General features: G+C 64.4%; 61 protein-coding genes and 3 pseudogenes (1 of these 64 cut by a window edge). 45 read left to right on the forward strand and 19 right to left on the reverse strand.

What is annotated here, in order from left to right; genetic code table 11:
• Positions 1-177: 177 nt before the first annotated feature.
• Entirely contained in the window at positions 178-1,455 is a 1,278-nt protein-coding gene (locus AB0J29_RS06130; protein ID WP_364780089.1) for a TetR family transcriptional regulator, read from the reverse strand.
• 128 nt (positions 1,456-1,583) lie between these two features.
• Between AB0J29_RS06130 and AB0J29_RS06135 the strand changes: the two genes are divergently transcribed.
• Positions 1,584-2,387 (forward strand): enoyl-CoA hydratase-related protein, encoded by an 804-nt coding sequence (locus AB0J29_RS06135; RefSeq protein WP_364780092.1) that lies wholly within the window; start codon positions 1,584-1,586, stop codon positions 2,385-2,387.
• A gap of 33 nt (positions 2,388-2,420) precedes the next feature.
• Here AB0J29_RS06135 and AB0J29_RS06140 read toward each other — a convergent pair whose 3' ends face one another.
• The gene (locus AB0J29_RS06140) at positions 2,421-3,626 is read right to left on the reverse strand and encodes a lycopene cyclase family protein (RefSeq protein WP_364780095.1); all 1,206 of its coding nucleotides are present in this window, start codon (positions 3,624-3,626) and stop codon (positions 2,421-2,423) included.
• 39 nt (positions 3,627-3,665) lie between these two features.
• Entirely contained in the window at positions 3,666-4,142 is a 477-nt protein-coding gene (locus AB0J29_RS06145) for a hotdog fold domain-containing protein (protein ID WP_364780098.1), read from the reverse strand.
• Between the two features lie 648 nt (positions 4,143-4,790).
• Here AB0J29_RS06145 and rpsJ point away from each other — a divergent pair.
• The 15 genes and pseudogenes from rpsJ to AB0J29_RS06220 all read left to right on the forward strand — a co-directional run.
• The gene (gene rpsJ, locus AB0J29_RS06150; protein WP_003938093.1) at positions 4,791-5,096 is read left to right on the forward strand and encodes a 30S ribosomal protein S10; all 306 of its coding nucleotides are present in this window, start codon (positions 4,791-4,793) and stop codon (positions 5,094-5,096) included.
• 14 nt (positions 5,097-5,110) lie between these two features.
• The gene (gene rplC, locus AB0J29_RS06155) at positions 5,111-5,776 is read left to right on the forward strand and encodes a 50S ribosomal protein L3 (RefSeq protein ID WP_364780101.1); all 666 of its coding nucleotides are present in this window, start codon (positions 5,111-5,113) and stop codon (positions 5,774-5,776) included.
• Positions 5,773-6,447 (forward strand): 50S ribosomal protein L4, encoded by a 675-nt coding sequence (gene rplD, locus AB0J29_RS06160; protein ID WP_364780104.1) that lies wholly within the window; start codon positions 5,773-5,775, stop codon positions 6,445-6,447. Before rplC ends, rplD begins: the two co-directional genes overlap by 4 nt.
• The gene (gene rplW / locus AB0J29_RS06165; RefSeq protein WP_040686547.1) at positions 6,444-6,749 is read left to right on the forward strand and encodes a 50S ribosomal protein L23; all 306 of its coding nucleotides are present in this window, start codon (positions 6,444-6,446) and stop codon (positions 6,747-6,749) included. The genes rplD and rplW overlap by 4 nt, the downstream gene beginning before the upstream one ends.
• Positions 6,750-6,782: 33 nt before the next feature.
• Positions 6,783-7,619, forward strand: a complete 837-nt coding sequence (rplB, locus tag AB0J29_RS06170; protein WP_364780107.1) for a 50S ribosomal protein L2 — start codon at positions 6,783-6,785, stop codon at positions 7,617-7,619.
• Positions 7,620-7,634: 15 nt separating this feature from the next.
• Complete coding sequence (gene rpsS / locus AB0J29_RS06175) at positions 7,635-7,916, forward strand: 30S ribosomal protein S19 (RefSeq protein ID WP_040686549.1); 282 nt, start codon at positions 7,635-7,637, stop codon at positions 7,914-7,916.
• Positions 7,913-8,314, forward strand: a complete 402-nt coding sequence (rplV, locus tag AB0J29_RS06180; protein WP_364355561.1) for a 50S ribosomal protein L22 — start codon at positions 7,913-7,915, stop codon at positions 8,312-8,314. The genes rpsS and rplV overlap by 4 nt, the downstream gene beginning before the upstream one ends.
• Positions 8,315-9,124 (forward strand): 30S ribosomal protein S3, encoded by an 810-nt coding sequence (rpsC, locus tag AB0J29_RS06185; RefSeq protein WP_364496027.1) that lies wholly within the window; start codon positions 8,315-8,317, stop codon positions 9,122-9,124.
• A gap of 3 nt (positions 9,125-9,127) precedes the next feature.
• Positions 9,128-9,544, forward strand: coding sequence for a 50S ribosomal protein L16 (rplP, locus tag AB0J29_RS06190; RefSeq protein WP_040704375.1), 417 nt, complete (start codon positions 9,128-9,130; stop codon positions 9,542-9,544).
• Positions 9,544-9,783 carry a 50S ribosomal protein L29 gene (rpmC, locus tag AB0J29_RS06195; protein ID WP_040686552.1) on the forward strand — a complete coding sequence of 80 codons (240 nt, stop codon included), beginning with the start codon at positions 9,544-9,546 and terminating at the stop codon, positions 9,781-9,783. The genes rplP and rpmC overlap by 1 nt, the downstream gene beginning before the upstream one ends.
• Positions 9,780-10,061 (forward strand): 30S ribosomal protein S17, encoded by a 282-nt coding sequence (rpsQ, locus tag AB0J29_RS06200; RefSeq protein WP_040686553.1) that lies wholly within the window; start codon positions 9,780-9,782, stop codon positions 10,059-10,061. The genes rpmC and rpsQ overlap by 4 nt, the downstream gene beginning before the upstream one ends.
• A gap of 603 nt (positions 10,062-10,664) precedes the next feature.
• Positions 10,665-11,849 (forward strand): MFS transporter, encoded by a 1,185-nt coding sequence (locus tag AB0J29_RS06205; protein ID WP_364780112.1) that lies wholly within the window; start codon positions 10,665-10,667, stop codon positions 11,847-11,849.
• 183 nt (positions 11,850-12,032) lie between these two features.
• Entirely contained in the window at positions 12,033-12,485 is a 453-nt protein-coding gene (locus AB0J29_RS06210; RefSeq protein ID WP_364780115.1) for an EXLDI protein, read from the forward strand.
• Positions 12,486-12,526: 41 nt separating this feature from the next.
• A complete protein-coding gene (locus tag AB0J29_RS06215; protein WP_364780118.1) occupies positions 12,527-14,689 on the forward strand; it encodes an MMPL family transporter in 2,163 nt (720 codons plus the stop codon).
• A 462-nt stretch (positions 14,690-15,151) separates the two neighbouring features.
• Positions 15,152-15,439: pseudogene (locus AB0J29_RS06220) on the forward strand (DUF664 domain-containing protein); the annotation flags it as partial.
• Here the strand turns inward: AB0J29_RS06220 and AB0J29_RS06225 are convergent.
• The 7 genes from AB0J29_RS06225 to AB0J29_RS06255 all read right to left on the reverse strand — a co-directional run bounded on the left by AB0J29_RS06225 (position 15,422) and on the right by AB0J29_RS06255 (position 22,454).
• On the reverse strand, positions 15,422-15,685 hold the full coding sequence (locus AB0J29_RS06225; protein WP_364780121.1) for a hypothetical protein: 264 nt from the start codon (positions 15,683-15,685) through the stop codon (positions 15,422-15,424). The pseudogene AB0J29_RS06220 and the gene AB0J29_RS06225 sit on opposite strands and share 18 nt — an antisense overlap.
• Positions 15,686-15,761: 76 nt before the next feature.
• Positions 15,762-16,685, reverse strand: coding sequence for a phosphotransferase (locus AB0J29_RS06230; protein WP_364780124.1), 924 nt, complete (start codon positions 16,683-16,685; stop codon positions 15,762-15,764).
• A 206-nt stretch (positions 16,686-16,891) separates the two neighbouring features.
• Positions 16,892-19,726, reverse strand: a complete 2,835-nt coding sequence (locus AB0J29_RS06235) for a hypothetical protein (protein WP_364780127.1) — start codon at positions 19,724-19,726, stop codon at positions 16,892-16,894.
• Between the two features lie 169 nt (positions 19,727-19,895).
• Positions 19,896-20,702 carry a type II CAAX endopeptidase family protein gene (locus AB0J29_RS06240; protein ID WP_364780130.1) on the reverse strand — a complete coding sequence of 269 codons (807 nt, stop codon included), beginning with the start codon at positions 20,700-20,702 and terminating at the stop codon, positions 19,896-19,898.
• Between the two features lie 25 nt (positions 20,703-20,727).
• On the reverse strand, positions 20,728-21,678 hold the full coding sequence (locus AB0J29_RS06245; RefSeq protein ID WP_364780133.1) for an RluA family pseudouridine synthase: 951 nt from the start codon (positions 21,676-21,678) through the stop codon (positions 20,728-20,730).
• A gap of 46 nt (positions 21,679-21,724) precedes the next feature.
• Complete coding sequence (locus AB0J29_RS06250; protein ID WP_364780136.1) at positions 21,725-22,177, reverse strand: TIGR03667 family PPOX class F420-dependent oxidoreductase; 453 nt, start codon at positions 22,175-22,177, stop codon at positions 21,725-21,727.
• Between the two features lie 52 nt (positions 22,178-22,229).
• On the reverse strand, positions 22,230-22,454 hold the full coding sequence (locus AB0J29_RS06255) for a hypothetical protein (RefSeq protein WP_364780140.1): 225 nt from the start codon (positions 22,452-22,454) through the stop codon (positions 22,230-22,232).
• A gap of 387 nt (positions 22,455-22,841) precedes the next feature.
• On the opposite strand from AB0J29_RS06255, the pseudogene AB0J29_RS06260 reads away from it, so the two are divergent.
• Together AB0J29_RS06260 and AB0J29_RS06265 are read left to right on the forward strand one after the other, a co-directional pair.
• A pseudogene (locus AB0J29_RS06260) lies at positions 22,842-23,024 on the forward strand (hypothetical protein); the annotation flags it as partial.
• A gap of 327 nt (positions 23,025-23,351) precedes the next feature.
• A complete protein-coding gene (locus tag AB0J29_RS06265; RefSeq protein ID WP_364780143.1) occupies positions 23,352-25,121 on the forward strand; it encodes an MFS transporter in 1,770 nt (589 codons plus the stop codon).
• A gap of 92 nt (positions 25,122-25,213) precedes the next feature.
• Here AB0J29_RS06265 and AB0J29_RS06270 read toward each other — a convergent pair whose 3' ends face one another.
• Entirely contained in the window at positions 25,214-26,197 is a 984-nt protein-coding gene (locus AB0J29_RS06270) for an ABC transporter substrate-binding protein (RefSeq protein ID WP_364780146.1), read from the reverse strand.
• Positions 26,198-26,468: 271 nt separating this feature from the next.
• Between AB0J29_RS06270 and AB0J29_RS06275 the strand changes: the two genes are divergently transcribed.
• Positions 26,469-26,831, forward strand: coding sequence for a hypothetical protein (locus AB0J29_RS06275; protein WP_364780149.1), 363 nt, complete (start codon positions 26,469-26,471; stop codon positions 26,829-26,831).
• Positions 26,832-26,942: 111 nt separating this feature from the next.
• Here AB0J29_RS06275 and AB0J29_RS06280 read toward each other — a convergent pair whose 3' ends face one another.
• The 4 genes from AB0J29_RS06280 to AB0J29_RS06295 form a co-directional block, all read right to left on the reverse strand.
• A complete protein-coding gene (locus AB0J29_RS06280; protein ID WP_364780153.1) occupies positions 26,943-27,239 on the reverse strand; it encodes a HigA family addiction module antitoxin in 297 nt (98 codons plus the stop codon).
• Positions 27,240-27,251: 12 nt separating this feature from the next.
• A complete protein-coding gene (locus AB0J29_RS06285) occupies positions 27,252-27,533 on the reverse strand; it encodes a type II toxin-antitoxin system RelE/ParE family toxin (RefSeq protein WP_364780156.1) in 282 nt (93 codons plus the stop codon).
• Between the two features lie 112 nt (positions 27,534-27,645).
• Complete coding sequence (locus tag AB0J29_RS06290) at positions 27,646-29,682, reverse strand: M13 family metallopeptidase (protein WP_364780159.1); 2,037 nt, start codon at positions 29,680-29,682, stop codon at positions 27,646-27,648.
• A gap of 97 nt (positions 29,683-29,779) precedes the next feature.
• Positions 29,780-31,825: a M13 family metallopeptidase gene (locus AB0J29_RS06295; protein WP_364780162.1), complete on the reverse strand. Its 2,046-nt coding sequence runs from the start codon at positions 31,823-31,825 to the stop codon at positions 29,780-29,782.
• Between the two features lie 344 nt (positions 31,826-32,169).
• Here AB0J29_RS06295 and rplN point away from each other — a divergent pair, with 344 nt between their 5' ends.
• The 4 genes from rplN to AB0J29_RS06315 are packed head-to-tail and all read left to right on the forward strand — an operon-like array spanning position 32,170 to position 33,612.
• Entirely contained in the window at positions 32,170-32,538 is a 369-nt protein-coding gene (gene rplN / locus AB0J29_RS06300; protein ID WP_040686591.1) for a 50S ribosomal protein L14, read from the forward strand.
• Between the two features lies 1 nt (position 32,539).
• Complete coding sequence (gene rplX, locus AB0J29_RS06305) at positions 32,540-32,857, forward strand: 50S ribosomal protein L24 (RefSeq protein WP_364780165.1); 318 nt, start codon at positions 32,540-32,542, stop codon at positions 32,855-32,857.
• Position 32,858: 1 nt separating this feature from the next.
• The gene (rplE, locus tag AB0J29_RS06310) at positions 32,859-33,422 is read left to right on the forward strand and encodes a 50S ribosomal protein L5 (RefSeq protein ID WP_364780168.1); all 564 of its coding nucleotides are present in this window, start codon (positions 32,859-32,861) and stop codon (positions 33,420-33,422) included.
• Positions 33,423-33,426: 4 nt separating this feature from the next.
• Positions 33,427-33,612, forward strand: a complete 186-nt coding sequence (locus tag AB0J29_RS06315; RefSeq protein ID WP_062983162.1) for a type Z 30S ribosomal protein S14 — start codon at positions 33,427-33,429, stop codon at positions 33,610-33,612.
• A 110-nt stretch (positions 33,613-33,722) separates the two neighbouring features.
• Here the strand turns inward: AB0J29_RS06315 and AB0J29_RS06320 are convergent, their stop codons facing one another.
• The gene (locus tag AB0J29_RS06320; RefSeq protein ID WP_364780171.1) at positions 33,723-35,420 is read right to left on the reverse strand and encodes a crosslink repair DNA glycosylase YcaQ family protein; all 1,698 of its coding nucleotides are present in this window, start codon (positions 35,418-35,420) and stop codon (positions 33,723-33,725) included.
• Positions 35,421-35,494: 74 nt separating this feature from the next.
• Between AB0J29_RS06320 and AB0J29_RS06325 the strand changes: the two are divergent.
• The 17 genes and pseudogenes from AB0J29_RS06325 to AB0J29_RS06405 form a co-directional block, all read left to right on the forward strand.
• Positions 35,495-35,767 (forward strand): annotated as a pseudogene (locus tag AB0J29_RS06325) (50S ribosomal protein L5); the annotation flags it as partial.
• A 4-nt stretch (positions 35,768-35,771) separates the two neighbouring features.
• Complete coding sequence (locus AB0J29_RS06330; RefSeq protein ID WP_062983162.1) at positions 35,772-35,957, forward strand: type Z 30S ribosomal protein S14; 186 nt, start codon at positions 35,772-35,774, stop codon at positions 35,955-35,957.
• A 799-nt stretch (positions 35,958-36,756) separates the two neighbouring features.
• A complete protein-coding gene (locus AB0J29_RS06335) occupies positions 36,757-37,419 on the forward strand; it encodes a hypothetical protein (RefSeq protein WP_364780174.1) in 663 nt (220 codons plus the stop codon).
• A gap of 131 nt (positions 37,420-37,550) precedes the next feature.
• Positions 37,551-38,012, forward strand: a complete 462-nt coding sequence (locus AB0J29_RS06340) for a hypothetical protein (protein ID WP_364780177.1) — start codon at positions 37,551-37,553, stop codon at positions 38,010-38,012.
• A gap of 59 nt (positions 38,013-38,071) precedes the next feature.
• The gene (locus AB0J29_RS06345) at positions 38,072-38,461 is read left to right on the forward strand and encodes a hypothetical protein (protein WP_364780180.1); all 390 of its coding nucleotides are present in this window, start codon (positions 38,072-38,074) and stop codon (positions 38,459-38,461) included.
• Positions 38,462-39,163: 702 nt separating this feature from the next.
• Positions 39,164-39,562: a 30S ribosomal protein S8 gene (rpsH, locus tag AB0J29_RS06350; protein ID WP_364780183.1), complete on the forward strand. Its 399-nt coding sequence runs from the start codon at positions 39,164-39,166 to the stop codon at positions 39,560-39,562.
• Positions 39,563-39,576: 14 nt separating this feature from the next.
• Positions 39,577-40,116, forward strand: a complete 540-nt coding sequence (rplF, locus tag AB0J29_RS06355; protein WP_364780186.1) for a 50S ribosomal protein L6 — start codon at positions 39,577-39,579, stop codon at positions 40,114-40,116.
• A 2-nt stretch (positions 40,117-40,118) separates the two neighbouring features.
• Positions 40,119-40,526, forward strand: a complete 408-nt coding sequence (rplR, locus tag AB0J29_RS06360) for a 50S ribosomal protein L18 (protein ID WP_040686597.1) — start codon at positions 40,119-40,121, stop codon at positions 40,524-40,526.
• Positions 40,527-40,557: 31 nt separating this feature from the next.
• Positions 40,558-41,220, forward strand: coding sequence for a 30S ribosomal protein S5 (gene rpsE, locus AB0J29_RS06365; RefSeq protein ID WP_364780190.1), 663 nt, complete (start codon positions 40,558-40,560; stop codon positions 41,218-41,220).
• Positions 41,220-41,399, forward strand: a complete 180-nt coding sequence (gene rpmD, locus AB0J29_RS06370; RefSeq protein WP_364780193.1) for a 50S ribosomal protein L30 — start codon at positions 41,220-41,222, stop codon at positions 41,397-41,399. Before rpsE ends, rpmD begins: the two co-directional genes overlap by 1 nt.
• 1 nt (position 41,400) lies before the next feature.
• On the forward strand, positions 41,401-41,844 hold the full coding sequence (rplO, locus tag AB0J29_RS06375) for a 50S ribosomal protein L15 (RefSeq protein WP_364495969.1): 444 nt from the start codon (positions 41,401-41,403) through the stop codon (positions 41,842-41,844).
• A 141-nt stretch (positions 41,845-41,985) separates the two neighbouring features.
• Positions 41,986-43,308, forward strand: coding sequence for a preprotein translocase subunit SecY (gene secY / locus AB0J29_RS06380; RefSeq protein WP_364780197.1), 1,323 nt, complete (start codon positions 41,986-41,988; stop codon positions 43,306-43,308).
• Positions 43,305-43,850, forward strand: coding sequence for an adenylate kinase (locus tag AB0J29_RS06385; protein WP_364780200.1), 546 nt, complete (start codon positions 43,305-43,307; stop codon positions 43,848-43,850). Before secY ends, AB0J29_RS06385 begins: the two co-directional genes overlap by 4 nt.
• Before the next feature lie 6 nt (positions 43,851-43,856).
• A complete protein-coding gene (map, locus tag AB0J29_RS06390) occupies positions 43,857-44,654 on the forward strand; it encodes a type I methionyl aminopeptidase (RefSeq protein ID WP_364780203.1) in 798 nt (265 codons plus the stop codon).
• A 50-nt stretch (positions 44,655-44,704) separates the two neighbouring features.
• Entirely contained in the window at positions 44,705-44,923 is a 219-nt protein-coding gene (locus AB0J29_RS06395; protein WP_364780206.1) for an antitoxin, read from the forward strand.
• Positions 44,920-45,267, forward strand: a complete 348-nt coding sequence (locus tag AB0J29_RS06400) for a type II toxin-antitoxin system PemK/MazF family toxin (RefSeq protein WP_364780209.1) — start codon at positions 44,920-44,922, stop codon at positions 45,265-45,267. The genes AB0J29_RS06395 and AB0J29_RS06400 overlap by 4 nt, the downstream gene beginning before the upstream one ends.
• Before the next feature lie 513 nt (positions 45,268-45,780).
• A complete protein-coding gene (locus AB0J29_RS06405) occupies positions 45,781-46,008 on the forward strand; it encodes a hypothetical protein (RefSeq protein WP_364780212.1) in 228 nt (75 codons plus the stop codon).
• 34 nt (positions 46,009-46,042) lie between these two features.
• On the opposite strand, the gene AB0J29_RS06410 is transcribed toward AB0J29_RS06405, so the two are convergent.
• From AB0J29_RS06410 to AB0J29_RS06420, 3 genes are all read right to left on the reverse strand, one after another.
• The gene (locus tag AB0J29_RS06410; protein WP_364780215.1) at positions 46,043-47,542 is read right to left on the reverse strand and encodes a hypothetical protein; all 1,500 of its coding nucleotides are present in this window, start codon (positions 47,540-47,542) and stop codon (positions 46,043-46,045) included.
• Positions 47,543-47,800: 258 nt separating this feature from the next.
• Positions 47,801-48,232 (reverse strand): D-aminoacyl-tRNA deacylase, encoded by a 432-nt coding sequence (gene dtd, locus AB0J29_RS06415; protein ID WP_364780218.1) that lies wholly within the window; start codon positions 48,230-48,232, stop codon positions 47,801-47,803.
• A 54-nt stretch (positions 48,233-48,286) separates the two neighbouring features.
• The gene (locus AB0J29_RS06420) at positions 48,287-49,813 is read right to left on the reverse strand and encodes a hypothetical protein (protein WP_364780221.1); all 1,527 of its coding nucleotides are present in this window, start codon (positions 49,811-49,813) and stop codon (positions 48,287-48,289) included.
• 339 nt (positions 49,814-50,152) lie between these two features.
• Between AB0J29_RS06420 and AB0J29_RS06425 the strand changes: the two genes are divergently transcribed.
• The 5 genes from AB0J29_RS06425 to AB0J29_RS06445 all read left to right on the forward strand — a co-directional run.
• Positions 50,153-50,575, forward strand: a complete 423-nt coding sequence (locus tag AB0J29_RS06425; RefSeq protein ID WP_364780224.1) for a Scr1 family TA system antitoxin-like transcriptional regulator — start codon at positions 50,153-50,155, stop codon at positions 50,573-50,575.
• A 315-nt stretch (positions 50,576-50,890) separates the two neighbouring features.
• A complete protein-coding gene (locus AB0J29_RS06430) occupies positions 50,891-51,673 on the forward strand; it encodes a cupin-like domain-containing protein (RefSeq protein WP_364780227.1) in 783 nt (260 codons plus the stop codon).
• Positions 51,674-51,831: 158 nt separating this feature from the next.
• Positions 51,832-52,146, forward strand: a complete 315-nt coding sequence (locus tag AB0J29_RS06435) for a hypothetical protein (RefSeq protein ID WP_364780230.1) — start codon at positions 51,832-51,834, stop codon at positions 52,144-52,146.
• 20 nt (positions 52,147-52,166) lie between these two features.
• Positions 52,167-52,682, forward strand: a complete 516-nt coding sequence (locus AB0J29_RS06440) for a YbaB/EbfC family nucleoid-associated protein (RefSeq protein ID WP_364780233.1) — start codon at positions 52,167-52,169, stop codon at positions 52,680-52,682.
• A gap of 16 nt (positions 52,683-52,698) precedes the next feature.
• Positions 52,699-56,346 carry part of the coding region annotated (locus AB0J29_RS06445; protein WP_364780236.1) for a hypothetical protein on the forward strand (this coding region is incomplete at its 3' end). The annotated region continues 7,341 nt past the right edge of the window, so 3,648 of the 10,989 annotated nt are shown.

Here is a 56,346-nt window from a genome sequence, read left to right on the forward strand (position 1 = left end):
CCAGGTGCCGAACGATCCGCCGTCAGCGACCACAACGGAGCGAGTCTTACGAGCGACCCGTTCGCGGCCCGTCTCGCGTCCGAGCCGTCGAAGCGCATGCGCCGCAGGCGCGAGTCTCGACGGCTCGGACGCGAGACTGAAGGGGGCCGCGAACCCGCGGCGCCGCAGGCGCCGCAATTAAACACAGAGCACGGCCTCCATCAGGGCGCAGACTCGGGCCAGTTGTTCGGGGCGGGGGTCGAATTTGGTCAGTCGGCCCACGTCGATCACCTGCGCGATGGCGGCGTGTACGCGGAAGCGCGCCTCCACCGGATCGCCATCGAGCAGATTGGCCCACTCCAGCACGTTCTGGCGCTGGATGGCGCGCAGCTTGTGCTGTTCGGTCTGCGGCAGATTGCTGAATTCGGCGTAGTAGACCGGCATGATCTCCGGCATGGAGAAGGTGAGCCGGGCCTGGCGGTAGGCGATGCGCCGGACCGCGTCGGGACGGCTGGTGGCCTCGGCGAGCGCCTCGGTGATCGCGATGGCCACCCGGTCGCCGGTGCGGAAGAAGGCGGCGGCGAGTAGGTCGGCCTTGCTGGTGAAGTATCGGTAGACGCTGGAGGCATTGATGCCGACGGCCGCGCCGATTTCCTCGATGCTGGCCTCGTGATAGCCCTTGCGACCGAAGATCCGGATCGCCTCGGTGAGCAGCTGTTCGCGTTTCGAGGTGACCGGTAGGCCGCGGGTGACCGGTCCCGGCTCGGGTTCGGTTGGTGCGGGCGGCAGTTCGGCGTGCAGGATCGACCAGCTCATCTCGCGCAGCAGCGGCAGCAGCCGGGCGGTGGCGAGCGCGGTGCGATGCGAGGAGATGCCGGCGATGGCGCTGAGCACCCCGGCGGCGAGCATTGCCACGTCCGCGGGTGGCGCGGTGGGGCGCAGCTGCGCGATCGGTTCGGCCAGCGTCGCGTTGAGCGCGTCGTAGACCTTCCTGATTCGGGCGCGGTCGTCGGCCTCCAGGTAGCGCCGCTCCCAGCGGTACAGCCCGGCCTCGCGCCGGATATCGATGGTGTGTTCGCTGATCGCCTTGATCAGGGCGTCGAGCCTGGCTTCCGGTTCCAGCTGTGGATTGTCCGCCGCCTGCGCGACCTTCAGCAGGTGCAGTGCACCTTCTTCGGCGGCCGCGACCAGCAGCGCGTACTTGTTCGCGAAGTGGCGATACAGCGCGGGTCCCGAGATGCCGACCTCCGCGGCGATCTCGTCGACGCCGACCGGGTAATAGCCGCGTTCGCTGAACGCGCGCGCGGCGGCCCGGATGATCTGGACCTTGCGATCCTTCGGGCGGCGCCGCACCGACTGGGCCGGCTCCGCTCCGGTACCGCTCCCGCCCGCGTCGGACCGGGCGGCAGCAGTGTCGTTTCGAGCGACCCGCAGGCGATCGCCGGCGATGCCGACCTCGCTGCGATCCGCGACCATGTAGCTCTCCGTTCTGGGACGGCGCTGCTGGTTGACAGCACCGGACAATCATCCTAAGTTAACCACAATTCGCAAAGTTAACCACCATACATGTGCATGACCCGCTGAACCCAGACCAGGAGCACCACATGGCCAACTCCGATTCCGCGACCACGCCCGCAGGTTTCAGCGCCGTCCACGACGGCAAGGTGCTCAGGGTCACCCTCACCAACCCCAAGCGCAAGAACGCCATCGACTACGACACGATGGTCGCCCTCGGGGACACCTTCCTCGCCGCCGCCGAGGATCGCTCGGTGCGAGTGATCGTACTGACCGGCGAGGGCGGCGACTTCTGCACCGGCGCCGATCTTGCCGCATCCGCCGCCGAGGGGCAGCGCGGCATCACCTCGGACATGGTGATGGACGCGGCCAACCGGCTCGTGAAAGCCATTGTGGACGCGCCGATTCCGGTCATCGCCCGGGTCAAGGGCGCGGCCGCCGGCGTCGGTGTCGGCATCGCACTGGCCGCCGATCTGGTCTATGCCGCCGAGGATTCCTACCTGCTACTGGCCTTCATCAATATCGGCCTGATGCCCGACGGCGGCGCGGCCGCCATGGTCGCCGCCGCGGCCGGGCGACCGCTGGCCGCCGAAATGGCGCTGCTCGGCGAGCGACTTCCCGCGCCCGCGGCCAAGGCAGCCGGACTGTTCACCGCCGTGGTCGCGGCGGACGAACTCGACGCCAAGGTCGAGGCAGCGGCCGCCAAGATCGCCGCGGGTCCGCGCCGCGCCCTCGAACTGACCAAGCAGGCACTCAACGCCGCCACTCTCACGGCACTGGATTCCGCACTCGCCGCCGAAAAGACAGGCCAGAGCGAGCTCCTCCAATCCCCGGACTTCTTCGAGGGCGCCACCGCGATGCTCACCAAGCGTAAGCCGGTCTTCGCGGAGTGACCGCGCGGCCACACTCAGCTTGGTTGACCCGAATCATTCGATATCAGGCCCGGTTTCGTCGAGCGCGGAGGCGAAGTCGAAACCAACCCAACGGTTTCGATTCGTCCAGCCGACCAGGTCGTAGCGCCAGCGGAACGGCCAGGTCCGCGCGACGGTATTGAACAGGACTGCACCGAGAGCGGTGTAGTCGTCGTGGGTGGAGAGCAGGGCCCGCTGGCCGCGGGCAGCGGCGCCGAAGAACGCGTCGAACATGGCAATGGACTGTTCGGTGGTGAGGCGGCCCATGCCCCACAGGCCGCGGATACGCATCCAGTACACCAGTCGGGCCTGCCGCGGCCAGAGTTCGACAATGGGGTCGCTGCCTGCCCGGAGGGCGGTGACGACCGTGTCGACCAAGGCCAGGGAGCCGGCCACGCTGTAGCCGGTGCAGGGATGCATCATGCCGCCGCGGGAGCCGAACGGAATCGCCTGGGCCGTCCCCTTTTTCGGCGGTGACTGGTCCAGTGGGTAGTGCGCGGCCTCCGTCGGCTCGGTGCCGGTGAGCCGAATGCCGTGTGCGGCAAGCCGGTTCAGTGTGCGCCTGCGCAACTCGTGCTGCGGCATACCGCCGCGCAGGCCGAGGCTGGTCTCCTCGAAGATCACCGTGCCGTCACCGAGTGGGACGGAATAGAGGAACGACGGCGGCGCATCGGGTCCCGCGCCGTTCTCCGGACGCCAATCGAGCAGCAGTCCTTCGCCCTCGGTCACCATCGGTGCGGCGGTTTCGGCATCGACGAAGATGCCGTGCGCGCTGGCCGCGCGGCGCTGTCCGAGCGTCGGTAGCCCGCGAGTATCGAAAACCGTTGCGGCCCTGAGGATCGTGGCGTCGGCGAGTTCGACCTCATTGGCCTCGACGCGAGTGGCCCGCCCGGCGACGACGGTGGCATCGTCGAGTGGTAACGCATCGCGCAGCGCGGTCTTCGAGAGCACGCAGTAAGGGCGGTCGATCCGATGTTCGGACCTCGTCCAGACCGCCGGCCTGGGGATGCGCGCGGCAATGGTGCTCGGCGGCAGCCAGTCCGGCAGCTCATCGATCCAGCAGGAGAACGTGGGTGGCCAGAGCCGGTCCGGTCGCGGATCGACGGTGGCGACGCGGAATCCGGCTCGCATCGCGCGATGGGCCAGCGCCCGCCCGGTCGGGCCGAGTCCGACCACGCAGAGGTCGAACTCACGGCCCGCCCTGTCGCTCATAGTCCGCATTCAATCCGCTCCGATCGCGCCACGGCAACAACGACGCACCTACTTGGGTGAAACCCAGGTGGTGATATCGGCGTGCACGACCTCGAGGCCGTGCTTGTCGTAGATGGCGACCGGGACCACGAGTTCTTGCCCCTCGGTGATCTGCGTGAAGTCGGGCACCTCGGCCAGTTCCGCTATCGCGCGCAGACCGGTCTCGGCCTTGGCCAGGTACCGCACATTCATCGCCTTGGGAATCCAGCGGTGGGTGTCGGGCACCGTGGCCTCGCTCAGCATGCCCATGGCCACCTCGGCCAGGTTGCAGGCCGCGATCGCGTGGAAGGTGCCCAGGTGGTTGTGGATGCCGAACCACTTCGGCGAGGTCACCTCGCATAGTCCTGGCTCCAACCGCACGACGCTCGGCAGCACCGTCCCGAAGTAGGGCACCCGGGCCACCATGCCCAGCGAGAACAGGGTGTGCCCCAGCCTGTTGTCCGGCAGCTTGTTCCAGATGCGATGGGTCGTGGTCGGTTTCGTCATACCCATATCTTACTCGGAAGTAAGTTCGAGCGGCGGCTGCTGGCCGCCGGTGTGTATCCGCCTCCTGGTCGGTACCCGCCGCCCGGCGGGTACCGTCCATGTTCATCCGCGACCAGTTGGTCTCGGCGCGCCCGGGATTCACGCCCTGACCTGCCGAGAAGGCGTTGGCAGGGGGCGGATTTGAAGTCGCCAACGCGGTCGGGCATACTGTTCGGGTTGCCTTGCACCAGGTCATGCCGTTAAGCGGTTGTGGCGGGTGGCGAGGCGAGCAACACCCAATCGTGTACCTCGCTGGACTTTCAGCGTGGGTGCGTCCGGGACAACGTTCCAGGCCAGGTGAAGTTCCGAACCAGGGCCAAGGAATGAGCGGCTGCGTTGAATTCCGATCGAAGATCGGCGCGACACGCCCGACCGCGTGGACCGGAGAACCATGACAGATGAACAGCGGCGAGGATCGGGCCTGCCCGATCGCGGTCTCACTGTGTTGGATCTGCCCGAGCGGGGCCTTGCGTGATTACGCAGGCTGCCTCTTCCGGGTCTGACCCACTCGGGCTGGGACGTCTTCGTGTGTTCGGGCTGTGCAATTGAAGGTGGTGCGGAACCCGGCTTCCGGACCACGAACGATAAGCGGAGAAAAGGACACTTAGCGTGGCGGGACAGAAGATCCGCATCAGGCTCAAGGCCTATGACCACGAAGCGATCGACGCGTCCGCGCGCAAGATCGTGGAGACGGTGACCCGCACCGGGGCCCGTGTGGTCGGGCCGGTGCCGTTGCCGACCGAAAAGAACGTGTACTGCGTCATCCGTTCGCCGCACAAGTACAAGGACTCGCGCGAGCACTTCGAGATGCGGACGCACAAGCGGCTGATCGACATCCTCGACCCGACGCCGAAGACGGTTGATGCCCTCATGCGCATCGATCTCCCGGCCAGCGTCGACGTCAACATTCAGTGACGGGGACTCGAATCATGACTGATAACAAGAACAGGCCAGCGGCGGGCATCCTGGGCACCAAGCTCGGCATGACCCAGGTGTTCGACGACAACAACCGCGTCGTCCCCGTGACCGTGATCAAGGCCGGACCGAACGTCGTCACCCAGATCCGCACCGTGGAGCGCGACGGCTACAGCGCCGTCCAGGTCGCCTTCGGCGCCATCGACCCGCGCAAGGTGAACAAGCCGGTCTCCGGCCAGTTCGCCAAGGCCAGTGTCACCCCGCGCCGCCACGTCGTCGAGATCCGGGTCGCGGACGCCTCCACCTTCGAGGTCGGCCAGGAGATCAACGCCGACGTCTTCGAAGAGGGCACCTACGTCGACGTCACCGGCACCAGCAAGGGCAAGGGCTTCGCCGGCACCATGAAGCGCCACGGCTTCCGTGGTCAGGGCGCTTCGCACGGTGCCCAGGCGGTGCACCGTCGCCCGGGTTCCATCGGTGGTTGCGCCACTCCCGGCCGCGTGTTCAAGGGCATGCGCATGTCGGGTCGGATGGGTAACGACCGCGTCACCACGCAGAACCTGTCGGTTCACAAGGTGGACACCGAGAACGGCCTGCTGCTGATCAAGGGCGCGATCCCGGGTCGCAAGGGCGGCGTCGTGATCGTCAAGAGCGCAGTGAAGGGTGGTGCGCACGCATGACCAGCGTCGAGAAGAAGACCAACCTGACCCTCCCGGTCAAGGAACTCGGCGGCAAGACCAACGGCACCGTCGAGCTCCCCGCGGAGATCTTCGATGTCACCGCGAACATCTCGCTGATGCACCAGGTCGTCGTCGCGCAGCTCGCCGCCGCACGCCAGGGCACGCACGCGACGAAGACGCGTGGCGAGGTCTCCGGTGGTGGCAAGAAGCCGTACCGCCAGAAGGGCACCGGCCGCGCCCGTCAGGGTTCGACCCGCGCGCCGCAGTTCACCGGCGGTGGCACCGTGCACGGTCCGCAGCCGCGTGACTACAGCCAGCGCACCCCCAAGAAGATGATCCGCGCCGCGCTGCGTGGCGCCCTCTCGGATCGTGCGCGCAACGAGCGCATCCACGTGATCACCGAACTGGTCTCGGGGCAGACCCCGTCGACCAAGACCGCGAAGTCCTTCCTGTCCGAGCTGTCGGACCGGAAGAAGTTCCTGCTCGTCCTGGGACGTGAGGACATCGCGGGCTGGAAGAGCGTGCAGAACCTGGATTTCGTGCACCCGATCGCGCCGGATCAGCTCAACACCTACGACGTGCTGGAAAGCGACGAAGTGGTGTTCAGTGTCGAGGCCTTGAACGCCTTCGTGCACGGCCCCGCCGAATCCGCACAGGAGGAGAGCAAGTGACCACGATCGCCGACCCCCGCGACATTCTGCTGGCGCCGGTCATCTCGGAGAAGTCCTACGGACTGATCGAGGAAGGTACCTACACCTTCATCGTGCACCCGGATTCCAACAAGACGCAGATCAAGATCGCCGTCGAGAAGGTCTTCGGTGTGAAGGTGACCAGCGTCAACACCGCCAACCGTCAGGGCAAGCGCAAGCGGACCCGCTTCGGTTACGGCAAGCGCAAGGACACCAAGCGCGCGCTCGTGACCATCTCGGCCGACAGCAAGCCCATCGAGATCTTCGGAGGCCCGGTCGCGTAAGCGCCTGGGATTCCAGAAAGCAGAGAAGAACTCATGGCAATCCGTAAGTACAAGCCGACTACGCCGGGCCGTCGTGGCTCCAGCGTCTCGGACTTCGCTGAGATCACTCGGTCGACCCCCGAGAAGTCGCTGATCCGCCCGCTGCACAGCAAGGGTGGCCGCAACGCGCACGGTCGCATCACCACCCGCCACCGCGGTGGCGGCCACAAGCGTGCCTACCGTCTGATCGACTTCCGTCGGCTGGACAAGGACGGCGTCCCGGCCAAGGTCGCGCACATCGAGTACGACCCGAACCGCACCGCCAACATCGCGCTGCTGCACTACCTGGACGGCGAGAAGCGCTACATCATCGCCCCCAAGGGCGTGGTGCAGGGCACCCCGATCGAGTCCGGCCCCACCGCCGACATCAAGCCGGGTAACAACCTGCCGCTGCGCAATATCCCGACCGGTACCACGATCCACAATGTGGAGCTGCGTCCGGGCGGTGGCGCCAAGCTGGCCCGTGCCGCCGGCATGAGCATCCAGCTGCTCGGTAAGGAAGGCCCCTACGCCACGCTGCGTATGCCCTCCGGTGAGATCCGTCGTGTCGACGTGCGCTGCCGCGCCACCGTCGGCGAGGTCGGCAACGCCGAACAGTCGAACATCAACTGGGGTAAGGCCGGCCGCATGCGCTGGAAGGGGCGTCGCCCCACGGTCCGTGGTGTCGTCATGAACCCGGTCGACCACCCGCATGGTGGTGGTGAAGGCAAGACCTCCGGTGGTCGCCACCCGGTCTCGCCGTGGGGTCAGCCGGAAGGCCGCACCCGCAAGCCCAACCGTCCGAGCGACAAGCTCATCGTCCGCCGTCGCAAGACCGGCAAGAAGCGCTGAAGGAGGAGGTAAGAAATGCCACGCAGCCTCAAGAAGGGCCCGTTCGTCGACGACCACCTCCTCGCGAAGGTGGACGTACAGAACGAAAAGGGCAGCAAGCAGGTCATCAAGACCTGGTCCCGTCGTTCGACCATCATCCCCGATTTCATCGGTCACACCTTCGCCGTCCACGACGGCCGCAAGCATGTGCCGGTGTTCGTGTCGGAGTCCATGGTCGGCCACAAGCTGGGTGAGTTCGCGCCCACCAGGACGTTCAAGAGCCACGTCAAGGAAGACCGGAAGAGCAAGCGGCGATGACCACTGAGACTCAGAACCCGACTGCGCGCGCGACCGCCAAGCATGTTCGCGTGACCCCGATGAAGGCTCGTCGTGTCGTGGACCTGGTCCGCGGCAAGCGGGTCGAGGACGCCCTTGCGATCCTGAAGTTCGCGCCGCAGGCCGCGAGCGAGCCGGTTGCCAAGGTCGTGGCCAGCGCCGCGGCGAACGCCGAGAACAACCTCGGTCTGAACCCGTCGACCCTGGTCATCTCGACCGCCTACGTCGACGAAGGCGCGACCATGAAGCGGTTCCAGCCGCGTGCCCAGGGCCGTGCGTTCCGGATTCGCAAGCGCACCAGCCACATCACCATCGAGGTCGAGAGCGTGCCCACCGCCGGTGGATCCACTCGTAACCGCCGGAAGGGAGGGGCAAAGTAAATGGGACAGAAGATCAATCCCCATGGCTTCCGCCTCGGTATCACCACCGACTGGAAGTCGCGTTGGTACGCGGACAAGCAGTACGCGGACTACGTGAAGGAAGACGTCGCCATCCGCAAGCTCCTGGCCACCGGCATGGAGCGGGCAGGCATCTCCAAGGTGGAGATCGAGCGCACCCGTGACCGGGTTCGCGTCGACATCCACACCGCGCGTCCGGGCATCGTCATCGGTCGCCGCGGCGCCGAGGCCGATCGCATCCGCGCCGAGCTGGAGAAGCTCACCGGCAAGCAGGTGCAGCTGAACATCCTCGAGGTCAAGAACCCGGAGTCGGATGCGCAGCTCGTCGCCCAGGGTGTGGCCGAGCAGCTGTCCAACCGGGTGGCGTTCCGTCGCGCGATGCGCAAGGCCATTCAGTCGGCCATGCGTTCGCCGAACGTCAAGGGCATCCGGGTGCAGTGCTCGGGCCGCCTCGGTGGCGCCGAAATGTCGCGCTCGGAGTTCTACCGTGAGGGTCGCGTCCCGCTGCACACGCTGCGCGCGGATATCGACTACGGCCTCTACGAGGCCAAGACCACCTTCGGTCGCATCGGCGTGAAGGTCTGGATCTACAAGGGCGACATCGTCGGTGGCAAGCGTGAGGTCACGGCCGCGGCCGCGCCCTCGGCTGGTGACCGCCGCGAGCGTCGGGAGCGGCCGAGCCGCCCGCGTCGGTCCGGTTCCGCAGGCACCACCGCGACCAGCACCGAGGCCGGGCGGGCAGGCGCTGCTACCGCGGTCGCCGACGCCCCGGCAGAAAAACAGGAGGGCTGACGCATGTTGATGCCACGGAAGGTCAAGCACCGGAAGCAGCATCACCCGGGCCGCAGCGGCATGGCCAAGGGCGGTACTTCGGTCGCGTTCGGTGAATTCGGCATCCAGGCTCTCGAGCCCGCCTACGTCACCAACCGGCAGATCGAGTCCGCGCGTATCGCGATGACCCGCCACATCAAGCGTGGCGGCAAGATCTGGATCAACATCTACCCGGATCGCCCGCTCACCAAGAAGCCGGCCGAAACCCGCATGGGTTCCGGTAAGGGTTCGCCGGAGTGGTGGGTCGCGAACGTCAAGCCCGGACGCGTGATGTTCGAAATGAGTTACCCCAACGAGGAGACCGCTCGTGAGGCGCTGCGCCGCGCGATGCACAAGCTCCCCATGAAGTGCAGGATCGTGACCAGGGAGGAGCAGTTCTGATGGCTACCGGTACACCGGCCGCAGAGCTCCGCGAGCTCAACGAAGAGGAGCTCGTCGCCCGCCTGCGCGAGTCGAAGGAAGAGCTGTTCAATCTGCGCTTCCAGATGGCGACGGGTCAGTTGGACAACAACCGTCGCCTGCGCGTCGTGCGTCACGAGATCGCGCGCATCTACACGGTCATGCGCGAGCGTGAGCTCGGCCTGGCCTCGGCACCCGCTGGCAAGGGAGATGCGGCATGAGTGAAGAGAAGGTGACCCCCGAGGTCAAGCGCGGTACCCGTAAGGTCCGCATCGGCTACGTGGTCTCGGACAAGATGAACAAGACCATCGTGGTCGAGCTGGAAGACCGCACGCGGCACAAGCTGTACGGCAAGATCATTCGCTCCACCACCAAGGTGAAGGCGCATGACGAGAACGAGATCGCCGGTGTCGGCGACCGCGTTCAGCTGATGGAGACCCGCCCGCTGTCGGCCACCAAGCACTGGCGGCTGGTCGAGGTCCTGGAGAAGGCCAAGTAAGCCTTTCTCCGGCGCTGAAGCAAAGGCCCGCTTCCTTTTCAGGAAGCGGGCCTTTTTCATCTTCGGTCGGCGGGTTCGGATTATTCAGCTATTGATCGCCGCCCGGCCGATTGATCCAGCGCGCTTCGCAGGTCCAGCGTCCGAGGCTTGCCGGTGCGGCCTGCCGTCGCGAGCTTGTCGACCTGCGGCAAGGTATTTGCTGGTGCACGATTGGGCACCGAACGTCGGCGAAGGCGACAAGATTCTCTCTGTATTCGACTGTGGTGACCGCGGATCCGATCAGCGAGCCATCCTCCTCCAGGAGACCGAGTTCGACTGTTGGGCGTGGTCATGTCATTGCCACTGTGCTGACCAATCTGATCGCTATCGTGGTGGGTTGCCTTGTCGAAGCTCGGCGACTACGTCATCCCGCGGCCTGGCGCCGACTATGCCAACCGCATATCGCGCGAGGCCGTGCCGTCTACTTCGAACATCGTGAACACGCACCGCACTACCCGCTGTGACCCAGCCTCGCGTAGCTAATTGGTTGCGAGTGCGCCAGCCGGTCGAATCATGGGATTAATCGGTGGCGTACGGGTGGGTGGGCATGAGACGCTCAGTTGAGTGCGGTCCTATCGGGTGGTGCTGGCGAACTCGGCGGTGCGTAATGTGCTGCTGCTCGGGGTGTTGGTTCGAATTCCGTTCTTCGCCGGGTCGGTATTGCTCGCACTGCATGTGGTGCAGACCCTGCACGGGTCGTATGGGCAGGCCGGTGCGCTGAGTTCGATTGTCACGCTGTGTGTTGCGGCCAGTGGGCCGTGGCGTGGGCGGATGCTGGATCGGTTCGGATTGCGGCGCACGATTCTGCCCTCGATCGTGGTCGGGGCGGTGTGCTGGTCGATCGCGCCGTTTGTCGGGTACGCGGCGTTGTTGGTGCTCGCGGCGGTCGCCGGGCTCTTCGATATTCCGATCTTCACGGTGGTGCGGCAGGCCGTGATCGCGGCAACCTCCGAGCAGACGCGGCAACCGGCGCTGGCACTGGAATCGGTGTCGGTGGAGATGGCCTTCATGGTCGGGCCGGTGCTCGGCATCGCCGCCGCGACCGCATGGTCGACGACGCTGACCCTGTTCGGGATGCAGATGGGGCTGGTGCTGGCGGGCGTCTTCGTGTGGGTGCGCAATCCGCCGCTGCGCTCCGATGACAAGGCCGAGGTCGCGCCGGTACGGCGGCGTGAATGGTTCCGGCTCGAGTTCATTGCGCTGTGTATCGGTGCGAGTGTGGCGGTCGCGGTGCTCGCGGGTTCGGAATTGACCTTCGTCTCCGCCATGCGCGAGTTCGGTGCGCAGCGGTGGCTCGGCGTGGTCATGGCGGTGTGGGGTTTCGGTTCGCTGGTCGGCGGGCTCGTCTACGGGGCGCTGCACCGATCCTTTTCGACGTTCGTGCTGCTCGCCGGACTCGGCGCCGTCACCATCCCGATGTGCTTCGCTGTCGGTCCGCTCTCGCTCGGCATCGCCGGGCTCATCGCCGGAGCACTCTGTGCGCCAACACTTGTCGCATCCGTTGCCCAGTTGAGCCGGATCGTTCCCGAAGCCGGGCGCGGCGAGGCGATCGGCTGGCACGGTGCCGCGATGACCCTCGGCAATGGCATCGGCACTTCCCTCTGCGGTGTCGCCATCGACGCCGGTGGATTCCCGGCCGGTTTCGCGGCGGCCTCGGCACTCGGGCTCGGACTCGGAATCGGGCTGGCATCGCTGGTCAAAGTGGTACAGCGCGTCGACCGAGAAGGGCAGCAAGCCGGGGCGCGCTGAAATCGCTCGACCGCGGTCTTGCGTTATACGTATACATCTACTTATAGTGATTCTCGACGGGCGACGCCGAGCCGGCTCGGGGCGACCGGAAACAGCAGATCACTTCACCGCAGCGGACCGAATCGGGGTCCGCTGTCGTCAATCCCATGCTTAATTGCATATCTATTGATGAGATGGGGAATCATGAACGTGGATTCGCATACGTCCGCCGATGCCGGCACCGCTTCGGAGGTGGCCGCGATCACTATCGATAAGAGCGCATCGGATATGCGGGATGTGCTGCTCAAAGTCGGTCCCGGCGGTGCGCGCAGGCAGCGTTTCGTCGGGCGCAAGCTCGGTGAGACCCGGGAATTCACCAAGGCTGGAATCGAGGTGGTCCGGGTCTACCGGAGCCGCAAGGGCAAGTACGTCGTGCATCGGCAGCAGGCCGCCTGGGTGGACTTCGCACTGACGAACTGGACCAGGGATCTGAAGAACTGGCGCGAGATCTTCGACGTCGACGACCAGACCTGGGGCGACTACACGGTGGACATCGTCGACTCGGTCGAGGAACTCGCCGGGCGGGTGCCGGCGCGCATCTACCGCGAACTCGTCCGCCCCGAGGCGAGTCCGACAATCGACGAACTCGACATCTGAGACCGATCCGCTCGCACGGACCTCGAAAGGACTTCTCCCACATGTTCGCTCGATTGGGCGCGATCGTTGTGCACAACCCGTGGAAGGTGATCGGTCTCTGGCTGCTCATCGTCGTCGCGGTGGTGGCCACGGCGCCGCAACTGAAATCGACCACCGACCAGGCCGAATTCCTGCCATCGCATTACGAGTCGATCCAGGCAATGCAATTGCAGCAGCAGGCATTTCCGCAGCAGCAGGCGCCCGCGGCGCTGCTCGTCTTCGTCCGCGCGGACGGCGCACCACTGTCCGAGGCCGATTCGGCGAGCGTGACGACGATCGCGTCGAAGCTCAATGACGCGCGAATCAAGGACGTCATCGGCATCCAAGCCGTACCGGCTTCGGAGAACCGGTTGGTGCAGATCGCCGCCGTGCAAATGACGAAGGTAACCGATGCGGCCGATACCACGCAGAGCGATGCGGTCAAGAAGCTGCGGGACGCATTGCGGGATCAGGTGCGGGGTACAGATCTGAAGGCGGGCGTCACCGGCCAGGCCGCGCAGGTGCTGGATCAGACCGAATCCGGCCAAAAGGGTATGGCCATCATCGGTATCGCGACGGTGGTGCTGATTCTGGTGCTGCTGCTGATCATCTTCCGCAGTCCGGTGATCGCGCTGCTGCCGATTGTCGTGATCGGTGCGATCTCCGGCACCGTCAGTGGCCTGATCGGGATGGTCAGCGAGGTCTTCGACCTGAAGATCGACAGTTCGGTGAACTCCATACTGCTGGTGGTGCTGTTCGGTGTCGGTACCGATTACATCCTGTTCCTGATGTTCCGGTACCGGGAGCGATTGCGGGCCGGTGAGGATCCGAAGACGGCGATGGTCAGTGCGGTCGCCAAGGTCGGCGAGGCGATTACCTCGGCGGCGGGTGCGGTCATCATCGCGTTCATGGCGCTGATCTTGTCGACGCTCGGCATGTTCCGCGCGCTCGGTCCGGCGCTGGCGATCGCCGTCGCGGTGGCGCTGATTGCCGGTCTCGCGCTGGTGCCCGCCGTGGTTTCGCTGTTGGGCACCAAGGTGTTCTGGCCGTCGAAGGCGTGGCAGCAGGAGCCGAAGGGTGCGCGCTTCGGTGCGATCGGCGCGGCGATGGGGCGGCGGCCCGGTACGTTCGCTGTGGTTTCCGGTGGGCTCCTGCTGGCCCTCGGGGTTTTGGCGTTCGGCTTCCATCCGACATTCGATCTGAGCTCGGGCTCGACCTCGGATTCCGCCGAATCGACGGTCTACAGTAAAGAATTGCTGAAGGGGATGCCCGCCGGGGCTACCCAGCCATCCGAGGTGCTGTTGCATTCGACTACCGGGGCACCGCTCGACGATGACCAGCTCACCGCCTACCGAGCCGTGCTCGCCGCGGTGCCGGGTGTGAATCAGGTTGCGGCGCCGATGGTATCGAACGATCGACTGGCGGCCGACTTCCAGGTGACCCTCACTGATGCGCCGGAATCGGATGCTGCGCTCGATACGGTGCGTGTTCCGCTGCGGGATACCGCGCACTCGATGGCACCCGCGGGCACTACCGCAGTGGTGGGTGGCATCTCGTCGGTGTACGTCGACTTCCAGGACGCGATGGTGCACGACTACAAGATCGTATTCCCGGTGGCGGCGATTCTGATCATGATCGTGCTCGCGCTGCTGCTGCGCAGTCTGGTGGCGCCGTGGTACCTGATGGCCTCGGTCTTCCTCGGCTTCGCTGCGACGCTCGGTGCCGCGGTAGTGGTTTTCCAGCACTTCCAGGGCAATTCCGGACTGATCTTCCACCTGCCGGTGATCATGTACCTGTTCGTGGTTGCCCTCGGCACCGACTACAACATTCTGATGGTCGCTCGCCTGCGGGAGGAGGCGCGGGCCGGGCACGAGCCGAAACAGGCTGCGGCCCTCGCGGTTCGGCATACCGGTCCGACGGTTGCCGCGGCGGGGGTGATCCTGGCGGGCACCTTCGCATCGATGATGCTGGCGGGCAACAATGTGCTGTCGCAGATGGGCTTCGCGATCTCGGTGGGTATTGCGATCGCCGCATTCGTCATGGCGATGTTCTTCACCCCGGCGGTGACCGCACTGATCGGACACCGCGCGTGGTGGCCGGGGCATGGCGACCGGGATTCGAAGGGCACGTCCGAGGGGAAGTTGCAGGATGCGCGCTGGGATCAGTACGCGTACTCGGATACGTAATACAGCCAGGGAGCCGCAGTGCCGCTACAACCCGGGTACTCCGATAAGTTCCGCCGCTGAGTGAACAAGGCCGTCCGACTCGAAACATCCGAGTCGGACGGCCTTTACACTTCCCGTCTCCGGTCAGATTTGTTGTCGCGTACCCAGTGACTACCTCACAGTGAAGATCAACGAACTCCACATCATCACCGCCGACGTCGCCGAAACCGCCCGCAGCACGCTCGTCATCGGCGCCAAACCGACAGCGCGAAACATACTGCCGCCGAGGATGTCTCGCGGATGATCGTATCCGGACACTGCTACGAGTTGCCCGAATTGTCGCACGCGCACACTCATGATCCGAAACATCGTGCAATGCCCGAACCACTGGTGAGCGTGCTCAATCGACCGCTGCCGAGCGACCGCTGAACTTGTCGACAAAATTGGTACGAAACGTCAGGTGTCCCTGGCACAGTGCTCGATATGACCGACTCCGAAGCCAAGGCGGACCTGCATCGCTACCTGCGCTACGCCCGCGAAGCCATGCTGTGGAAGCTCGACGGCCTGTCCGAATACGACGTGCGCCGGCCTATGACTCCCACTGGCACGAATCTGCTCGGCCTGGTGAAACACCTCGGCACCGTCGAGTTCGGCTACTTCGGTGATACTTTTGCCCGCCCGTACGACGAACCCATCACCGAACAGGACTTCGCGGCCGACCCTACAGCCGACATGTGGGCAACCCTCGAGGAATCACGGGCGGACATCATCGAGTTGCCAACAACGTGAGATCAACGCTGTGATTGTTCCAGTTGGGATCAGCCGTGTCGCTCCAGGAATGGCGACGGATCGGCCATCGACACTGATTGCTGTTGCAGCAATGGTGTTGTCGGCGAGACCGCCGTCTGTCCATCCCCAGATGGTTTGAGATTCGAGCTCGAGCAGTTCGAGTGCATCCACGATCCGGAGTGTAGACATCGTCGACCGCAGCAGCGATTGAATATTGTTGCCCTGCACGAGTTTACCGAATGCGCCGGCACGTCGTCCCGATCTTCGTGGTGCCGAGCATGGTTGTCGATGTAGGACCGCGGGCTTATTCCGCGCTCCCTGCCAATTCCTCGTACAACCCTTCCAGTGCAGTGTGGTCGTCCTCGGTACCGATGTGCGGAGCGGCGAACCAGCGCGCGTACTCGGCGATCTCGGAAAGCCGCCAGTCCAGCGCGAACAGCTCTACCATCGCGAGGTCGGGGCGCAACAGGGCGTTTCCCGCAGCGAGCAGATCTGCGTAGTCCCGTTCGGGCGGCGCGAGAGCCAGCGACTCCCAATCGACCAACTTCAACCCGTCGGCGGTCATGACCTGGTTGTCGTTGTGCGGCTCGCCGTGTGTCGGCACCCACGAGTCCTGTCGGGAGAATGCTACGTCCGCCAGTTCCAGGTAGCGGTCAGTCCAGCGCTCGAGCGCATCATCGTGTGCGGCAAGGGCGAGTCGTGCTTGCTCTGCCAGCGGGCCGCTCGTCCAGGGCTCGGCAGTGTGAGCTCGCAACTCATCGGCGAACTCAGGACCGACCCGCGGCGTCCAAAACCGCAGGCCATCGGGTGGTGCAGCGCGATGCAGCGCGGACAACGCGAGAACGACCTCCCGGACATGCCGGAGCTCGCGGGCCTCCGCCTCGGTAGGGCTGCGGCCCTGCAGCCACGGCGTCACGCTGAGCACGCCGAACCCGACATCGATCGTGAACCGCCCGGAGTGGGCAGGCAACGGCGCACACGCCGCGTCCAGGCCAGCGGCGGCCAGTGCGGCAGCCCCCGCGTAGGCCGCCTCTAGCGACGTCGCGGTGTGCCGGGGCTCCAACTGGTCCAGCGTCACGAACAAAGTGGCGCCTCCACCGATCGCCCGCCAGTGGTGCGCGCCGAACCCCCACGGCAGATAGCTGATATCGGCAATCTCGGGCAGCCAGTGCGTAGCGACCGCATGCGCGATCGCCTCGTCACTGATGAAGGAAGGACGGGAGAACACAAGATCGAATTCTAGGAAGCACGCACACGCACAAGCATGGGGATTTCGCTGTACGGCCGCTGGTCAGACATACCCGCCCGACGGCGATGTGACGGCACGATCGCACGTTCGGCGTATTCGGCAATAGCCTCGGCGCCTTGGCGAGGTAGTCACTGGGTATGCGTGAGCGCGGGAGCACTCGAGGCCGGGCTTGCGACGGCGGCGGTTCAGCTGCTGATGGCGTAGGGGCGGCGGACTCGCCTGGCGAACTCCAGGACCTGGGCGATTGCGGTGCGGGACAGGCCGACTTCCGCGCCGATGCTGGTGGGTGTCCACGATTGATCGGCGAGCATGAGGATTTCGGCGAGCTGCTCCACCGGGATGACCGAAAGGCCGCGACCCGCGATCGCGCGGGCGACCGACCATACCTCGATATCATCGCTCCCGGACCCGACATTCTCGGTCAGCAGATTCTCGGCCGAAAGTGATTGCACGACTTCGCTGATCACCTCGCTGGTGGTGCGACGAGTCGCGTCATCCGAAACGAGCTGCCTGACCTCGGCATCCGCGGTGTGGTGCTCGGGATCGGTTGCGGAGTCGTCCGTGGGCGAAGTAGGGCGGCCATCGATTGCCCGCGTGATGCGTTCCGCCGGCGTCGCGGAACCTTGGTTGGTGCGCTGGGGTTCGGCGGGTGCGCTTGTGCGCGTCACGGTTTCGAGATGGGTGGCGGATTTTGCCAGGTGGGAAGCATCGCCTGGTGCGCTTGTGCGTGTGGAGTTCTCGGCGCGAGTGCTGGACTTCGCTGGGGTGGGAGCGCCCGCGGGCGCGCTGGTGTGCGTGCGGGTTTCGGCACCAGTGCTGGAATTCGCTGGGTGGGAAGCATCAGCTACCGGGCCCGTGGACGCGTTGCGAGATGCCGTGGCGCGACTCGTGTCGGCCTCTGCACGGTCTGCGGTCGCGTCGACGGTGTCGTAACCTGCTTCGACAGCCGCGGCATCGAAGATACTCAGCTGCGACTGCACTGCGTTGGTCCGCGATTCCGCCTTTCCGACAACAGAAGCCGTGCGCGCACCGCGAGCTGGAGCGATCGTCGTGGCATCGGACTCGAAGCCGGAACCAACGTGCTGGTCCGACGCGCTGGCGTCAGCCGCCGCTGCGGTCGGGAGATCGTCGCTGCTGGTAGGAAGAGTTGCGCGATCGGCAGATGCAGGCGCCGTACGGACCGCCACACCGCTGGTATCGGAAGCCGCGTGCTCGCGAGCGGAAGCAGCAGTCGGGGAGGCAATTCCGATGTTGGTGGCAGTTGTGCGCCCGTCATGGGTGTTGGCGGCGTTCGGTGTACCTGTCGGGGCCTGGTGGCCGGTGGCAGCGAAGGTTGTCCGCACATCGGCCGCGGACCGGCTGGCGAATCCAGTGTCGGCGAAAGTCGTGCGTTCTTCGGCGGCGATTGCCGATGCGGTCTGGGGTTCGAAGCCGGCGGTGGCTACAGTCGCGTCCTCGTCGGGGGTGTTGGTGGCGTTCGGTGTATCTGTCCGGGTCTCGTGGCCGGTGGCGGCCATGGCTGTGCGCTCGTCGGTTGCGGTCTGGGGGGTGGATCCATCGGTGACGGTTGTGTGCTCGTCGCGGGTGTTGGCGGCGCTCGGCGCTGCTGTCTGGGTTTCGAGGCCGGTGGTGGCGAATGTGGTCTGCTCGTCGGCAGCGTTCTGGGGGGTGAATTCGGTTGCGGCACTGGGTGTGTGCTCGATGAGGGCGCGCGCTGGGACCGTCGGGGAATCGATGCGCGTGGTGGCATGGGGTGCGCTCGCGCTGACGCTCGCAGCGGTGTCGGGTGCTACGCGGTGGTCGAAGTGGGGAGCGTGAAATACGTTCTCGCCGACGGGGTTTTCGGGAGCTGTCGAAGCATGGGCAGGCAGCGTGCCAGTGGCGGTGTCGGTGAATGTCTGCGCGTCATGGAGCGATTCCGATGCACGCACGGCGCGGCCCTGCCGGTAGTCGTCGCCGCTCGGGATCGGTTGGGTGCGACGGCCGTTGGTCGAGCGGGTGCTCTGGGCGTATACGAGGGTTTCTGTGCAATCGAGGCGTGCGACGGGGACCGGGTCGGGTTGGGCTGCGCGCATTGCCGCCTCGGCGACGTGGGCGTCCATCTCGACTGGGAATCGGACGCCGGCTTGGTCGAGGAGGGGATCGAAACCCTTGGCGGCGAGTAGTTCTCGGCGGTCGGTGGGCTCATCGGCGCGGAAGGTATCGATGGGCGCGCCGCGTTCGGTGGTGACCCGGTGCCGGGGTGGCAGGTCGGGTTCGTCCTCGACCACTGGAACACCGTCGATGAGCATGGCGTAGCGCGCGGAAACCCAGGCATGCAACCAGATCACGACGCCGACCATGACGGGGGCGATCGCGTATTCGGCCGCCTGGCCGAACGAGCCGGCGGCCAGGTGCGGGCCCGTGTTGAGTGCGACGGTCGTGCCGAGCAGCGCGGTCTCGAAGAAGACGACCTTGCCCCGATCGAGTTCGCGGCCCCAGCGGGCGGCCGTCGTCGCGGCCACCATGATGGTGATGATCGGGATCGAGATCATCGCCTCGATCCCATAGCTCAACCAATACAGCGGATCCGCCATATTCCCGCTGGGCACCAGGTTGTGCTGCACATTCACCCCGGCCCACACCATGCCGAGCACCACGACGGCGATCAGCGCACGCGAGGACCATTCGGCCCGGCGGTACAACTGGGCAAGGCGCGCGTCCTGATTCGAGACCCGCCGCCGCGCTGCCAGTGCGCGCCGATGCCAGCGCGCGTCCGCGTCGTCGGCGCGCTGGATGGCGGCCGTGGTCCGTCGATTGCGCTTCTCCGCCGCGATCTCGTCCTGGACGGCCCGCTTCCGCTGTCCCCGGCGCTGCTTGCGAACCCATTGCGCGAATTCACGTTCCGCATCGATCTCGGCATCCGATAATGCCTGTATCAGCGCCGCATCGTCCTGCAGCGGCAACCGCCCCCGCGCGTTCGCGACCCGCTCGGCCAATGCGGCGATCTCGGACCTATCGGTCGACTGTTTGTCGCGCATCGCGAGCCTTCCCAGGAGCAGTTGTCATACCGACGCAGACCTACATGCTCGAACATATGTGTGATCGCACCGAGACTAAACCGCTACCCACCCGAGGTCAATGCTCCGCACCCCGAAAACTCGAACAAATGCGCGAATCACAAGCTACGCGGCTTGCCCAGAATTCAGGTCAGGTCAGGGTGGTGTGCCAGACGATCGCGGCGGCCAGTGCGCCCGCGCCGTTGACCGACCAATGCAGCGCGATAGGGGCAAGGAGACTGCCGCTACGGCGGCGCAGCCAGGTGAAGACGACGCCCGCGGCGCCGGTGCCGACGACGGCGAGCAGGACGCCGATGATCTGGCCGGCCGGACCGCCGCCGAAGAAGCCGGTCAGGCCGCGGTTGCTGGTGGTCAGGCCGAGGGAGGACGCGATATGCCAGAGGCCGAAGAGCAGTGAGCCCGCCGCGAAGACGCCGCGGGCGCCGTAGACGCGGTCGAGCGTGCCGTGCAGGACGCCACGGAAGGCCAGCTCTTCCGGAATCGCGGTCTGCAACGGGATGACGATCATCGATGCGATGAGTGCGCCGGAGATGGTGGCGTAGCGGTCGGCAAGGAAGAACGGCCGGGTGATCGGCAGCAGCGCCCCGATCGCGACCACGGCGAGCACCAAGCCGACCGCACCGACCGCATAGAGTGTGCCGCGCCGCCAGTGGCGCGGCGAGAGTCCGAGTTCGGACCAGCCGAGCCCGCGTCGGCGCATGAGCGCGAGCAGGACGACGGCGGCGGCCGGAACGGTGAGGATGCTCGCCCATGCAGTGGTGAAGTGGGCGATCAGATTCGTGCCGGCCAGGACGATCACCACAACGGCCACGTCGAGATAGGCGTGCAGTTTGTGGCGGGGCGGTGCCGCTTCGTCGAGTTCCTGGTGAAGCACCCGGCCCAGTGTAGTTATCTCCGCGACTGTCGCGGCGGGGTTGGCTTCGGGGTTCTGCGTCATCGACATGGTCGTATCGGTTTTCGAGCTACCCGCCGTCAGGGTTGATGCCGCCTCGCCACCCGTGCGGATCCGCCCATGCCTGCAGCGTCCGGGCACTATCGAACCGGCGCGGCCGGCCGCTGACCGGATCGGTGAATTCGAGTGACGAAGCAAGCAATTGCAATGGCCGAGTGAAATCGTCCACAGATTTGTCGGTGAGCACCGGATAGAAGTCATCGCCGAGGATCGGAATGCCGAGCCCGTTCATATGGAGCCGCAGCTGATGGGTGCGTCCGGTCAGTGGCCGCAGCCGATAGCGACCCAATCCGTCGCGCTGCTCGACCAATTCGATCCAAGTCTCCGCATTGGGCTCACCCGCCACCTCCTGTGCGGCGAGCACCTGTTTTTCCTTGATGATCCGGCTGTGCACGGTGCGCGGCAGCGTCAGCTCCGGATCGAAAGGGGCGATGGCCTCGTACTCTTTGCGCACTCTGCGCTTGTGGAACATCGTCTGATAGGCCCCGCGCCGGGCTGGGTTGATTACGAAAAGCACCAGCCCCGCGGTGACGCGGTCGAGCCGGTGCGCGGGAATCAGATCGGGTAGATCGAGTTCGCGACGTAGCCGCACCAACGCTGTTTGCAGGATGTGCTGGCCGCGCGGAATCGTGGCCAGGAAATGCGGCTTGTCCACTACGAGCAGATCGTCGTCGCGGTAGACGATCGGGATATCGAACGGCACCACGGTCTCATCGGGTAGATCGCGATGGAACCAGATCGCACCGCCCGGCACATACGGTGCGTCCGGCGCGATCGGACCGGATAGGTCGACGATTGCGCCCGCGTCCAGCAATTCATCGATCCGCGCGGCGGGAACGCGAGGCAGCCGTGCCACCAGATGATCCCGAATGGTCGCCCAATCGCCCTGCTCCGGTAGGCGGAGCCGGGCCGGATCCAAGCCATGCCGCTTGGGCAACGGCGGCTGCTGCCTCCTTCTCATTACCGACGACCTTAGTCGGCGGCGAATCCCCAGCTCACGGCCGGGCTCAGAATCCGCGCAGCCGATCCGGGGTGATGCGCACCGTGACCGAATAGTCGGCGTGGAACTGCTCCTCGGTCATCGACAGCGAGGCGAGTCCCTCCGAGTATTTCGCGGTGAACTCGGCGACTTCCGCCGGTGTCGGCCCGGCTTCGTCGACCCGTGCGGTGCCGGTGAGAATCACCACATCGCCGCCGCTCGCGGTGCTGTTGAGATGTAGCGACACCCGTGGATTGCGGGCGATATTGCGCAACTTCGGCTTATCGGCCTGGCTGAAGATCAGGAATTCACCGTCGCGCCATTGGAACCACACCGGATTCGGCTGTGGTGTCCCGCTGCCGCCGACGGTCGTCAGCCAAATGACATTCTCGCGTTCCAGGCGGGCGGCGACCCTGGCACCGAATGCGGTGCCGGTGTCGACGACGGGCGTGGCGGAGCGTTCGGATTCGGTGGTTGTCATTGCTGTGCCAACGTCGGCACCAGGCGGGCGATTCCCCGTCGGCGCAGTTGCGCTATGGACGGTTGCGGCTCGGCGGCGCATTCGTCCAGCACCATTCGTCGGGACGTCCGTCGGCGCGGCGGCGACTGCCAACAGTCCCCGGATGATCGGCGAGTAGTCCGCCCGCATCGAATCCGAGCCGCATGCATGTATCGCTGAACTCGGTCGAGGTCACCGTGAGCCGGTAATCCTCGGCGCGCCAGGCCTTCAGCATCAATCCGTCGAGACCTCTACCCATGCAAGTTAGGTTAGCCTAAACACTCTGTTCAACGTAAGGTAAGCCTATGCTAAGCTGACGGTAAGAAGTTAGGTCACCCTGGGTGCCGCCCCGGATTATCGCCGAACTCGCCGCTTCGGTCGACGAGGCGGGGTGACCACCGCCATCGGCGACACCTTCGGCGGCGGGGTCGAAAGCTGGAGCCGACCGGCAACCACAAGCACGCCGCGATGGGCGTGTCCAGCCCCAGCTCGGACGCGCTGGCCACATTGGGCGCGGCATGGAAGCGGCATGGAAGCAGTCGCAATGAGGGGCGACTGCTTCCATGGCGCGGGCCCGATGCGGGCGATGTGATGACAATGGGCCGAAAGGCGTTGCGATGACTGTGGATCGGAGTCGTCCGGCCGAATCGAGGATGTGCTCGCGCTCGGCCCGCTACAGGAGGGGCTGTTCTCGTTGGCGCAGTTGGCCGGCGACGGAGTCGATATGTACACGATGCAGTTCGTCATCGATATCGACGTGCCGATGCTGCGCCGCAGCGTAGAGGCGATCTTGGAGCGGCAGGCCGATTTGCGGGCCGCGTTCTGGAACTCGCATGCGATCCATCCTGGTCAAATCCCGGGTCCCGCTGGCTGCCCGGATGTCGGTGAATCTGGTTCGCGCGCTCGCCGGGCTCGCCGGAGTGCTGGTGATCGGCACGGCCTTCGGGTTCCGATTCCACAGTTGGGCAGCGGCTCTCGTCTTCATCCCACTGCCCCCTGGCCTTCGCAGTGGCGCTGGTGATCGCATCCAGCCCTTCGGTCAGCGGCTACCGCAAGGCCGCCGAGAGCTGAGAAGTCCACTGAATGGGCCCTTTAGTTGATAGTTGCATCAGCTAACTATATAGTTTCCTGAGGTAACAATCTGCAAGGGGCTGCTGTGACGATTCCATCCGCCGATCTCGATCTGGGTGATGTTCAAACCATTCGCCGGCGCCTGCGCTACGACCGGGATCACCCGCACTACAAGTGGATCGTCCTGACCAACACCACCCTCGGTGTGCTGCTCAGCGCGGTCAACGCCTCGATCGTGCTGATCTCGCTGCCCGCGATCTTCCGAGGTATCGGACTGAATCCGCTGGAAGCGGGCAATGTCGGCTACCTGCTGTGGATGCTGATGGGCTATCTGCTCGTCACCGCGGTGCTCGTGGTGATGTTCGGGCGGCTCGGCGATATCTTCGGCCGCGTCAAGATCTACAACCTCGGGTTCGCGGTGTTCGCGGTGACCTCGATCGCGCTGTCCTTCGATCCGTTCCAGGGCGGTTCGGGCGCGATGTGGATCATCGTCTGGCGCGTGTTGCAGGGCATCGGCGGCGCCATGCTGACGGCCAATTCGACGGCCATCCTGACCGACGCCTTCCCGGCCAAACAGCGTGGTACCGCACTCGGCATCAATATGGTCGCCGCGGTCGCGGGATCGTTTCTCGGCCTGATCATCGGTGGCGTGCTGTCCGAATGGGACTGGCGCGCGGTGTTCTGGGTCAGCGTGCCGATCGCCGTCATCGGCTCGATCTGGTCCTACCGCTCGTTGCACGAGGTGGGCACGCGCACCAAGGGCAAGATCGACTGGGCGGGCACCATTGCTTTCGGTCTCGGCCTCACCGCTCTGCTCACCGGCATCACCTACGGCATTCAGCCCTACGGCGGCCACCCCACCGGCTGGTCCAACCCCTGGGTGCTCGGCGCGGTACTCGGCGGCGTCGCCCTGCTCGCGGTGTTCTGCGTGGTGGAAACCAAGGTCGCCGAACCGATGTTCCAGCTGTCGCTGTTCCGCAATCGCGCCTTCGGTCTCGGCAATTTCGCCAATCTGATGGTTTCGATCGGCCGCGGCGGCATGCAGTTCATGCTGATCATCTGGCTGCAGGGCATCTGGCTGCCGCTGCACGGCTACGACTACGAATCGACGCCGCTGTGGGCCGGCATCTATCTGTTGCCGCTGACCGTGGGATTCCTTGCCGCCGGACCGGTTTCGGGTTGGCTGTCGGACCGCTACGGATCGCGCCGGTTCACCACCGGTGGCGCCACGCTGGCCGGGCTCACCTTCCTGCTGCTGCTGGTCATCCCGGTCGACTTCAACTATTGGGTGTTCGCCGCGATCGTGCTGCTCAACGGCATCGGCTGCGGATTGTTCTTCTCGCCGAATACCGCCGCCATCATGTCGAGTGTGCCCGCGTCCCAGCGCGGCGCGGCCTCCGGTATGCGCGGCACCCTGTTCAACGGCGGCAATGCGCTGTCGATGGGAATCTTCTTCTCGCTCATGGTCGTCGGCCTGGCCGCCAGCCTGCCCTCGGCACTCGACAGCGGTCTGCGCGCCCAGGGCGTATCCGCGGGCGCCGCATCCCAACTCGCCGACCTGCCGCCCGTCGCGAGCATGTTCGCCGCCTTCCTCGGTTACAACCCGATCCAGGAATTGCTCGGCCCCAGCGGCGAATTGGCCAAGCCGGGCGTTAATGCCGACACCCTCACCGGTCAGGAGTTCTTCCCGCATCTGCTCACCGGACCGTTCCATTCGGGTCTGATCGTGGTGTTCGTCGCGGCCGCCCTGATGATGTTCCTGGCCGCCGCGGCCTCGTACTTCGCGGGCGACAGGTACGTCGAGGAGGAACCGGCCGAACTCGCCGAGGCCGACGAACTCGTCGCGGCACGCTGAGTCACCGTTGCTGCGTGATGCGCCCGGACTGATGAACTCGGGTACCTGCTGGACCTGGGCGCGGCATGGTCTCGAATCTCCGGTGGCCGAACCTATTTCGCCGCGTTGGCGAAGGCTGGCTCCAGTTTGTGCAGCAGGTAGGGCGCCGACAGTGCGGTCGGCTGGTTGACGGCGCTGATCTCCTGCACCGTCAGGAAGACCACCGCACCCTTGCGCACCGCAGGCAGATCGGCGTATCCGGGGAGCTGCCGGTACTTGTCGTCCATACCGGGGGAGTAGCCCGCGAGTAGCAGATCGGCGGTGAGTTCGTCGACCCGCTCCGGCGACAGCGCGAGCCGGCCTTGATTCGACGGCTGATCGGTGAGATTCTTCGGGATGGTCAGTCCGAGCCGGGTGAAGATTTTGCTCGACCCGTCGTTCGGATCGGTCAGCACCATCAGCTGTGCCGGGCTGGCCAACCAGGTGCTCGCGAAGGTCTTGCCTTTCAGTCCCGGATTGGCCTGGCCGATGGACTCCACCTTCTTGTCCACATCGGCGATCACGCGCGTCGCGTCGTCTTCTCGGTGCAGTACCTTGCCGAGCGTGGTCACGAGGTCCTGCCAGGGTTGGATCGATGCGGAGGTGAGTGCGGGCAGGGTGGGGGCGACCTTCGACAACTCGTCATAGGTCTTCTGGTCGGCCAGCAATCCGTCCACCAGAATCAGATCCGGCTCCAGCGCCGCGACCTGCTCGGCGATATTGCCCGTGGTATTCAATGCCTTGGCCGATTCGAGCGACTTCGGCTCCCACACCGGGGTGCTGTTGGATACCGAGGCGACATTGTCGACATAGCCGACCGGGGTCACGCCGAGCGCCAGCGTCGAATCCAGCCACTGATTCCCCAGCGTGACAACCTTTTTCGGGGTGCGCAGGACCGTTGTCGTGCCGCGCGCGTGCGCGATGGTGACGGGCGCGCCACCATCGGATCCCGCGTCCTTGCTCGACGACCCACAGGCAGCGATACCCAGGGTCAGCGCACCGGCCAGCACGGCAACCGCCGCCTGCTTCCAGCCCCGAGACGTTCGAACAGACTTCATGTCAGCCTCTCCTTCCTCGAGGAATTCCCCGACTCGGCTCCCTTTGATCCGCAAAAAAATAGGTCAGCCTAACCTGCATTGATCGCCGCGCCGGCTCGGCTTTTCGCTTGCTGTCACGTCATCTGTTGTTAACCTATTGAACGTGCCGCTATGTAGCGGTACGTTGAATGGTGTCAATAAATGATCCTCTCGTCCGGGAGGCATCGACGTCGAATCCGTGAGCACGCGGGTCTTCGCACGACTGACGCATACCGAATTGAGGTTAGTTCCGATGAATCACAAGAGTTCCGCCGGACGCGTCCGGCCCATGATTGCCCGTATCGCCATCACCTCCGCACTGGCCCTGGCCCCGATCGCCGCGGTAGCGGGCCCGGCCCTCGCCGATACGACCGATGCCCAGGGCCCGGCCATCGTGCTGGTGGATCAGGCCGACGACATCCACGGCCATGGCGGCCGGGGTCACGGCGGCTGGGGCCATGGTGGTTGGGGGCATGGTGGCTGGGGGCACCGTGGCGGCTGGGATGGCTGGGGCGGCTGGGACCACCGTGGCGGGCCTGGTTACCCCGGCGGTTGGTTCGGCTACCCGAGCTGGCCCGGCTATTTCCCCATGCCCTCCACCGGCAGCGCCTTCTGACCCCAGTCGCACAGCTGCGCAACCGTCTTCGCTCACAAGCGTAAAGAAAGCCCGGCTCGGCATCCGGGCTTCTTTCGCGTCACGAACAGTTACGCGGATTCGGTTCGACGACTACGCCGACTTCAGCGGTGTAATGGCGGCCAGCACGCTGGCGAGCCGGATGCGTTCGACCTCGATGTCGTACCGGTCCTGGAGATTGAGCCAGAAGCGCTCGCTGGTGCCGAAGTATCGCGCCAGTCGCAATGCTGTGTCGGGGGTGATGCGCCGCTTGCCGTGCACGATCTCGTTGATCCGGCGCGGCGGCACATTGAGCGCGGCTGCCAGGCCGTTCTGGGAAATCCCCAGCGGCACAAGGTATTCCTCGTTGAGGATCTCGCCCGGGTGAATCAGGTCCATCACCGTTGCCATATCGCCGTCCTCCTAGTGATAGTCAACGATCTCGACGTCGCGCGGCCCCGCATCGGTCCACCTGAAGCAGACTCGCCACTGGTGGTTGATGCGAATGCTGTGCTGGCCCTCCCTGTCGCCGGTCAGCTTCTCTAGGCGGTTTCCTGGTGGCACACGCCGATCGTTGAGATGATCGGCGGCGTCGAGGATCAGCAGCTTTCGGTAGGCGGACCGTTGTAGCTCGAGGCTCAATCGTCGGCAGCGTTGCCGGTTCCACACGTCTTCGGCGTCCTTGCCGGTGAACGTTAGGATCACATCGTCCAGATATAACGCGTCGCGTTATATCTGGCGATGCGGCCGCTGCTGCGCCGATCATCCGACAACACAGAAGCCCGGTATTGTGTCCGGGCTTCCTCGGCGGTGGCTGTCAGAGGGTGATGCGCTGGTTTTCCGGGAGGAAGAGTTTGTCGCCGTCCTTGATGGCGAAGGTGTTGTAGAACTGGGCGATATTGCGGACGATCTGGTTGCAACGGAATTCGTTGGGGGCGTGGACGTCCTGGAGCAGGCTGATGGTGGATTCCTCGGTCTGCTTTTGGCGCCAGCTGCGGGCGTAGGAGAAGAACATCTGCTGGTAGTCGGGGTCGATACCCTCGCGCTTCGCGGCGATGCGATAGGCCTCGACCGCGATTTGCAGGCCGCGCAGATCGGCGAGATTCTCACCGACGGTGAGTGCGCCGTCGACGTGGTATTTGGCATCGAGGCCCTCGGGGACCAGCACATCGAATTGCTCGATCAGTTGTTTGGTCTTGGCCTCGAAGGCGGCCAGGTCCTCGGGTGTCCACCAGTCGCTGCGATTACCGCTGGCGTCGTATTTGCGACCCTGATCGTCGAAGCCGTGGCCGATCTCGTGGCCGATGGTCGCGCCGACCGCACCGTAATTGACCGCGGTGGTCGCGTCCTTGTCGAAGAACGGCGGCTGCAGATACGCGGCGGGGAAGGTGATCTGGTTGCTGGTGCGTGAGTAGTAGGCATTGACGGTCTGCGGCGACATACCCCATTCGGACTTGTCGACCGGAGTGCCGAGCCGATTGAACGCCTTCGTGGACTCGAAAGTGTTGACGGCGCGCAGGGATTCGACCAGCTTGCCCCGGGTGATGGTCAGTGCGGAATAGTCGTCCCATTTATCCGGATACCCGATTCTGGCTTCGATCTTGTCCAGCTTGACGATCGAGGCATCCCTGGTCGGCTGGGACATCCAGGTCGAATTGGTGAAGTTCTCCCGATAGGCGGCCATCAGATCGGCCACCATCACGTTGGCCCGTTCCTTGGCCGCCGGCGGAAAGTGCTTCTCGACATACAGTTTGCCGAGTTGGTCGCCGAGATTGTCATTGACGACGCCGACGCCGGACTTCCAGGTCTCCGGCCGCTCCTCCAACCCGCTGAGCACCTTGCCGACGAATTCGAACCGCGCGTCGCGGATTACCTTGGGCAGGAATCGGGCGAACTCCGCGACCACGTTGACCCGTAGGTACTCCCGCCACATCGCGATATCGGTATCGGCCCAGAGCTGCGCGGCTGCCGTCACGAACGACGGCTGCGCGACCACCATCTTGTCGAACAGCGAGCGCGGCCGATCGGTATTGCCCGCCATCCACGCATCCCAATCGAATTGCGGTCCGAGCGCGACCATATCGTGCCAGCTCATCACGTTGTAGGTGGCATCGGCATCGCGATTGCGCACGCTGTCCCAATGTGCCGCCGCGATCTTGGTCTCCAGATCGACCATGCGCTGCGCGATGCCCGCCGGATCGGCGAACCCAGCACCCGCGGACAATTTCTCGAGGTAGGTCTTGTAGCCGCCGAGCTGTTTGGCATATTCCGGCTTGCGGTAGTACTGCTCGCTCAGCGCGATACCGGACTGGCTGATGGTCGGGATATAGGCATTGGAGTCCTTGCGATCAATGCCGATCCCGATGGCGATCAGTCCGGCGATCGGCAGTTCCGCCATCACCTTGGCCAGATCCGTTTTGGTCGCCGCGCCATCGATCTTGGCGAACAGATCGGTCAGCGGTGACAGGCCGAGCGTTTCGAAGGCGGCCTCATCCAGCCGAGCGTCATAGAGATCGCGAATCTGCTGTGCCTCCGAACCCGGCTTCGGATCCTTGATGCCCTCGATGATCTCGCGCAGCTGATCCAGCGTCCGGTCGCTCGCATCGGTGATCGCGCCGACCGCGGCCTTATCCGGTGGCAGCTGGTACTCCCGCAGCCACTTGCCGTTGACGTGTCGGTACAGATCGTCCTGCGGCCGGATCGCCGGGTCCGCGCCGCCCAGATCGACCCCGATGAGCTGCGCCGTCTGCGCATCCTTCGCGCAGGCGGCCAGGGCGACGGCCGCGGGCACCGCCCCGAGCGCGACCAGGAAGGCACGACGGTCCAGCTGACCGGGACGACCGGTTGATGTCACGAGGGAATCCTCTCCCGATGCGGTCCCGCCGCATCCTCGTCAGGCGCGATAGTGCAGGTCCGAGGCTACCTGTCTGCGGCGTTGCCGGCCCGTCGGATCACAGCGAGACGCGCTGGTCCTCGGGGAGGTACAGCTTGTCGCGCGGCTCGACCGCGAACGTGGTGTAGAACTCGTCGATATTTCGAACCACCTGATTGACGCGAAACTCATTGGGTGCGTGCACGTCCATGGTGAGTCGCAATTCCTGCTGTTGCGTTGTCGACTTGTCCCGCCAGATGCGCGCCCAGGACAGGAACATCGTCCGGTGGTCCGAATTGTCCCGGCCATCGCGTTTGTCGGCGATGCCCAGGGCGACCAGGGCGATGCCGAGACCGCGTAGATCGGCGAGATTCTCCCCGACCGTCAGCGCACCGTCGACGTGATTGCTCGGATCCAGACCCGTCGGGACCAGCGCGTTGTACTGCTCGATCAACTGTTTGGTCTTGATTTGGAATGCGGCGCGATCCTCCGGTGTCCACCAGTCGCGCAGATTGCCGTCACCGTCGTAGCGCGAACCCTGATCGTCGAATCCGTGCCCGATCTCGTGCCCGATGACCGCCCCGATCGCGCCGTAATTGACCGCCACCTCGGCGTCGGGGTCGAAGAACGGCGGCTGCAGAATGGCGGCGGGAAAGGAAATCGAGTTGGCACTCGGGTTGTACATGGCGTTCACCAGCTGCGGCGGCATACCCCATTCGGACTTGTCGACCGGGGTACCGAGTCGCGCGAATTGGCGCTCGAGCTCGAAACTCTGGGCAGCGCGGACCGATTCGATCAGTTTGCCGCGAGTGATGGTCAATCCGGAGTAGTCGATCCAGTGGTCTGGATAGCCGATCTTCGTGACGATCTTGTCGAGTTTGGCGATAGCGGCTTGCTTGGTCTGCGGTGACATCCAGGTCGATTCGGTGAAGTCGGCCCGATAGGCGGCCATCAGGTCGGCGACCATGGCCAGCGCCCGCTCCTTGGCCGCGGGCGGAAAGTGTTCGGCCACATAGAGTTTCCCGAGCTGCTGGCTGAGATTCGCATTGAGGGTCGCGATACCTTCCTTCCACGGCTCCTGGCGTTCGCGCAACCCTTGCAATGTCTTGCCGACGAAATCGAATTCGGCGTCGGCGATGGCCTTGGGCAGCAGCGATGCGAAGTGTTTGACCATCGCGACGCGCAGATATTCCCGCCAGACCGCGATATCGACCTCGGCCCAGAGCTGTCCGGCCGCCGTCACGAACGACGGCTGGCCGACCACCACCCGGTCGAACAGCGCGCGTGGTCGGTCGGTGACACCGGCCAGCCAGGGCTCCCAGTCGAATTGCGGTGCGAGCGCGGTCAATTGGGCCCAGCTCAGCGGGTTGTAGGTGGCATCGGGATCGCGCAGGCGCACATCGTCCCAGAAAGCCGCGGCGATCCTGGTCTCCAGGTCGAATACGCGCTGGGCGGTGCCCGTGGGATCGGCGAAGCCCGCTCCGGCGGCGACGTGCTGCAAGTAGGTCCGATAGGCGGAACGCTGCCCGGAATATGCGGGCTTGCGGTAGTACTGCTCATTCATATTGGGATCGATGCCGGACTGGTAAACGGTGCCGACGTATTCGGTGGAATTCTTCGGATCCGGCCCGACAGCCAATGCGATCAGCCCGCCGATCGGCAGTCCGCCCATTACCCGGGCGAGATCCGCCTTATTCGCCGCGCCATCGATCGCGGCGAACAGATCGGCCAGCGGGGTGAGGCCGAGCCGCTCGATCTCGGCCTGATCCAGGCGCGCGTCGTAGAGATCGCGGATCTGCTGTTCGGCGGACCCGGCCCGCGGATCGCGGATGCCCTCGACGATCTCCCGCAACTGCAGTTCGACGCGATCACTGACCTCGTCGAAGGTGGTGAAGGACGGCTTGTCCGGCGGCAGTTGGTACTCGCGCAGCCAGCCACCGTTGACGTATCGGAACAGATCGTCCTGCGGCCGAACCGTCGGGTCCTGGCCTCGCATATCGACCCCGGTGAGCTGCACCGACCGCTCCCGCGAGCAAGAGACGAGCGCGGTGGTGGCCGGAATCACACCCAGTGCGATGAGAAAGGTGCGACGACCGAGCCGGATGGAACGCGCGGACGAACTCAAAGGGACCCCTATTCAGAGAATGATGCGGATGTGCAGTTCATCTGGTGGTCTTGCTGGGTCCCGAGGGTAGTAACGGCACAGCCCGCGAGCACTTAGCCGCGCGGGTTTCACAGCGGAAGTTCAGCCTGTGTCGGCGCGACATCGATTTGGGGCCGACCTGGGCATTCGCCTACACTGATCCGGTTACCTGCGGGAGCTGTGCCCGCAATCCGGCCGCGAACCCCCAGTGGTTGATCCATCCGATCGAGAAAACCGCTGGCAGGCGCGCGTTCGGGTGGTGACACGACCATGCCCGTCGGGTCGGCAATCCGGCGTGCGTATACATCCAGGTCAAGGAGGCTGAAGTGATTCAGCAGGAGTCGCGACTGCGCGTCGCCGACAACACGGGTGCGAAGGAGATCCTCTGCATCCGCGTTCTCGGTGGTTCGTCGCGTCGCTATGCCGGCATCGGTGACATCATCGTCGCCACCGTCAAGGACGCTGTCCCCGGCGGCAATGTCAAGAAGGGCGAGGTCGTCAAGGCCGTCGTCGTGCGCACCGTCAAGGAGCGTCGTCGCCCGGACGGTTCGTACATCAAGTTCGACGAGAACGCGGCCGTGCTGATCAAGGCGGACAACGACCCGCGTGGCACTCGTATCTTCGGCCCGGTCGGCCGCGAGCTGCGCGAGAAGAAGTTCATGAAGATCGTTTCGCTGGCCCCGGAGGTGCTCTGACATGAAGGTGCACAAGGGCGACACCGTGCTCGTCATCTCGGGTAAGGACAAGGGTGCCAAGGGCAAGGTCATCCAGGCCTACCCGAAGGAGAACCGGGTCCTGGTCGAGGGCGTGAACCGGATCAAGAAGCACGTTGCCAACTCCACCAACCAGCGTGGTGCCTCGTCGGGCGGCATCGTGACCCAGGAAGCTCCGATCCACGTATCCAACGTGATGGTCGTCGACTCCGACGGCAAGCCGACCCGTATCGGCTACCGGACGGACGAGGAGAGCGGCAAGCGGGTCCGGATCTCCCGTAAGAACGGGAAGGACATCTGACATGACCACTTCTGAGCAGACTCAGCCGCGCTTGAAGGCGCGCTACCGTGCCGAGATCAAGGACGCGCTGAACAGCGAGTTCGATTACGCCAACGTGATGCAGATTCCGGGCGTGGTCAAGGTCGTCGTGAACATGGGTGTCGGTGACGCCGCGCGCGACGCCAAGCTCATCAACGGCGCGGTCCGGGATCTGGAACTGATCACCGGTCAGAAGCCCGAGATCCGCAAGGCCACCAAGTCGATCGCGCAGTTCAAGCTGCGTGAGGGCATGCCGATCGGCGCGAAGGTCACCCTGCGCGGTGACCGCATGTGGGAGTTCCTGGACCGCCTGGTCTCCATCGCGCTGCCCCGTATCCGCGACTTCCGCGGTCTGTCGCCGAAGCAGTTCGACGGCAATGGCAACTACACGTTCGGCCTGGGTGAGCAGTCGATGTTCCACGAGATCGACGTGGATTCCATCGACCGTCCGCGTGGTATGGATATCACCGTGGTGACCACCGCGACCAATAACGAAGAAGGCCGTGCCCTGCTCAAGCACCTCGGCTTCCCGTTCAAGGAGAACTGAGCACATGGCTAAGAAAGCACTGGTCAACAAGGCCAACAGCAAGCCGAAGTTCGCCGTTCGCGCCTACACCCGCTGCCAGCGCTGCGGCCGCCCGCACGCGGTGTACCGCAAGTTCGGTCTGTGCCGCGTGTGCCTGCGCGAAATGGCGCACCGCGGCGAGCTCCCGGGCGTGCACAAGAGCTCCTGGTGAGTCGGCGCTCCTCGTGAGCGCACCCGCACGAAACTGAACAAGGGCACGGTCTCTGGTAGAGGCCGTGCCCTTGCCTGTTTCAGCTGCCTCGAAGCTCGGACCTTACGTCATTAGTGGTTGGAGTCAGTATCTGTCGGGGGTACATAGCGCGCCGACTTCCGCTCGCCCACCAGTGTCAGCTTGCCGGCGCGGGACATTCGACGTAATAGCGTGCTTGCTTGCTGGGGCGTGATCATGCAGAGTTCCGATGCCTGTGCTCGGGTGATGGAGCCGAACGACTCAACATATTGCAGCACCATGCGTTCCTGCTGTATGGCGTCTGTGCCACGTACCCGGACATAGGCAGGCGACTTGTCCATCGCTCGGAAGACCGCGGCCGATAGGTGATAGGAGCGGCCCCTGCCGGCTCCGCGCTGTTCGATCAGACCTTCCTCGACCATCCGGCCGAGGCCTGTCCGGATCTCGCCGATGGTCCGATGCAATTGCTCTGCGATGTCGCCGGTCGAAAGGCTGGTCTGCGCCCGCAACTCATGCAGTACCTGCAGGTCGAATAGGCGCATCGGCCGACCAGCCTTTTGCTCTTGCTGGAGTACGAAGCGAGCCAAGGGAATATCCGCGCGGCCAAGGGGGACGACCGTACGGACCATCCGGTCGGTGGACTGACTGTAATCAGGCGTATCGCGACCCAGGCGCAGCATTGCTGCATACATCAGACTGATCCCACGACCGCTGCGTTCGACCATCCCGGCGCGGCGGAACGCATCTGCAAGGATCGGGCTACGCGGTTGTGACACAGTCAGCAGGTTGTTCAGGCGGACGCCGGGTGGAAAACCGCCAGGACTCGTCACCTCGAAGCTATCGTCGTTGATCGCGACGCGTATTGGTCCGAGGGCGGTGTAGTCGCGGTGCACCAGCGCGTTGGCTATGGATTCGCGTACCACGGTGGGCGGAACACTTGGGATTGCCACTCGGAGCATGCCGAATTCCAGCTCTTCCTCCCGGTTCCAGCTGGACACGCGTTGGTATAGATCCTCTGCGGCCGCGAGCAGCGGCGCGCGGGTGAAGCTGTTCACTTCGACCGACATGCCGTCGAACAGTTGGAAGGCGGCTTCGTGATTGGGAATGTGAAGCGCGATCGCATCCGGTGTGCCGAATAGGAGCACCGCGCCGAGAGTGGGTCGATCGACGCCGTCGTCGGCGGTCCGCACGACACCCAGCGCTCGGCAGATGTCGAGGTCGGACATGTCGGGGATAACCGGATCGGAGCCAGCGGCGCGCGCCATCCTTCGAAAGCGCGTGAACTCGGACGGGGCGAGATCTGACATTGCCGCGCCTCGTGCGGGTAGTGCGGCGAAATCCAGTGCACCCCTGTCTATTTCATGGGCGAGCATCTCGTAAGCAGGAAATGGCAGACACTGTGGAGTGCCGTCCAGCTTCAAGGATCGGCGCACGTACATTCCGCTTCGTGTGCCTACCACCCGCGGCGACTTGGGTACTTCGACTGCGATGATGGCATGTCCATCGAGGTCTACGATGGTCGTCCGGGTCTGCAACAGTGGAACAGTTCGGCCAGCGATCAGGGCATCGATGCGACGAGGGTCTGTCGTCTCGCCGTGGCGCGGTGCGGTGCCGGTTGCGCGGCCGTCGTCCTCGACACCGATGAGCAAGACCCCACCGTCCCCGTTTGCCATACACACGACCGTCTCGACCAGCTCGGTATCGTTGAACTTGCCGCTGGCGCCGCGTTTGAACTCGGTGGTGAGACTCTCGCCTCCTGTGATCAGTCCACGTACGGTTTCGGCGTCCATATGCATAGCTTATACATAATATTTGCACATAATGGCAATCAAGTATCGTTAGTCGTATATTTATGCATAACGCTCTGCGCGGTGACCGCATGTGGGAGTTCCTGGACCGCCTGGTCTCCATCGCGCTGCCCCGTATCCGCGACTTCCGCGGTCTGTCGCCGAAGCAGTTCGACGGCAATGGCAACTACACGTTCGGCCTGGGTGAGCAGTCGATGTTCCACGAGATCGACGTGGATTCCATCGACCGTCCGCGTGGTATGGATATCACCGTGGTGACCACCGCGACCAATAACGAAGAAGGCCGTGCCCTGCTCAAGCACCTCGGCTTCCCGTTCAAGGAGAACTGAGCACATGGCTAAGAAAGCACTGGTCAACAAGGCCAACAGCAAGCCGAAGTTCGCCGTTCGCGCCTACACCCGCTGCCAGCGCTGCGGCCGCCCGCACGCGGTGTACCGCAAGTTCGGTCTGTGCCGCGTGTGCCTGCGCGAAATGGCGCACCGCGGCGAGCTCCCGGGCGTGCACAAGAGCTCCTGGTGAGTCGGCGCTCCTCGTGAGCGCACCCGCACGAAACTGAACAGAACAAGGGCACGGTCTCTGGTAGAGGCCGTGCCCTTGCCTGTTTCAGCTGCCGCTGGATAGTCGAACAACAGTCCCGCGAAGCCCACCAAAACGACCGGACGTTTCATCACCAGCAGCGGTGTACACTACGGTGCGGGAGTTAGAGGGGGCGTCCAATGCCTGTGCATAGCAACAAGTTCCGGCGTAGTTCGGTCGACGGGCAATCGGTAGTTCGAACCAACACCAGTGCTGCCAGGGGCTGGAACTGACGTGGATGACTTCACGGTTGACTTGCCCAGTCTCGCCGGATTCCGGTTGGACCTGCAGGACCTCGGTACGAACTTTTCCTCGAATGCCTCACAGCTGCTGTCGACTGTGTCGCTGCCGGGAGGATCCGCAGGGCTCCTGGCCACCCTGGCTTCGTCGTTGGAGAAGTTTCAGAATGCGATATCCGCAGCGTATCAACTCGACGTGACTGCCGTCGGTACCCTCGACACGAATCTGGCCGCCGCAGTAACCAAGTATCGGGCGACCGACGAGACGAGCGCGAACGCGCTGTCTGCGGTGTCGGCAAGCGGTCCATCAGATCTGGCCCTATCTTCTTCTGCAGGTGTCGTCCGATTCGGCGGCTTGCAGCTGCCTACCCTGCCGGAGGTGCAGGAAGCCCAGTACACGGTCCGCCAGGTGGTGAACGCGGGGATCGAGTCGATCGCTCAGTTCGATGAATCGTTGAGCCGGGTGATCGGTCAAACCTGCAGCCGACTACCTGTTCCCGCTGGTGGCGGACTGGGAGGCGCTGCAAGCCATCGGCAAGCGGATTGGTCTGCTCGGAATCAACGATTATGTGTCCTCCGAGAATCTCACCGCCGGAACCAGGTGGCTGCAAAATCTCTGGACAGGTGACGCTGCACAGTCCTTCGGCGCGAGCATGAGCAGCCTCGGACAATCCATCGCCGTGCGCAGCTCCGATCTGGAATTGGTGTCGAAAATCGTCGAGAACGGTGCGGCCTGCCTCGAGCGGTTGGCGTACAACCAGGCGATGGCCCTTAGCGGCGGACTCACACAGCCGATGAATTTTCTCAACTTCACCCTCCCGCTCGGAGCATGGGCACAACTGATCAACCGCCCTATGCAGGAATCCATGAAGTCTCAGATCGTCTCGGCGGTCGATGCGCTGAAGAAATCAGCAGAGTCCAGGCAGGCTGCCATGGCGACAATCATCGAACGTATTTCCGAGGCGTTGGACTACACGCCCGGGCGAACGGTCCCGTCTTTCGACACTAGTGAATTCGAGGTTCCGGACAAGGTGATCGTCGATTTGGGTGTCACACGGTATGGATTCGGCAACAATGTCTGGTGGGGAGAACAGCATTGCATCCGCCACCTGATCAGCCGTTCCCGTCGAGTCGTACGCAGTACGGGACGGAGCGGGGCATCATAGATAAATCGACAGCAGTCGCCAACAGTACGGAGGCCGCGAGCGTCCAGGCCTACTTCGATGTCGAGGGATTCACTTTTGCATCTGATATATTCGGGGCATATTTGGGCAACAATAGTGCCGACTTCGAGTATGTGATCAGTACCAAGGATGTCGAGCAGGTTGTAAAGACGCAGGCCGTCCGAGACAAAACGCAAAGTCAGCTGGATTTCATCAAGGGAGAAGCAAAGCGAAACGCGGATCGAGTCGGAGTGCCGCAGGAGATCACATCCAATTGGGAATGGGTCAATGTGACCGATAACTCGGATGTGACACTGGCGATCGGAAAGTTCTCGGTGGCGGTCGGAAGCGACGCTACAGTGCTGAAATCCAGCGAGGGACAGGGCCTTCGAGCGAACATCCGGTACCGGATCTATATCTATGACTATTACGATTTCGCCGACGGCGTCGAGTTGACTGGGGATCTCGAGAGGATGTTCAAGACGAGCATCAGTGACGATATGAGACAATTGGAGAAGGCTGGTTGGGCGCGCGGCTTCAGGGTTCGTGGTAACACTCAATTCCTGGGGGACTATCAGTGGTCGGGAGAGTTTTGATGACAGCGACTCGAAACCAGGCTCGGATGCGGATGGTCTCTGCTGGAGCGTTAGCAAGCGTGCTGCTGCTCCCCGGCTGTGGCATGTCGGACTCTGGGGCGTTGACAGAAGTTGGCAAATGCGGAAATATGCATTTTCCGGACAGCGCCGAGGTTGTCGCGCACAAAGACGACGTTCTTTTCGGAGGAGATCGAATGATAGAGGTTGTCGTCGACCTCCCGCGCAACAAGCTTGAATCCTTCAAGACCCTGTCCCATCTCGGCCAATTCAAGCCAGGGGTTCCGGACTATTGGAGAAAGCAATACTGGCAGGATAGCGCAGCTGGTGCACTGCAGTCGGATGCCGGAAATGAATACTTCGAAGAATCGGATGAAAATGGAGGACGATGGGTGGTGGTTCACGATCTCGCCGCCGACAAGACTCGAATTTTCGCCCGCGGATTATGTTGACCTCGACTCGGTGTGGAGTTTTCGCGCCCGACTCCGCAATTCGAGGCTCGTCAGCCCTGGCCTTTGTTCAGTGCTCTCCTGATCAGCGTGCGCGCGGAATCGCCGATGATTGCCGTTTCGCCAGCAATACGAAAGATTTGCACACGCTCCTCCGTCAGACGCCTACTGATCAAGCACCGGTACCCGCCGGACAAGCAGCCCGAGGCATTCGGTTGGTCATCGACCAGATGGAAGCCCTGGCCCCGCACTATGTCGAGGAACGCGACGAAGAACAGACGTAACGAGGCGTATGTCGAAGGTTTGCGCAGCTGTGCTGGACCGGCTCCTCGGCAAGCTCTCTGATGTCGAGGCCTGAGGTCAGGTTCTCGCGGGTACCCGGCCCGAGGCGCTGGCGGGATTGCTCGGCACTCGCACCTGAGCTGCGTCCACTGGGCGACGGCCGATGAGACACCCGGATTTTGTCCTGGTCGCGACCTTGCCTACACTAGACCGGTTGCTTGGGCACCTCTGTGTCCGCGTGTCCTTGATGCGATGCCGTATCGACGTGTGGACGGCCCTCGCACCGAGAGCTCATACGAGAACTCAATCCGGTCGGCAAGCGTCGGCCGGACCGCCGAATTGCTGTAGGCCCACGGCTGGCGTGCCTATCGGGGTGCCGGTGTTGCATGGGAACCGCAGCGAGAAAGGTGTCAAGGTCGAACCATGACCATGACTGATCCGATCGCAGACTTCCTGACGCGTCTGCGCAACGCCAACTCGGCGTACCACGATCAGGTGAAGGCTCCGCACTCGAAGCTCAAGGCGAATATCGCCGAGATCCTCAAGCGCGAGGGTTACATCGCCGACTACCGGACCGAGGACGCGACCGTGGGCAAGTCCCTCATCGTCGACCTCAAGTACGGCCCCAGCCGTGAGCGCAGCCTGCAGGGCCTGCGCCGCGTGTCGAAGCCGGGTCTGCGTGTGTACGCGAAGTCCACCAACCTGCCCAAGGTCCTGGGCGGCCTCGGCGTGGCGATCATCTCCACGTCGACCGGTCTGCTCACCGATCGTCAGGCGGCCAAGCAGGGCGTGGGCGGCGAAGTCCTCGCCTACGTCTGGTAAGGGAGGTAGGACACATGTCGCGTATTGGTAAGAAGCCCATCGCCATTCCTGCCGGTGTCGAGGTCAGCATCGACGGCCAGAGCGTGTCGGTGAAGGGGCCCAAGGGCGCCCTGACCCACGTCGTCGCCGAGCCGATCACCGTCGCCAAGGGTGAGGATGGCCAGCTCGAGGTTGCCCGCCCGGACGACCAGCGCCAGAACCGCTCGCTGCACGGCCTGACCCGCACCCTGGTCGCCAACATGATCGAGGGTGTCACCAAGGGCTACGAGAAGAAGATGGAAATCTTCGGCGTCGGTTACCGTGTCGCGGCCAAGGGCTCGAACCTGGAGTTCGCCCTCGGCTACTCGCACCCGGTGCCGATCGAGGCCCCGGAGGGCATCACCTTCGCGGTGGAATCGCCCACCAAGTTCTCCGTGTCCGGAATCGACAAGCAGAAGGTCGGCCAGATCTCCGCTGTCATCCACGGACTGCGTAAGCCCGATCCCTACAAGGGCAAGGGCATCCGCTACGCCGGCGAGGTCGTTCGCCGCAAGGTCGGAAAGACGGGTAAGTGATCATGGCGCAAACCGAAAATCAGAAGGCCAAGCGCATTCCGCGTGGCAAGGACGTGTCGACGACGCGTCGTCTGTCGAAGACCCGCCGTCACTTCCGTCTGCGCAAGAAGGTCGTCGGCACCACCGAGCGTCCGCGTCTGGTGGTCAACCGCTCCTCGCGTCATCTGCACGCACAGCTCATCGACGACTCGCTCGGCAAGACCATTGCCGCCGCGTCCTCGATCGAGGCCGATGTGCGCGCGCTGGACGGCGACAAGTCGGCCAAGGGCAAGAAGGTCGGTGAGCTGATCGCCGAGCGTGCCAAGGCCGCTGGCATCGAGGCCGTCGTGTTCGACCGTGGTGGCCACGACTACCACGGCCGCATCGCGGCGCTGGCCGATGCCGCTCGCGAAGGTGGGTTGAAGTTCTGATGACTGCAAACATTTACGGAAGGAACGTCTGATGCCGGGACGTCAGAGGCGTGACGGCGGCAACGGACCCGCCGGACAGCAGAATGGTGCCGCTGGTGGCGGCGACAGCCGCGACGGCCGCGGCGGTGGTCGGGATCGTCGCGGCGGTGGTGACCGTCGTGATCAGCAGACCGACAAGAACCAGCTCGAGCGCGTCGTCGCGATCAACCGTGTCTCCAAGGTTGTGAAGGGTGGTCGTCGCTTCAGCTTCACCGCCCTGGTGATCGTCGGTGACGGCAACGGTCTGGTCGGCGTCGGCTACGGCAAGGCCAAGGAAGTTCCCGCGGCCATCCAGAAGGGTGTCGAGGAGGCTCGCAAGGGCTTCTTCCGCGTTCCGATGATCGGCTCGACCATCACCCACCCGGTGCAGGGTGAGGCGGCGGCCGGTGTGGTCATGCTGCGTCCGGCCTCGCCCGGTACCGGTGTGATCGCCGGTGGTGCGGCGCGTGCGGTGCTGGAGTGCGCTGGTATCCATGACATTCTGGCGAAGTCGCTCGGTAGCGACAACGCCATCAACGTCGTGCACGCGACCGTTGCGGCGCTCAAGATGCTGCAGCGTCCGGAAGAGGTCGCGGCGCGCCGTGGCCTGCCGCTCGAGGATGTCGCTCCGGCGGGCATGCTGCGTGCGCGCGCTCAGGCAGCAGGAGGTCGGTAATGGCAGATCTCAAGGTAACCCAGATCAAGTCGTCGATTGGCGCCAAGTCGAACCAGCGGGAGAGCCTTCGTACGCTCGGCCTGCGCAAGATCCGCCAGACTGTGGTTCGGGAGGACAATCCGCAGAACCGTGGGCTGATCAACGTCGTGCGCCACCTCGTAACCGTTGAGGAGGTCTGACATGACCATCAAGTTGCATCACCTGCGTCCGGCCCCCGGCGCCAAGACCGACAAGACTCGCGTGGGTCGCGGTGAGGGCTCCAAGGGCAAGACCGCGGGCCGTGGTACCAAGGGCACCAAGGCTCGCAAGAACGTCCCGGCCGCCTTCGAGGGTGGGCAGATGCCGATTCATATGCGGCTGCCCAAGCTCAAGGGCTTCACGAACCCGTTCCGGGTGGAATACCAGGTCGTGAACGTCGGCTCGATCGCCAAGCTGTTCCCCGAGGGCGGCGCGGTCGGCAAGGCGGAGCTGGTGGCCGCCGGCGCGGTTCGCAAGAACCAGCTGGTCAAGGTTCTCGGCGATGGCGAGATCGGCGTCGCGGTCCAGGTGACCGTCGACAAGGTGACCGGCGCCGCCAAGGAGAAGATCACCGCGGCCGGTGGCACTGTCACCGAGCTGGGCTGACGGTACTCTGCAGATACGTGGCACCGGACGAGTGAAGGGCGCGTCCGGTGCCACTGTTAGAGTTCAATTGTTGTCTGCCAAGCCTCGTCATGGGTTTTCTATATCCGTGGCATGACCATATGTCGTTCGCCAGGAGGATCTGTGCTTTCCGCCTTCGTATCGGCCTTCCGGACTCCGGACTTACGGCGGAAGATTCTCTTCACGCTGGGGTTGATCGCGCTGTACCGCTTGGGTGCGTCGCTGCCATCCCCCGGTGTCGATTACAAGAGCGTGCAGGAATGCATCAACCTGGTTTCCGGCGGTGATTCCGCCGGTATCTATCAGCTGATCAACCTGTTCTCCGGTGGTGCGCTGCTGCAGTTGTCGGTCTTCGCGATCGGCATCATGCCCTACATCACCGCGAGCATCATCATCCAGCTGCTCACCGTCGTCATCCCGCGCTTCGAAGAACTGCGCAAAGAAGGCCAATCCGGCCAGAACAAGATGACGCAGTACACCAGGTACCTCTCGATCGCACTGGCGATCCTGCAGTCCACCGGTCTGGTCGCGCTCGCGGCCCGCGGTCAGCTGCTGCAAGGCTGCCAGAAGGACATCCTGGCCGACACCAGTATCTTCGGCATGGTCATCATCGTGCTGGTGATGACCGCCGGTGCGGCCCTGGTCATGTGGTTCGGCGAGCAGATCACCGAGCGCGGTATCGGCAACGGCATGTCGTTGCTGATCTTCTCCGGTATCGCGGCCCGAATCCCGTCCGAGGGCAAGGCCATCCTGGACAACCGCGGCGGCCTGGTCTTCGGCTTGGTCTGTGTCGCCGCGCTGGCCATCATCACCGCGGTCATCTTCGTCGAGCAGGGCCAGCGCCGGATTCCGGTGCAATACGCCAAGCGCGTGGTCGGCCGCAAGATGTACGGCGGATCCTCGACCTACCTGCCGCTGAAGGTCAACCAGGCTGGTGTCATCCCGGTGATCTTCGCATCGTCGCTGCTGTATCTGCCGAATCTGGTCGCGCAGCTGACGTCCTCGCGGAACAACCCCAACCCCAGTTGGTGGCAGGAGATCATCCAGAAATATCTGGTGAACCCGGGCAACCCGGTATACATCGCGATCTACTTCAGTCTGATCGTGTTCTTCACCTACTTCTATGTCGCGATCACCTTCAACCCGGAGGAACGCGCTGACGAGATGAAGAAGTTCGGTGGCTTCATTCCCGGATATCGCCCCGGCAAGCCAACCGCCGACTACCTCAACTTCGTATTGAGCCGCATCACCCTCCCCGGCTCGATTTACCTCGGTCTCGTGGCCGTCCTCCCGAATCTGTTCCTCGATATCGGCGCCTCCGGTGGCAACCAGAACCTTCCGTTCGGTGGCACCGCAGTGCTGATCATGGTGAGCGTCGGCTTGGACACCGTGAAGCAGATCGAAAGCCAGCTGATGAATCGAAATTACGAAGGGTTCCTCAAGTGAGACTTGTACTGCTCGGACCGCCGGGTGCCGGCAAGGGCACCCAGGCCGATCTCCTGTCGGACAAGCTGGGCGTCCCGCACATCTCCACCGGGGACCTATTCCGCACCAATATCTCCGCCCAGACGCCGCTGGGTCGAGAGGCGCAGAAGTACATCGACGCGGGCGATCTGGTGCCGAGCGATGTGACGAACCGCATGGTCGAGGCTCGGGTTGCCGAGCCGGATGCCGCGAACGGCTTTGTGCTGGATGGCTACCCGCGCACGGTCGATCAGGCCGACGCGCTGGAGAAGATCCTCGCCGATATGGATAAGAAGCTCGACGCGGTGCTCTGCTTCGTCGTGCCCGAGGAGACCGTGGTCGGCCGGATGATGGCGCGCGGTCGCGCCGACGACAACGAGGACGTGATCCGCAACCGGCTCCGGGTGTACCGCGAGGAGACTGCGCCGCTGCTCGAGCATTACGACGGTCTGGTGGTCTCGGTCGACGGTGTCGGTGAGATCGACGAGGTCAACGCCCGCGCGCTGCACGCCCTGGGACACTGAGGCCGGATGGTCTTCAATCGCAAGAAGAAGGTCGTGCCGTTCCGGACGGCGGGTGAGCTGGATGCGATGGCGGCGGCCGGCGCGATTGTCGGTTGCGCGCTCGTCGCGGTGCGCGCGGCGGCCAAGCCCGGTGTTTCTACTCTGGAGCTCGACGAGATCGCCGAACAGGTGATCCGCGATGCGGGCGCTGTGCCGTCGTTCAAGGGGTATCACGGGTTTCCGGGTTCGATCTGCGCGTCGGTGAACGACCGTGTGGTGCACGGGATTCCGACATCGTCGGAGATTCTGGCCGAAGGCGATCTGATCTCCATCGACTGTGGTGCGATTCTCGAGGGCTGGCATGGTGATTCGGCCTGGACCTTCGGCGTCGGTTCGATTATCGAGGCCGATCAGCTGCTCAGCGAGGCCACCAAGATATCGATGGAGGCGGGTATCGCGGCCATGCTGCCCGGGAACCGGCTGACCGACGTCTCGCATGCCATCGAAATGGGTACGCGTGCGGCCGAAAAGGAACACGGCCGGTCCTACGGCATCGTCGATGGCTACGGTGGGCATGCCATCGGCCGGGAGATGCATATGGATCCTTTCCTGGCCAACGAGGGTGCGCCGGGTAAGGGGCCGAAACTCATGGTCGGATCGGTGCTCGCGATCGAGCCGATGTTGACATTGGGCACTACGCAGACGAAGGTGCTCGACGACGATTGGACCGTGGTGACGCTGGACGGCAGCCGGGCCGCGCACTGGGAACATTCGGTTGCGGTTACCGAGGATGGGCCGCGGATTCTGACGGTTCGTCCGGAGTAAGCGGTTCCTAGCGGTATCCCGCATATTCCTACCCCGGTAGTATTGCGGGTATGAAGCTTAGTGTGAGCCTGTCGGATGAGGATGTGGCGGTCCTCGACGCGGAGGTGTGTCGATCCAGCCTGCCGGGGCGATCGGCCGCCGTGCACAAAGCTATCGCGCTGCTGCGTAGTCGTGCTCTCGAGGACGCGTACGAAGAGGCATGGGATGAGTGGGACGCAACCGGTGAGGAAGCTGCCTGGTCGGCGACTGCCGGCGACGGGCTGATGTGATGCGCCGTGGCGATCTCGTGCTCGTGGATTTCGATCCGGTTCGAGGGAACGAGGTCAGCAAGCTTCGTCCCGCGATTATCGTGAGCAACGACGGTGCCAATCGACGTGCCGCACAACTCGGCCGAGGTGTCGTCACAGTCGTCCCGATTACCAGTAACACCGAGAAGGTCTTTCCGTTCCAGGTCTTATTGAAGGACGTGCCGGGCCTACGGGTTGCTTCGAAAGCTCAGGCCGAACAGGTGCGGTCGGTATCAGTCGAACGAGTTGGGCGCATTTTGGGCCGACTGCCCGAAGCTCTTGCGGCCGAACTTGATCGGGCGTTATGCCTACACCTGGGTCTGTAGCTCGACTGTATTGCGCGATTCGGCCGACATTTAGTCGGTGCGCTGGCCGGTCACCCTATCCGACTCCGAGTTCGGTGGCCTCGCGCGGCGAGGAGCCGAGCCGCACCGACGCCCGCAGGTCGTCAATGTCCGGTGCGCAACGGCTTCGGACACAATGCGTCCGCCGCCTACCCAGACGTTACCCAGCTCGCGCTGGATCGGTGACGTCGTTCCTTGCACCCGCGCCCATGCGTCCTACCGCATCTCGGGGGGTCATCCAGGGGATCGACCGCAACCACAGTGGCGATGTTTCTCCTCCGCTTCGTACTGAAATTCGATGATGGACGAAGCGTATGGCCGGGGGAGGGGTGCCCACCCGAGTAGATCGCTACTCGAATTCCCTTGCGGGATTCCGTAGTTCGGTGCCGGGTCGAGAGCGCTCTCGAAGCGGCAAAACGGTCTCCACACAGCTCAGAGCGGTACTGCGTGGTATGTAGCCATCGAGTAGGTACCGGCTTCCGCTGGACCGCCGCGTTGGCCAGATTCGTTGTACCGTCAGCAGATTGCCCGAATTCCCACCCGCGCCGACGTTCCCGCGCCCACCCGCGCCGTCGCGGGCTATTCAAGGCGAATGCGGGCAGGCTCTGGCAGGACCTGCCCGATCACGATCGCTACGCAGTCGTGCTCGATCACGCCGCGGTGGCCGATGGCGTAGGTGCCGAACAACTCGCCGCGATGGTGGAAACCACGATCGCGGCCTAACTCGACCGCTCCGAATCCGGTGGGAAGTACCCGGTTAACTCCCGTTGCCGCGGAAGAAAAGGACGTTGTCGCCGTAGTCGGCGAGCGGAATGGCCAGTGCCGCTTGCCGAATGCCGCTCGACGGCAGCTGGGTGAGTTTGGCGAACATATCGGTATTGCCGAAGGCGGCACGGACCTGGGTTTCGGATGCGTAGTCCGCGCCGTAGTCGGCCAGCGCCGCGAAGTCCAACGGCGCCAATGGCGTATCGAGCGGGGCTTGTCCGCTCGGGCGGCCCAATGCGGCGTATTGGGCCGCCACACCGTTCTCGTAACGGCACAGCTCGTAGGACATCTTTTCGTTCGCGGTAACGCTGATCACCTGCCAGCGCGCGGAAAGATGCTGTGCCAGTGGGTGTTTGCCGATCGCTGCGATCTCCCATTTCAGGCTCATGACAACAACGGAACCGCCGTACGGCTGTTCGATCAACACCACATCGTCGCCGAGGGACTCGGCCGGATTCAATTCGGGATCAAAGGTATGCCAGTGGGTTTCGTGTGCGCCGCGGACCGCTGACCGATCGACCTGACTTGCGTTGTCGGCGGCGTAGGCCGCGATGATCGCGGCGCGGACCTGGGCGACGGCATCGGGTGCGCTGCAGCGCACACTCAATGCACCGAAGGTCGCACCGATCTCCACCGGCCGAGACGGGGGATCGGGTAGGGCACCCGCGGCCAGCGGCTTCAAGCCGACCAGTGCCAGCTTCCAGTTGATCTCCTCGATCGTGGCGAGATCGCCGGAGGTTTGGTACAGAATCTGCTGCTGCGTCAGGTGGCCCGCGCGCTGCAAGGTTCGGGTTTCGAGTTTGGTGAGCGCGGTGAAGGTCTTATTCGTGAGATCGATGTCCTCGATGCGGGTTTCGCGCAGTCGTGCCGTCATCTCCGGCGAGGTCAGCGCGGCATACCGCTCGCGATACATCGCCACGGCCTGTTTGCGCTGGCGGCCGACCATCAGCGTGCGCAACAGCATATTCAGGCTGGCGAGATACTTTCCGGCCTGATCCGGATTCGCGGCGAACAGCGCGCTCCGGATGCGCACGGCATCCTCGCTGGCGGCGACGGCGGCCTTGGGGTCGAGGCGGCACAACCAGACGCCACATTTCGACAGCCCGTCCGCGCATACCGCGGCCACCTGCGGATGGCTCCGCGACACCTGGCGATAGGTATGACAGGCATTGCGGATAGTGCTCGCCGCGAGCTCCCGGTGACCGATGTGCCGGGTCGCCTGCTCGAAGACGCGTAGCGCATCCTGGACTTCGCCCGCGAACTCGGCCGAGACGCGACCGGCGCCGAGCCAGTGCAGCCGGATGCCGACGGACTCCTGCGATGGCGCAAGCGCCTCGGCCGTCCGGTCCCGGCCGGGGCCGGACTTGGTGGCGACCAAGCCCTTGGCGAGGTCGCACAGCGACGTGGCCAAACGCAATTCATTCTCGACCGTCCGGTCGATGGCTGCCCGGCGATCCTCGGCTACCCGACGCTCGAGTGCACTCAGATCCATGGCGACCTCAACTCCCGCTTCACCTTCCGCGCGTGCGGTCGTCGAGCGGCCGCAATCTGCACCAGGCGAGTTTGCCATAGAAACGACCGGAATGAGCAGGCAGGCTACCGGCGACCGCGCCCGCTGCGATCGACCTGTTGACAGCCGTCCCGACCGAGCTCCCGGACGCCGTCACTGTTCCGCGCGGTTCGCCGAGGTAGCTCTGGGCACGCCGGCGGTGCGCGAAGTTGCCGGTGTGGTTGCGCTCGGTGGTCGCGTTCAGCCCTCGAGCAGCAGTGTCACCGGACCGTCGTTGACCAATTCGACATGCATATGCGCGCCGAACCGTCCGGTGGCTACGGTTGCGCCGAGCTCGCGCAGTGCCTGCGCGAAGGTCTCGACCAGTGGTTCGGCGGCCGAGCCGGGCGCGGCGGCGGACCAGGACGGCCGCCGCCCTTTGGCAGTATCGGCGTAGAGGGTGAACTGGCTGACCACGAGAACGGGCGCATGCAGATCCGCGGCGGCGCGTTCCCCGTCGAGGATGCGCAACCGCCACACCTTATCCGCCATCGCCTTCGCGGTGGATTCGGTGTCGTCATGTGTCACGCCGACCAGAGTGACCAGGCCCTGCGGATTCGGTTCGATCCGGCCCACGGTCTGTCCGTCGACGGTCACCTGCGCGGCGGATACGCGCTGCACCAGTACTCGCATGCTTCGATCCTTGCACCCGGGGTTTGCGGGCACTCAGTGCGCGGCCGGGCTGCCTCAGGTCTCGTCCGGGTCGTCGGTCGTTTCGGCTTCGGCGATCTGGAGTGCCTCTTCGGTGTGTGCTGAGGCCAGGTCGCGCAGGATTGCCGGGTCGATCGCGAGATCGGTGAGGTCCGTCGACGGGATAGGCATATCACGAACTGCCGGAAAGGAATCGAATAGGGCGAGTACGTCGGGGGCGAGATCGGAACCAGTGGACGACAGTTCGTCCTGCAGGATTTCCAGCCCCGAGGCGGCCTCGAGGCCGGGCGAGGTGGGATCGACCCGCCGCCATTGCACCACGTCTGTCCACGATGGGTCGCCGCAGGCCCACGCCCAGATGACATCGCGAACGACCTTGTGCCGCCGGGTGTATACGCGGAAATGTTCCGACGCGGATCCGGCTCGGTGCTCGATTTCATATACCCGCTCGTGGCGGCGCGTTCGGATGTAGATGTCATCCGCGCGTGCGACGACCAGGAACGGGTCATCCGGGTCCGCGGCGGCGACTACGAAGTCCTCGAGCAGTGCGTGGGTGAGGTAGGGCAGCGACCGGCCGTCACCGACGGTCACGCGGACCTCGACGTGCCCGTGGGGGTCGTAGAGATGGCCCGTCTCCACGTCTAGCACGGCGAGGTCGCGGTTCTTGGTGAGTTTCAGTACCGCGAGCAGATGCCGGCCCCGGTTCGGGCCCCAGGTGTGCAGTACGGCGCCTCGCGAATCCGCCACGGCCGCAACGAATCCGACAGCGCCGCCGTTGCGATTGATTTCGGCGATGAGGTCGTCGACGGCGGGTGGGACCGCACAGTTGTCCGGGGCGGTGCACATTCGTCGGTACTGCTCGAGCGCGTCGAGCGCGTTGTCGACCGCGCCGGCGGGCAGCACCGCGAACTCGCAGGTCACCGCCAAGCTGGTCAGTAGCGCCTCGAGTTCCGGGGTCGGGCGCACCTCGACAGTGCGATCGGGCTCGCTTTCGGTAATGGCGCCCAGGCCGATCTCGCCGTCCCGCCACCAGTAGACGGCCGGGCTGATGGGCTGCGGTTCGCTGCGATAGGTGTTGGCGGCCACCTTGCCCAGCAGAATCATCGCCGTCAGCGCATTCGGCCCGATAATCGGGTGCGCGTAGACATTGCCCTCGTGCGAGACGACGAAAAGCGCTCCGTACGTGCCGATTACCGGATAGTCGCCGAGCCACTTCGAGTGGGCACTCGCCGAATCCGAGCCGCTCAGAATGGCGAAGTGCGCTTCGTTGTAGTTGCGCCATTCGAGTTCGAGGCGGCCGGCGGCGCGGGTGTTCGCCTCGGCCACCTCGAAGAGTTCGCTGGTGTCGATCTGCCACCGATCGATCTGGTCGGTAGTGACGGCCTCGGCGGTGAGAAGTTGCTCGATCACCACCACCTCAATGATTCCCGGCGCGATAAGTCGCCCCACGGTCTCGATGCCCGCGAGAATGTCCGATGATGCGAACCGTGTTCTGAGAAGTCCACGTACCGTGGCGAATTCATCGGCATCGAGCGGATCGCGGTAATCAAGTTGATCGGCCACGATGTCTCCCCCCTGAAATCGGCATCGGACCAACACTAGATGAACCGAGCCGCGCGCATGTTGCCGTTCGTGGGAGTGATCGGCTGATGCGCGAGCGCAGGTGCCGCCGTTGAGCACGCTCAGGCCATGTCGGCAGGATTCGTACGCATGCCTGTCGATGAACCGGATCGATGGGCGGGGTGGTTGGGTCGCGATGGGCGAAACGGGTTGATCCCGCACTCCGGTATCACCTCATCTGATATCGCGCCGCCGAGGTGCTCGAGGTTGGGTGTGATAGCGGCGTCCACATCCGCGCCTCGAATTGCCTTCAGCAGCCGGCCCGGTGGATTGCTGGCCGTTGTGCTGAAGGTCACGGTCATGGCGAGTTCGAGCTTCTACCGATTCCCAATGGCATCGACCGACGGAGTGTCGAAGCGGCTGGAACGCAACCAGTTGCGGTACCCATGGGATCACGATTTTCGAATTATCTTGGCGGAGCTGACATTACACACCGACGTAGCGGCCGGTGACGTCGTGGTCGGCCGATTGGATCGGCTGCTCGCGGCGATGAGGGTGCCTCGACTGTCGTTCGGCATTGTCCCCATGAATGCGTATTGCCCCGCACCATCGATGAACTTCGTAAAATATGGCGATCGCATGGTCTTGGTGGAAGGCAGCACAGCCGAGCCGGTAATTACGCAGCCGCGTGAAATAGCCATCTATGCACGTGCATTCGAGACCTTCGCGGGTCTGGCAGTCATAGGCGCGGCGGCCAGGGTGTGATTGAAACCGCGCTGGCCAAGTATGGGGGATCGATTAGCGACGACGGGGTGTCACGGATGCTGTTCCCATCAGTGGGTACCTTCGAGGCGGTGCCCACCAAGATAGTGTCGCCCCACGACGGTATGCTTGCATCGAGCAACCGAAAGTCAAGGCACAGCATCAATTCTCCTAGAGGAATTCGGGGATATGACCAAGGGTTACGATGAGCGGCCGGTCACGCTGGCCCCTATCTTCCTAGCCAGTTTCGTACTATGGGTCGGTCGGAGCGTCCGAGATGTAGTGAGTCCGTCGAGGGGCGGGCGGCAGGGGCTGGTTGTGCCCGATCGGGATTTCCAACTCGAGGCCGTCTTCGACGCGCAGACTCCGGTCGTATTCCGTGGTGTCGCAACAACTTGGCCGGTATTCGATGATTTTCAGCCGGAGGCGCTGCGCGAGAAATACGGCAGCCAGAAGGTAGCCGCGCTGACCAGTGCGACCAATGTGTTCACGCAGGAAACGTCGCCGGTCGAGGTGCTCGAATATCGCGATGTCATGGCGGCTGTTTTCGACGAACCGAAGCCGGGCAAGAACTACTACTCGCGTGCCGCCGCCGACCCGCAGCCACTCGCCGATCAGCTGCCGGCGCGCGTCGGCACCCGGCGACAGAGTTCGGCGGCGAGCAGTGTGTGGATCGGCCAGCAGGGCAATCTGACACCGCTGCACAACGATCCGTGGCACGGCCTGCTGATTCAGCTACACGGCCGCAAGCGGGTCCGGCTGTTCCCGCCGAATGAGTACCACAATGTGTATGGCCGGATACCGACGAATGTGTCGGCGCCCTACACCGGGCTCCCCGACGAGTTCGACCCGGATGTGCGCAGCTTCGACAAGCTCGGGGAGGCGTCCTACTACGACGTGGTCCTCGAGACCGGTGACATCCTCTACATCCCGATGTTCTGGTGGCACCAAGTCGAATCCGTGGATCCGGCGATCTCGTATGTCGCGCGCTACAACCCGAGCTACTTCGAATTCATGAAGGCGGCCTTCTTCCCGATGGCGGTGCGTGGTGTGTTGCGCATTGTCGATGGCATCGTGGGCAGGGTCCGCAAGCGGAAGTGATCGGCCATGTGGCGCACCGTGTTCGGTGGGTGCTGTAACTGGCCCGGCACTTGCCGTTCACGCTCGAGCTACTGACGAGTTGCCAAGCGCTGTCATCGTCGAATCCGAGGATCCGATGGTGATGGTGCGGGGAACCGCTGGAGCTCCAGGAGTGCGCGATGTCGGACAAGTTGAAGCACGACGCGGATCTGTTCGAGCAGGCCGCCGAGCGGACCAGCGCCGTTCGGGACCGGGTCAGTAGCGTGCTGAGCACCCTGGATGCCGCGCTCGCCGGACGCGGTGCGCCGTGGGGGAACGACAAGTTCGGCCAGCAGTTCACCGAAGGTCCCGAGGGATACTTGGTCGCCCGCGAGAAGATAACCGAGAATGTCAAGACCACGGCGACGAATTTCGACAACTTCTACACGGGCCAGACCAAGACCGCCAAGGAATTGCGGCGGATGGACAAGTCCAATGCCGACGGCTTCCGGTGAGTCGAGGGTCGGCGTAGCTCATGACGAACGAATTCGCCAAGGCCGAGATGGCGGCCGTGCTCGATGAAGTCCAACAACAGTTTCAGGCGATCGCGCAGGTGCAGCAGCAGCGTGCCGAACTGACCGCGAGCGCTACCGTGCGCAAGCGGATCACTGTCACCGTGAATGCCGACGGCACGATTATCGAAACCAAATTCGGTTCCGGCATAGAGGAATTGAGCTACGGCGAGATCGCGAAGGCGGTGACCGAAGCGGCGCAGCAGGCGGCCGCCGAGGTGGCGCGCAAGGCGCAGGAGCTGATGCTGCCCCTGCACGACCGCCGTGCCCGGCTGCCCAAACTGTCCGACCTGATCGAGGGCATGCCCGACCTGAGCGCCGAAATGCCGAAGGCGCCAAGGATTTCGCTGGCACCGCCGAATTCCGAAGAGCGCCAGTCGGTTTCCGTCAATGATGGTGCCGCAATGGAATTCAGCGATGTCGAGGTGGTCCCACATCGATCGGCGACCGACCGCGGAGTCACCGATTCCAGCTGGTGACCGACGGTGAGCGCGGATGGCTGAGCTGCCGGGTTATCTCCAATGGCTGGAATGGGTCGCCGGATCCGACTGGCCTGCGGGCGATCCCGATGGCATGTGGGGGTTGGCGGACGACTGGCGAACCGCGGCCGCCGGACTGCGCGATATCCTGCCCGATATCCGTGATGCGAAAACCGCGTCGCTGAAGGCGTATCCGGACGGCGATGGTATCGAGGCGATCGTCGCGAACTTCGACAGCTATCTCGAAGGTCCGCAATCGCTCGAGATGCTGGCCAACGATTTCGAGAAGCTGGCCGAATCGGCGACCGGCGTCGGCACCGAAATCGAATACGCCCAGCTGATGCTGATCACTTCGCTGGCACTGCTCGCGGCCGAGATCGCGATCGCATGGATCTTTCCGCCGACCGCGCCCGCGGCGGAGGCGCTGGCGATTGCCGGAACCCGGGTGGCCATCCGGATGATCGCAAAGCGGATCATGGACAAGATCGTCGAGATCGTGGCCAAATTCCTCGGGCGTCGACTGGCGAATTTCCTGGTCCGTCACATTGCCCTCGATACCCTCCTCGGCACGGTCCAGGACTGGGGAATTCAGCAGTACCAGGTGAGTTCGGGGCATCGCAAGGAGGTCAATTGGGAGCAGGTCGGTATCACCGCGATCAGTTCGGCGGTCGGCGCCGGTGTCGCTAGCCCACTCGGTGAGCGAATCGGCAAAAAGCTCGCCGATGTGGAGATGAAGGCATGGTTGCGCGGACTGATTACCGGCACGACCGCGGGTACGGTGGGTGCCCTTGCCGGTTTCGGTGGCAGTGTCGGCGCGCAATTCGCGTTCACCTGGGCGAAGTCCGGGCCGGAAGGTGGTTGGGACAAGGCCGTCGACGGTCTGAAGAAGACCGAATTCGACCTGCGTATGTTGACGGCGGGCGCCTCGAATGGCGCGATGTCCGGTGCGAATCGGGCGATGGCCGAACAGTTCTATCAGCAGCGGCATCCGGAGTGGTTTCGGCCGAATGGTTCGCCCGTCGATCCGGATAGTTTGTCCCGCATCGGTTTTCGTCCCGACGCGGGGACGGTCGGTGCCGGTGATGGTGCCGACGCCGGTGGGCGTGCGGGTGCTGCTTCGGGAAACGGGCAGACCGGCGAGGGTGCGCCGAATGCGGGGCATACGGGGGAGTCGGCTGGTCGCAGCGGTGGTGACGGTGCGGCCGATGGTTCGACGGCGCATGCGGTGGATGGCGGTTCAGCCGCTCGTTCGGACGGATCGTCGAATAGTTCTGGTGCGAGCGATGATTCGGCGCGTGCGCGTGGCGCTGATGACAGTACGTCGAAGGCGGGGGCCGCCGGTGATGGCGCGACTGCGCGTGGTGGTGACGACGGTGCGACTGCGCGTGGTGGTGATGACGGTGCGACTGCGCGTGGTGGTGATGACGGTGCGACTGCGCGTGCTGGTGATGACGGTGCGACTGCGCGTGCAGGTGATGACAGTTCCTCGACTGCGCGGGCCGACGAGGACGGCTCCGCGAGCACACAGCTCGCGGGCGATGGAACTGCGGATGGGCGCGCTGCCGACGGTGGCGCCGACCAGTCGAGCACGCGAAATTCGGAGGTGGGAACCGGATCGGAAGGTGCCGTACGGCCCGCCGAAGAATCCGCGACTCATACGGATCTGGCTGCGGCACAGACGAATTCGACTGTCGAATCCAACGGTGCCGACGATCGCACGGCCGACCATACGGGAACGGCAGCGCACGAGGGGCAGAGCAGGCTCGATGCCGGTACCCGGGCCGACCTGACCCCGGCAGGCGCGGAACATACTTCGAACGCGACCGCCGATACTTCGCGCGCCTCCGGTGACAACTCGGCCACGCAGGCAGGCGCCCCCGCAGCATCGACCCCACTCCAAACCGGCTCCGCCCCCGCACAACCCGGATCAGCGACGCAGGCCGCACCCGACGCCCGCAACGGCGGAACACCGTCCGCACCGCGCGCGACTTCAACCGCCGAAGTGCGCCCCGGCGCGACCGCCAACGCCGAAACAACACGGGGCGGACAGATCCGCCCACCATCGACCCCCGAACCCCGCACCACAACGCCATCCACCGCCGATACGCGCACCAACGCCGACGGCCGCCCAGGCACGGACCGCTTCCGTGCTGGTACCAGCGATACCCGCTCCGAATCCAACCCCAACCGCACTACCTCCGAAAACCGCGCGGGCGCAGCCCAATCCACACCCCACCACCCCATCGCCGAACCCGTAGTAAGCACCCGGACAGAACCAGCCCCCACCCGCGCCGACGCCCAGTCCGACAGCAACGTCACCGTCCGCCCCAACAGTGACCCCACCGCCCGCCCGGACCGTGCCGACGCCGCGCGACAAGCCCATGACAGTGACCGTGCCGTGCGCCCCGAGGGTGATGTCCCCGAAACCGACCGCGCCGTGCGTTCCGCGGCCGACGCTGCCATGCGGACTGATGATGTCGTGCGCGACAGCGGCGGTGCGGTAGAGCCTCGGGGTGGCGGTGCCGTGCGGGCTGACGGTGACGGTGTTGCGCGCCTCGGTGACCAGGGGGTCGTGCACCGAGGCGACGAGGGGGCCATGCGCTCCGGTGATGAGGGCGTCGTGCGTCCTGGTGATGAGGGCGTCGTGCGTCCTGGTGATGAGGGCGTCGTGCGTCCTGGTGATGAGGGCATCGCGCGTCCCGGTGACGAGGGTGCCATGCGCGTCGCCGACGACCCCCCAACGCGCTCTGAACCTTCCGACGTACGGCGTGCGACGGATCCGGCGGGGGAGGGGAATCGGGCTGGTGGGGATATCGAGCCGTCCAAGTCACATCGTGGCGATGGGGAGGAGGTCGAGGCGCGGCGGGAGGCGGCGCGGCGGCGGGCAGAGTCGCTTGATTCCGCGGTGGCTTTTGTGCCGCAGCCGGCGGTGGCTGAACCGCATCGGGTGGCGGGGGATGCGCCCGCGGACAGGGCACACGATGGCGATGGCGCGGGCAGTCAGCATCGTCGGGGCGGGGATGAGGTTCGGGTTCCGGAGCGGAATCGTGGCCGGTGTGCGGAGTTGTCGCTGCGGTTGATCAAGGCGATTACCGAGAGTTCGGCGATCCGGTTGCCCGAGCGGGTGATCGGGCTGGACGGTATGACGGCTGCGGAGGTGCAGACGGCCGCGGGTGGGCAGTTGCGTTCCTATGGCGATCACGGCGAGATCGCGCGGCTGTTGCTTTCCATGCCGGAGGGGTCCTCGGCGCTGGTTGTCGATGAATACAGCGGTCCGGTCGACAGGTACAACGTTGGTGCGCACGCGTATGTGCTGGTGCACGAGAACGGTGGGATCGTGGTGCGCGATCCGGGAGCGGGCCGGGTGGAGGGCTTCCCGCCGACGGTGCCGCGCGAACTCAGTGGTACCTATGCGATTGCCTTCGATCCGGCCGGAAAACCGTTGCACCCCATCGGTTCCGAGCATCCGCATACGAGCGATCCCTCGGCTCGCATCGGCCGTTCGCTGGATGCGCAGCCCGATCAGGTCCGTGAACTGTTGCGTCAGACCGAGACCGGGCGGCGGATCGCGGCGAGCTTCGACAACGGTCCCTTTCGCGACGGATTCGAACCGTCCGCGGGTGACGGCCGAGCCGGGGAATTCCGCCGTCGCGAATTGACAGCG

The sequence above is a fragment of the Nocardia sp. NPDC049707 genome (assembly GCF_040674855.1).
Lineage (GTDB): Bacteria > Actinomycetota > Actinomycetes > Mycobacteriales > Mycobacteriaceae > Nocardia.

Bases quoted from the DNA above. Each gene is read 5' to 3' on its own strand.
- AB0J29_RS06130 (WP_364780089.1), bottom strand. From the start codon at position 1,455: ATGGTCGCGGATCGCAGCGAGGTCGGCATCGCCGGCGATCGCCTGCGG.
- AB0J29_RS06135 (WP_364780092.1), top strand. From the start codon at position 1,584: ATGGCCAACTCCGATTCCGCGACCACGCCCGCAGGTTTCAGCGCCGTC.
- AB0J29_RS06140 (WP_364780095.1), bottom strand. From the start codon at position 3,626: ATGCGGACTATGAGCGACAGGGCGGGCCGTGAGTTCGACCTCTGCGTG.
- AB0J29_RS06145 (WP_364780098.1), bottom strand. From the start codon at position 4,142: ATGACGAAACCGACCACGACCCATCGCATCTGGAACAAGCTGCCGGAC.
- rplC (WP_364780101.1), top strand. From the start codon at position 5,111: ATGACTGATAACAAGAACAGGCCAGCGGCGGGCATCCTGGGCACCAAG.
- rplD (WP_364780104.1), top strand. From the start codon at position 5,773: ATGACCAGCGTCGAGAAGAAGACCAACCTGACCCTCCCGGTCAAGGAA.
- rplB (WP_364780107.1), top strand. From the start codon at position 6,783: ATGGCAATCCGTAAGTACAAGCCGACTACGCCGGGCCGTCGTGGCTCC.
- rpsS (WP_040686549.1), top strand. From the start codon at position 7,635: ATGCCACGCAGCCTCAAGAAGGGCCCGTTCGTCGACGACCACCTCCTC.
- rplV (WP_364355561.1), top strand. From the start codon at position 7,913: ATGACCACTGAGACTCAGAACCCGACTGCGCGCGCGACCGCCAAGCAT.
- rpsC (WP_364496027.1), top strand. From the start codon at position 8,315: ATGGGACAGAAGATCAATCCCCATGGCTTCCGCCTCGGTATCACCACC.
- rplP (WP_040704375.1), top strand. From the start codon at position 9,128: ATGTTGATGCCACGGAAGGTCAAGCACCGGAAGCAGCATCACCCGGGC.
- rpmC (WP_040686552.1), top strand. From the start codon at position 9,544: ATGGCTACCGGTACACCGGCCGCAGAGCTCCGCGAGCTCAACGAAGAG.
- rpsQ (WP_040686553.1), top strand. From the start codon at position 9,780: ATGAGTGAAGAGAAGGTGACCCCCGAGGTCAAGCGCGGTACCCGTAAG.
- AB0J29_RS06210 (WP_364780115.1), top strand. From the start codon at position 12,033: ATGAACGTGGATTCGCATACGTCCGCCGATGCCGGCACCGCTTCGGAG.
- AB0J29_RS06215 (WP_364780118.1), top strand. From the start codon at position 12,527: ATGTTCGCTCGATTGGGCGCGATCGTTGTGCACAACCCGTGGAAGGTG.
- AB0J29_RS06235 (WP_364780127.1), bottom strand. From the start codon at position 19,726: ATGCGCGACAAACAGTCGACCGATAGGTCCGAGATCGCCGCATTGGCC.
- AB0J29_RS06240 (WP_364780130.1), bottom strand. From the start codon at position 20,702: ATGACGCAGAACCCCGAAGCCAACCCCGCCGCGACAGTCGCGGAGATA.
- AB0J29_RS06245 (WP_364780133.1), bottom strand. From the start codon at position 21,678: ATGAGAAGGAGGCAGCAGCCGCCGTTGCCCAAGCGGCATGGCTTGGAT.
- AB0J29_RS06250 (WP_364780136.1), bottom strand. From the start codon at position 22,177: ATGACAACCACCGAATCCGAACGCTCCGCCACGCCCGTCGTCGACACC.
- AB0J29_RS06255 (WP_364780140.1), bottom strand. From the start codon at position 22,454: ATGGGTAGAGGTCTCGACGGATTGATGCTGAAGGCCTGGCGCGCCGAG.
- AB0J29_RS06270 (WP_364780146.1), bottom strand. From the start codon at position 26,197: ATGAAGTCTGTTCGAACGTCTCGGGGCTGGAAGCAGGCGGCGGTTGCC.
- AB0J29_RS06275 (WP_364780149.1), top strand. From the start codon at position 26,469: ATGAATCACAAGAGTTCCGCCGGACGCGTCCGGCCCATGATTGCCCGT.
- AB0J29_RS06280 (WP_364780153.1), bottom strand. From the start codon at position 27,239: ATGGCAACGGTGATGGACCTGATTCACCCGGGCGAGATCCTCAACGAG.
- rplX (WP_364780165.1), top strand. From the start codon at position 32,540: ATGAAGGTGCACAAGGGCGACACCGTGCTCGTCATCTCGGGTAAGGAC.
- rplE (WP_364780168.1), top strand. From the start codon at position 32,859: ATGACCACTTCTGAGCAGACTCAGCCGCGCTTGAAGGCGCGCTACCGT.
- AB0J29_RS06315 (WP_062983162.1), top strand. From the start codon at position 33,427: ATGGCTAAGAAAGCACTGGTCAACAAGGCCAACAGCAAGCCGAAGTTC.
- AB0J29_RS06320 (WP_364780171.1), bottom strand. From the start codon at position 35,420: ATGGACGCCGAAACCGTACGTGGACTGATCACAGGAGGCGAGAGTCTC.
- AB0J29_RS06330 (WP_062983162.1), top strand. From the start codon at position 35,772: ATGGCTAAGAAAGCACTGGTCAACAAGGCCAACAGCAAGCCGAAGTTC.
- rpsH (WP_364780183.1), top strand. From the start codon at position 39,164: ATGACCATGACTGATCCGATCGCAGACTTCCTGACGCGTCTGCGCAAC.
- rplF (WP_364780186.1), top strand. From the start codon at position 39,577: ATGTCGCGTATTGGTAAGAAGCCCATCGCCATTCCTGCCGGTGTCGAG.
- rplR (WP_040686597.1), top strand. From the start codon at position 40,119: ATGGCGCAAACCGAAAATCAGAAGGCCAAGCGCATTCCGCGTGGCAAG.
- rpsE (WP_364780190.1), top strand. From the start codon at position 40,558: ATGCCGGGACGTCAGAGGCGTGACGGCGGCAACGGACCCGCCGGACAG.
- rpmD (WP_364780193.1), top strand. From the start codon at position 41,220: ATGGCAGATCTCAAGGTAACCCAGATCAAGTCGTCGATTGGCGCCAAG.
- rplO (WP_364495969.1), top strand. From the start codon at position 41,401: ATGACCATCAAGTTGCATCACCTGCGTCCGGCCCCCGGCGCCAAGACC.
- map (WP_364780203.1), top strand. From the start codon at position 43,857: ATGGTCTTCAATCGCAAGAAGAAGGTCGTGCCGTTCCGGACGGCGGGT.
- AB0J29_RS06395 (WP_364780206.1), top strand. From the start codon at position 44,705: ATGAAGCTTAGTGTGAGCCTGTCGGATGAGGATGTGGCGGTCCTCGAC.
- AB0J29_RS06410 (WP_364780215.1), bottom strand. From the start codon at position 47,542: ATGGATCTGAGTGCACTCGAGCGTCGGGTAGCCGAGGATCGCCGGGCA.
- dtd (WP_364780218.1), bottom strand. From the start codon at position 48,232: ATGCGAGTACTGGTGCAGCGCGTATCCGCCGCGCAGGTGACCGTCGAC.
- AB0J29_RS06435 (WP_364780230.1), top strand. From the start codon at position 51,832: ATGTCGGACAAGTTGAAGCACGACGCGGATCTGTTCGAGCAGGCCGCC.
- AB0J29_RS06440 (WP_364780233.1), top strand. From the start codon at position 52,167: ATGACGAACGAATTCGCCAAGGCCGAGATGGCGGCCGTGCTCGATGAA.